This window comes from Halorubrum sp. F4, from assembly GCF_027257195.1.
GTDB lineage: Archaea > Halobacteriota > Halobacteria > Halobacteriales > Haloferacaceae > Halorubrum.
The window spans coordinates 240859-295607 of the sequence record NZ_JAPDFS010000003.1 but is presented as its reverse complement, the minus strand read 5'-3'; the positions used below and the strand labels follow the sequence as shown (position 1 = coordinate 295607).

Annotated in this window: 57 protein-coding genes, 1 tRNA gene, 1 other RNA gene and 2 pseudogenes (1 of these 61 running past the window's edge); 29 read left to right on the top strand and 32 right to left on the bottom strand. The window is 69.7% G+C overall.

Annotated features, from left to right (window positions below; genetic code table 11):
• The 5 genes from OKW78_RS09935 to OKW78_RS09915 form a co-directional block, all read right to left on the bottom strand.
• Positions 1 to 631, bottom strand: the 5' portion of a protein-coding gene (locus OKW78_RS09935; protein WP_281195010.1) for an NAD(P)-dependent oxidoreductase. Its footprint begins 398 nt before the window's first position; 631 of the gene's 1029 nt are visible here — the first part of the coding sequence; it begins with the start codon at positions 629 to 631; its stop codon lies beyond the left edge, outside the window.
• A complete protein-coding gene (locus tag OKW78_RS09930) occupies positions 628 to 1299 on the bottom strand; it encodes a phosphate ABC transporter permease (RefSeq protein WP_281195009.1) in 672 nt (223 codons plus the stop codon). The genes OKW78_RS09935 and OKW78_RS09930 overlap by 4 nt, the downstream gene beginning before the upstream one ends.
• A 79-nt stretch (positions 1300 to 1378) precedes the next feature.
• Entirely contained in the window at positions 1379 to 1657 is a 279-nt protein-coding gene (locus OKW78_RS09925) for a zinc ribbon domain-containing protein (protein WP_281195007.1), read from the bottom strand.
• Between the two features lie 70 nt (positions 1658 to 1727).
• The gene (locus tag OKW78_RS09920; RefSeq protein ID WP_281195006.1) at positions 1728 to 3044 is read right to left on the bottom strand and encodes an MFS transporter; all 1317 of its coding nucleotides are present in this window, start codon (positions 3042 to 3044) and stop codon (positions 1728 to 1730) included.
• Between the two features lie 81 nt (positions 3045 to 3125).
• Positions 3126 to 4928, bottom strand: coding sequence for a PAS domain-containing protein (locus OKW78_RS09915; RefSeq protein WP_281195005.1), 1803 nt, complete (start codon positions 4926 to 4928; stop codon positions 3126 to 3128).
• Positions 4929 to 5028: 100 nt separating this feature from the next.
• Between OKW78_RS09915 and OKW78_RS09910 the strand changes: the two genes are divergently transcribed.
• From OKW78_RS09910 to OKW78_RS09895, 4 genes are all read left to right on the top strand, one after another.
• Positions 5029 to 6447, top strand: a complete 1419-nt coding sequence (locus OKW78_RS09910; RefSeq protein WP_281195004.1) for a helix-hairpin-helix domain-containing protein — start codon at positions 5029 to 5031, stop codon at positions 6445 to 6447.
• A 282-nt stretch (positions 6448 to 6729) separates the two neighbouring features.
• Positions 6730 to 7167: a hypothetical protein gene (locus tag OKW78_RS09905; protein ID WP_281195003.1), complete on the top strand. Its 438-nt coding sequence runs from the start codon at positions 6730 to 6732 to the stop codon at positions 7165 to 7167.
• A gap of 117 nt (positions 7168 to 7284) precedes the next feature.
• Entirely contained in the window at positions 7285 to 7830 is a 546-nt protein-coding gene (locus OKW78_RS09900) for an NUDIX hydrolase (RefSeq protein WP_281195002.1), read from the top strand.
• Between the two features lie 73 nt (positions 7831 to 7903).
• Positions 7904 to 8866 carry a CPBP family intramembrane glutamic endopeptidase gene (locus OKW78_RS09895; RefSeq protein ID WP_281195001.1) on the top strand — a complete coding sequence of 321 codons (963 nt, stop codon included), beginning with the start codon at positions 7904 to 7906 and terminating at the stop codon, positions 8864 to 8866.
• Positions 8867 to 8894: 28 nt separating this feature from the next.
• On the opposite strand, the gene OKW78_RS09890 is transcribed toward OKW78_RS09895, so the two are convergent.
• A complete protein-coding gene (locus tag OKW78_RS09890) occupies positions 8895 to 10118 on the bottom strand; it encodes a TIGR04347 family pseudo-SAM/SPASM protein (protein WP_281195000.1) in 1224 nt (407 codons plus the stop codon).
• Positions 10115 to 10492: an Htur_1727 family rSAM-partnered candidate RiPP gene (locus OKW78_RS09885; protein ID WP_281194999.1), complete on the bottom strand. Its 378-nt coding sequence runs from the start codon at positions 10490 to 10492 to the stop codon at positions 10115 to 10117. The genes OKW78_RS09890 and OKW78_RS09885 overlap by 4 nt, the downstream gene beginning before the upstream one ends.
• A 119-nt stretch (positions 10493 to 10611) precedes the next feature.
• On the opposite strand from OKW78_RS09885, the gene OKW78_RS09880 reads away from it, so the two are divergent.
• The 3 genes from OKW78_RS09880 to OKW78_RS09870 all read left to right on the top strand — a co-directional run bounded on the left by OKW78_RS09880 (position 10612) and on the right by OKW78_RS09870 (position 12889).
• Positions 10612 to 11682: a radical SAM protein gene (locus OKW78_RS09880; protein WP_281195208.1), complete on the top strand. Its 1071-nt coding sequence runs from the start codon at positions 10612 to 10614 to the stop codon at positions 11680 to 11682.
• A gap of 73 nt (positions 11683 to 11755) precedes the next feature.
• Positions 11756 to 12119, top strand: an RNA gene (gene rnpB, locus OKW78_RS09875) — RNase P RNA component.
• A 167-nt stretch (positions 12120 to 12286) separates the two neighbouring features.
• On the top strand, positions 12287 to 12889 hold the full coding sequence (locus OKW78_RS09870; RefSeq protein ID WP_122106647.1) for a TIGR00296 family protein: 603 nt from the start codon (positions 12287 to 12289) through the stop codon (positions 12887 to 12889).
• 78 nt (positions 12890 to 12967) lie between these two features.
• On the opposite strand, the gene OKW78_RS09865 is transcribed toward OKW78_RS09870, so the two are convergent.
• Together OKW78_RS09865 and OKW78_RS09860 are read right to left on the bottom strand one after the other, a co-directional pair.
• Positions 12968 to 14128: a nicotinate phosphoribosyltransferase gene (locus tag OKW78_RS09865; RefSeq protein ID WP_281194998.1), complete on the bottom strand. Its 1161-nt coding sequence runs from the start codon at positions 14126 to 14128 to the stop codon at positions 12968 to 12970.
• 130 nt (positions 14129 to 14258) lie between these two features.
• The gene (locus tag OKW78_RS09860; protein ID WP_281194997.1) at positions 14259 to 15998 is read right to left on the bottom strand and encodes an Hvo_1808 family surface protein; all 1740 of its coding nucleotides are present in this window, start codon (positions 15996 to 15998) and stop codon (positions 14259 to 14261) included.
• A 117-nt stretch (positions 15999 to 16115) separates the two neighbouring features.
• Between OKW78_RS09860 and OKW78_RS09855 the strand changes: the two genes are divergently transcribed.
• The 3 genes and pseudogenes from OKW78_RS09855 to OKW78_RS17000 form a co-directional block, all read left to right on the top strand.
• Entirely contained in the window at positions 16116 to 16694 is a 579-nt protein-coding gene (locus tag OKW78_RS09855) for a cysteine hydrolase family protein (RefSeq protein ID WP_281194996.1), read from the top strand.
• A 91-nt stretch (positions 16695 to 16785) separates the two neighbouring features.
• Complete coding sequence (locus tag OKW78_RS09850; protein ID WP_281194995.1) at positions 16786 to 17343, top strand: hypothetical protein; 558 nt, start codon at positions 16786 to 16788, stop codon at positions 17341 to 17343.
• Positions 17344 to 17478: 135 nt separating this feature from the next.
• Positions 17479 to 17595 (top strand): annotated as a pseudogene (locus OKW78_RS17000) (HVO_2523 family zinc finger protein); the annotation flags it as partial.
• 144 nt (positions 17596 to 17739) lie between these two features.
• On the opposite strand, the gene OKW78_RS09840 reads toward OKW78_RS17000, so the two are convergent.
• The 4 genes from OKW78_RS09840 to OKW78_RS09825 form a co-directional block, all read right to left on the bottom strand.
• Entirely contained in the window at positions 17740 to 18372 is a 633-nt protein-coding gene (locus OKW78_RS09840; RefSeq protein WP_281194993.1) for a protein sorting system archaetidylserine decarboxylase, read from the bottom strand.
• A complete protein-coding gene (locus tag OKW78_RS09835) occupies positions 18369 to 19430 on the bottom strand; it encodes an AAA family ATPase (protein ID WP_281194992.1) in 1062 nt (353 codons plus the stop codon). The genes OKW78_RS09840 and OKW78_RS09835 overlap by 4 nt, the downstream gene beginning before the upstream one ends.
• A gap of 226 nt (positions 19431 to 19656) precedes the next feature.
• A tRNA-Leu gene (locus tag OKW78_RS09830) sits at positions 19657 to 19740 on the bottom strand.
• Positions 19741 to 19770: 30 nt separating this feature from the next.
• Complete coding sequence (locus OKW78_RS09825; protein WP_281194991.1) at positions 19771 to 20856, bottom strand: HAMP domain-containing sensor histidine kinase; 1086 nt, start codon at positions 20854 to 20856, stop codon at positions 19771 to 19773.
• Positions 20857 to 20935: 79 nt separating this feature from the next.
• Between OKW78_RS09825 and OKW78_RS09820 the strand changes: the two genes are divergently transcribed.
• The 4 genes from OKW78_RS09820 (at position 20936) to OKW78_RS09805 (ending at position 23943) form a co-directional block, all read left to right on the top strand.
• Positions 20936 to 21430 (top strand): DUF309 domain-containing protein, encoded by a 495-nt coding sequence (locus OKW78_RS09820; RefSeq protein WP_281194990.1) that lies wholly within the window; start codon positions 20936 to 20938, stop codon positions 21428 to 21430.
• A gap of 90 nt (positions 21431 to 21520) precedes the next feature.
• The gene (locus tag OKW78_RS09815) at positions 21521 to 22216 is read left to right on the top strand and encodes a DUF192 domain-containing protein (protein WP_281194989.1); all 696 of its coding nucleotides are present in this window, start codon (positions 21521 to 21523) and stop codon (positions 22214 to 22216) included.
• A gap of 89 nt (positions 22217 to 22305) precedes the next feature.
• A complete protein-coding gene (locus tag OKW78_RS09810; protein ID WP_281194988.1) occupies positions 22306 to 23109 on the top strand; it encodes a succinylglutamate desuccinylase/aspartoacylase family protein in 804 nt (267 codons plus the stop codon).
• 126 nt (positions 23110 to 23235) lie between these two features.
• Positions 23236 to 23943, top strand: coding sequence for a hypothetical protein (locus OKW78_RS09805; protein WP_281194987.1), 708 nt, complete (start codon positions 23236 to 23238; stop codon positions 23941 to 23943).
• A gap of 140 nt (positions 23944 to 24083) precedes the next feature.
• Here OKW78_RS09805 and OKW78_RS09800 read toward each other — a convergent pair whose 3' ends face one another.
• Entirely contained in the window at positions 24084 to 24470 is a 387-nt protein-coding gene (locus OKW78_RS09800) for a cupin domain-containing protein (RefSeq protein ID WP_281194986.1), read from the bottom strand.
• 66 nt (positions 24471 to 24536) lie between these two features.
• Between OKW78_RS09800 and OKW78_RS09795 the strand changes: the two genes are divergently transcribed.
• Together OKW78_RS09795 and OKW78_RS09790 are read left to right on the top strand one after the other, a co-directional pair.
• Entirely contained in the window at positions 24537 to 25874 is a 1338-nt protein-coding gene (locus tag OKW78_RS09795) for an aspartate aminotransferase family protein (RefSeq protein WP_281194985.1), read from the top strand.
• 39 nt (positions 25875 to 25913) lie between these two features.
• Positions 25914 to 27092, top strand: coding sequence for a CBS domain-containing protein (locus OKW78_RS09790; RefSeq protein ID WP_281194984.1), 1179 nt, complete (start codon positions 25914 to 25916; stop codon positions 27090 to 27092).
• 51 nt (positions 27093 to 27143) lie between these two features.
• Here OKW78_RS09790 and OKW78_RS09785 read toward each other — a convergent pair whose 3' ends face one another.
• The 3 genes from OKW78_RS09785 to OKW78_RS09775 form a co-directional block, all read right to left on the bottom strand.
• Positions 27144 to 28706, bottom strand: a complete 1563-nt coding sequence (locus tag OKW78_RS09785) for a 2-isopropylmalate synthase (RefSeq protein WP_281195207.1) — start codon at positions 28704 to 28706, stop codon at positions 27144 to 27146.
• A 383-nt stretch (positions 28707 to 29089) separates the two neighbouring features.
• On the bottom strand, positions 29090 to 29749 hold the full coding sequence (locus tag OKW78_RS09780) for a hypothetical protein (protein WP_281194983.1): 660 nt from the start codon (positions 29747 to 29749) through the stop codon (positions 29090 to 29092).
• A gap of 137 nt (positions 29750 to 29886) precedes the next feature.
• Positions 29887 to 30543: a hypothetical protein gene (locus tag OKW78_RS09775; protein WP_281194982.1), complete on the bottom strand. Its 657-nt coding sequence runs from the start codon at positions 30541 to 30543 to the stop codon at positions 29887 to 29889.
• A 139-nt stretch (positions 30544 to 30682) separates the two neighbouring features.
• Between OKW78_RS09775 and OKW78_RS09770 the strand changes: the two genes are divergently transcribed.
• The 4 genes from OKW78_RS09770 to OKW78_RS09755 all read left to right on the top strand — a co-directional run bounded on the left by OKW78_RS09770 (position 30683) and on the right by OKW78_RS09755 (position 35076).
• A complete protein-coding gene (locus tag OKW78_RS09770) occupies positions 30683 to 31264 on the top strand; it encodes a biotin transporter BioY (RefSeq protein ID WP_281194981.1) in 582 nt (193 codons plus the stop codon).
• A gap of 3 nt (positions 31265 to 31267) precedes the next feature.
• Positions 31268 to 32089 (top strand): ABC transporter ATP-binding protein, encoded by an 822-nt coding sequence (locus OKW78_RS09765; protein ID WP_281194980.1) that lies wholly within the window; start codon positions 31268 to 31270, stop codon positions 32087 to 32089.
• Positions 32086 to 32799, top strand: a complete 714-nt coding sequence (locus OKW78_RS09760) for an energy-coupling factor transporter transmembrane protein EcfT (protein ID WP_281194979.1) — start codon at positions 32086 to 32088, stop codon at positions 32797 to 32799. The genes OKW78_RS09765 and OKW78_RS09760 overlap by 4 nt, the downstream gene beginning before the upstream one ends.
• 90 nt (positions 32800 to 32889) lie before the next feature.
• Complete coding sequence (locus tag OKW78_RS09755) at positions 32890 to 35076, top strand: (Fe-S)-binding protein (protein ID WP_281194978.1); 2187 nt, start codon at positions 32890 to 32892, stop codon at positions 35074 to 35076.
• A 62-nt stretch (positions 35077 to 35138) separates the two neighbouring features.
• Here OKW78_RS09755 and OKW78_RS09750 read toward each other — a convergent pair whose 3' ends face one another.
• Positions 35139 to 35441 carry a hypothetical protein gene (locus OKW78_RS09750; RefSeq protein ID WP_281194977.1) on the bottom strand — a complete coding sequence of 101 codons (303 nt, stop codon included), beginning with the start codon at positions 35439 to 35441 and terminating at the stop codon, positions 35139 to 35141.
• 81 nt (positions 35442 to 35522) lie between these two features.
• Here OKW78_RS09750 and OKW78_RS09745 point away from each other — a divergent pair, with 81 nt between their 5' ends.
• The 4 genes from OKW78_RS09745 to OKW78_RS09730 all read left to right on the top strand — a co-directional run bounded on the left by OKW78_RS09745 (position 35523) and on the right by OKW78_RS09730 (position 37599).
• Entirely contained in the window at positions 35523 to 35906 is a 384-nt protein-coding gene (locus OKW78_RS09745) for a helix-turn-helix domain-containing protein (protein ID WP_281194976.1), read from the top strand.
• Positions 35903 to 36181, top strand: a complete 279-nt coding sequence (locus OKW78_RS09740; protein WP_281194975.1) for a hypothetical protein — start codon at positions 35903 to 35905, stop codon at positions 36179 to 36181. The genes OKW78_RS09745 and OKW78_RS09740 overlap by 4 nt, the downstream gene beginning before the upstream one ends.
• An 88-nt stretch (positions 36182 to 36269) precedes the next feature.
• Complete coding sequence (locus OKW78_RS09735; RefSeq protein WP_281194974.1) at positions 36270 to 36974, top strand: helix-turn-helix domain-containing protein; 705 nt, start codon at positions 36270 to 36272, stop codon at positions 36972 to 36974.
• A 76-nt stretch (positions 36975 to 37050) separates the two neighbouring features.
• Positions 37051 to 37599, top strand: coding sequence for a DUF1684 domain-containing protein (locus tag OKW78_RS09730; protein ID WP_281194973.1), 549 nt, complete (start codon positions 37051 to 37053; stop codon positions 37597 to 37599).
• Positions 37600 to 37864: 265 nt separating this feature from the next.
• Here OKW78_RS09730 and OKW78_RS09725 read toward each other — a convergent pair whose 3' ends face one another.
• The 10 genes and pseudogenes from OKW78_RS09725 to OKW78_RS09680 all read right to left on the bottom strand — a co-directional run bounded on the left by OKW78_RS09725 (position 37865) and on the right by OKW78_RS09680 (position 45671).
• Positions 37865 to 38692, bottom strand: coding sequence for an HpcH/HpaI aldolase/citrate lyase family protein (locus tag OKW78_RS09725; protein ID WP_281194972.1), 828 nt, complete (start codon positions 38690 to 38692; stop codon positions 37865 to 37867).
• Positions 38693 to 38824: 132 nt separating this feature from the next.
• Positions 38825 to 39091, bottom strand: coding sequence for an elongation factor 1-beta (locus OKW78_RS09720; protein ID WP_122106306.1), 267 nt, complete (start codon positions 39089 to 39091; stop codon positions 38825 to 38827).
• Between the two features lies 1 nt (position 39092).
• Positions 39093 to 39272 (bottom strand): HVO_2753 family zinc finger protein, encoded by a 180-nt coding sequence (locus OKW78_RS09715; protein WP_122106307.1) that lies wholly within the window; start codon positions 39270 to 39272, stop codon positions 39093 to 39095.
• A 111-nt stretch (positions 39273 to 39383) separates the two neighbouring features.
• Positions 39384 to 40619: a tripartite tricarboxylate transporter permease gene (locus OKW78_RS09710; protein WP_281194971.1), complete on the bottom strand. Its 1236-nt coding sequence runs from the start codon at positions 40617 to 40619 to the stop codon at positions 39384 to 39386.
• A gap of 79 nt (positions 40620 to 40698) precedes the next feature.
• Positions 40699 to 40893 (bottom strand): 30S ribosomal protein S17e, encoded by a 195-nt coding sequence (locus tag OKW78_RS09705; protein WP_149785000.1) that lies wholly within the window; start codon positions 40891 to 40893, stop codon positions 40699 to 40701.
• 112 nt (positions 40894 to 41005) lie between these two features.
• Positions 41006 to 41671, bottom strand: coding sequence for a DUF447 domain-containing protein (locus OKW78_RS09700; RefSeq protein ID WP_281194970.1), 666 nt, complete (start codon positions 41669 to 41671; stop codon positions 41006 to 41008).
• The gene (locus OKW78_RS09695; RefSeq protein ID WP_281195206.1) at positions 41668 to 42660 is read right to left on the bottom strand and encodes a triphosphoribosyl-dephospho-CoA synthase; all 993 of its coding nucleotides are present in this window, start codon (positions 42658 to 42660) and stop codon (positions 41668 to 41670) included. The genes OKW78_RS09700 and OKW78_RS09695 overlap by 4 nt, the downstream gene beginning before the upstream one ends.
• Positions 42661 to 42687: 27 nt before the next feature.
• Positions 42688 to 43494, bottom strand: a pseudogene (locus tag OKW78_RS09690) (dihydropyrimidine dehydrogenase); the annotation flags it as partial.
• Complete coding sequence (gene cofD, locus OKW78_RS09685) at positions 43491 to 44486, bottom strand: 2-phospho-L-lactate transferase (RefSeq protein WP_281194969.1); 996 nt, start codon at positions 44484 to 44486, stop codon at positions 43491 to 43493. The gene cofD and the pseudogene OKW78_RS09690, both read right to left, overlap by 4 nt.
• 291 nt (positions 44487 to 44777) lie before the next feature.
• Positions 44778 to 45671, bottom strand: coding sequence for an isoaspartyl peptidase/L-asparaginase (locus OKW78_RS09680; protein WP_281194968.1), 894 nt, complete (start codon positions 45669 to 45671; stop codon positions 44778 to 44780).
• A 117-nt stretch (positions 45672 to 45788) separates the two neighbouring features.
• On the opposite strand from OKW78_RS09680, the gene OKW78_RS09675 reads away from it, so the two are divergent.
• The 3 genes from OKW78_RS09675 to OKW78_RS09665 all read left to right on the top strand — a co-directional run bounded on the left by OKW78_RS09675 (position 45789) and on the right by OKW78_RS09665 (position 48355).
• On the top strand, positions 45789 to 46709 hold the full coding sequence (locus tag OKW78_RS09675) for a glycosyltransferase (protein WP_281194967.1): 921 nt from the start codon (positions 45789 to 45791) through the stop codon (positions 46707 to 46709).
• Between the two features lie 83 nt (positions 46710 to 46792).
• Positions 46793 to 48055, top strand: coding sequence for an isocitrate dehydrogenase (NADP(+)) (gene icd / locus OKW78_RS09670; RefSeq protein ID WP_281194966.1), 1263 nt, complete (start codon positions 46793 to 46795; stop codon positions 48053 to 48055).
• A 165-nt stretch (positions 48056 to 48220) separates the two neighbouring features.
• Complete coding sequence (locus tag OKW78_RS09665) at positions 48221 to 48355, top strand: hypothetical protein (protein WP_275263203.1); 135 nt, start codon at positions 48221 to 48223, stop codon at positions 48353 to 48355.
• 14 nt (positions 48356 to 48369) lie between these two features.
• Here OKW78_RS09665 and OKW78_RS09660 read toward each other — a convergent pair whose 3' ends face one another.
• The 4 genes from OKW78_RS09660 to pyrH all read right to left on the bottom strand — a co-directional run bounded on the left by OKW78_RS09660 (position 48370) and on the right by pyrH (position 52188).
• Positions 48370 to 49281, bottom strand: a complete 912-nt coding sequence (locus OKW78_RS09660; protein ID WP_281194965.1) for a sensor histidine kinase KdpD — start codon at positions 49279 to 49281, stop codon at positions 48370 to 48372.
• A 154-nt stretch (positions 49282 to 49435) separates the two neighbouring features.
• Positions 49436 to 49693, bottom strand: a complete 258-nt coding sequence (locus tag OKW78_RS09655; RefSeq protein WP_281194964.1) for a hypothetical protein — start codon at positions 49691 to 49693, stop codon at positions 49436 to 49438.
• Positions 49694 to 51472, bottom strand: a complete 1779-nt coding sequence (lysS, locus tag OKW78_RS09650; RefSeq protein ID WP_281194963.1) for a lysine--tRNA ligase — start codon at positions 51470 to 51472, stop codon at positions 49694 to 49696.
• Positions 51469 to 52188 carry a UMP kinase gene (gene pyrH, locus OKW78_RS09645; RefSeq protein ID WP_281194962.1) on the bottom strand — a complete coding sequence of 240 codons (720 nt, stop codon included), beginning with the start codon at positions 52186 to 52188 and terminating at the stop codon, positions 51469 to 51471. Before pyrH ends, lysS begins: the two co-directional genes overlap by 4 nt.
• A gap of 117 nt (positions 52189 to 52305) precedes the next feature.
• Between pyrH and OKW78_RS09640 the strand changes: the two genes are divergently transcribed.
• Together OKW78_RS09640 and OKW78_RS09635 are read left to right on the top strand one after the other, a co-directional pair.
• Positions 52306 to 54132 (top strand): acyl-CoA carboxylase subunit beta, encoded by a 1827-nt coding sequence (locus OKW78_RS09640; RefSeq protein ID WP_281194961.1) that lies wholly within the window; start codon positions 52306 to 52308, stop codon positions 54130 to 54132.
• Positions 54129 to 54656 carry a redoxin domain-containing protein gene (locus OKW78_RS09635; protein WP_281194960.1) on the top strand — a complete coding sequence of 176 codons (528 nt, stop codon included), beginning with the start codon at positions 54129 to 54131 and terminating at the stop codon, positions 54654 to 54656. Before OKW78_RS09640 ends, OKW78_RS09635 begins: the two co-directional genes overlap by 4 nt.
• The last annotated feature ends 93 nt before the right edge of the window (positions 54657 to 54749 follow it).

Sequence of the window (54749 nt, the reverse complement as noted above, 5' to 3'; positions counted from 1 at the left end):
AGTCGATCCCCTCGCGTTCGGCGTACAGCCGACACCACGCCTCGCCCGCGGCCTTCGACGCGCCGTAGTCCGAATCCGGCCGCTGCGGGCTCTCGCCGTCGACCGTGAGGTCGTAGTCGGGGTCGTACAGCGACGGCGCGTGCTGTTCCTCGTACATGCCGACCGCGTGGTTCGAGGAGGCGAACACGATCGTGTCGACGCCCGCCCGCGAGGCCGCCTCCAGGACGTTCCGCGTGCCGCGGACGTTGCTCCGTTCGACCGTCTCGTACGGAGTCGAGACCGCCGGCGTGCCCGCGAGGTGGACCACGGCGTCGATACCGCGATCCTCCATGACCGCCGCGAGCGACTCGGCCGCGTCCGGTTCGCCGACGTCGAGGACGACCGTCCCGTCCGTCCCCGTCTCGGTCCCTCCGTCGGCCCGATCGCCGTCGGTCGTCTCCTCGTCCTTGCGGTGTGGATGCGGCGTGCCGTCGCCGAGTTCGTCCGGGGCCTCCCGCCGGTCGAGGAGGACGTACTCGGCCGCCGAGTGTGCCGTGACCGCGGTGCCGACGGTGCCGTGCGCGCCGGTGAGAAGCACCGTGGCGGACGCGAGCGGGTCGTCGCCGTCGTTCGTGGAAGGATCGTCGCTCACGAGCTCGCACCCTCGTCGTCGCCCGCGGTCCACCGGCGCGCGCCGGGGAGGACCCCGACCAGCTTCGTCACGTAGCCGAACTTGAACAGCCCGACCTGTGAGAGCCCGCCGAGGACGAAAACCGCGAGGAACGGGAGCGCGGTGGGATCGAAGAGCAGCGGCTCGACGGTCAGCTCCTCTGCGGCCGTCGCGAACGACGCGGGAGTGAGCGAGCGCGACGCGAGCGCCGCGCCGATGAACGCGGTCGAGACCACGAGCGTCGTGCGCGTGAGCACGAACCCGAAGAGCGCGCCGACGGCGACGCCCGCGAGCGTCGCGCCCACGAGCAGCGCGGTCCCCTCGATCCCGGCCGCGTCGGCCGCGTACAGCGGCCCGACCGCGAACCGTCCCGCGAAGCCGCCGACGACTCCGCCGATCGCGAGAACGGCGAAGGAGAGCCCGGCGTACGCGAGGAACCCGCCGAGCGCGCCCCCGAGCAGGACGGCGGCGGCCGAGAGCACCAGCCCGTCCACCGCGATCAGCCCGGCGAGGTTCGGGGCCGCGAGGTAGCCCGCGCCCGCGCCGATCAGGAACCCGGTCAGCGACACGGCGTACACGGAGACCGCCGCGCCGACGAACGCGAGCAGGAGGCCGGCGACGACGACCCCCGCGTTGAGTGGCGTGAACATACCGTCACGTGTGCCGCCGTCCGTCTTAAAAGGTCGCGACGTGGAGGGGCCGTCGAATCGATGCACGGGCCGCGTCGGCTCACCGCGCCCGCTGTGCCGCCTGCCGGTCGAGGTGGCGCGTGTAGCCGCCGACGGCGAGCCCGAAGCCGACGACGAGGAGCAGGAAGCCCGCGAGCCGGGTCGTTCCGACCGTCATCAACGCGAGGATCGCGCCGAAGACGAAGGCGAACACGCCGGCGACGACGATCCCGGCGTCGACGAGCGGCGAGGGCTGGACCGCCTCACAGTGCGGACAGACCCGGGCATCGCCGGAGATGGGCTCGCGGCAGTCGACGCAGTGGACGCGGTCGCGGGGCACGGCGGACGTTTGGCGGCCGGCGGTAAATGTGTGTTCGGTCGGTCGCCGTTCACCTCGATCACCCTTCGGATCAGTCGTCCGCGGCGGCCCCGCTCGCGATGCCGGTCGTCTCGAGCGTCTCCTCGACCTGCGTCACCACCATCACGAGCGCGACGAGCGCGAGTGCCGCGCCCACGGCGAAGGGGACGACGAAGCCGAAGCCCACGAGCCAGCCGGACGCCAGCGGGCCGAGCGCGACGCCGAAGCCGAACCCCATGGTCAACACCGACAGCGTCGTGCCCGACTCGCCCTCGCGCGCGAGGTCGCCGGCGAGGGCGAGCGACGGAGCGAAGACGCACGCGACGGCGACGCCCTGACCGAGTCGAACGATCGTCATGAGGACGGGCGAGAGGACGATCCCCTGGAGCAGCGTCGTCGGTGCGAGGAGGAGGAACCCGGCCACCAGGAACGGCCGCCGGCCGATCCGGTCGCTCGCGCGCCCGACCGGCACCTGGAGAGCGACGTTCGCGATGGTCACCGCCGCGAACTGGAGCCCGAACCAGACGGGAGGTTGGTCCAGCCGGACGTTCACCTGGTTCTGGAGCGTCGCGTACAGCGCGATACACAGCCCCATCGCGACCGTCGCGACGCCGAGGACGAAGACGGGGTCGAGCAAGCGGTCGTCGCCGCGGACCCGGATCGAGAGGTCGTCGCCCGCCTCGGCCGCGTCGGCGGCGTCGTGGACGAGGAGGTACACCAGCGCGAAGCTGAGATACGCGCCGAGACAGGCGGCCGCGAAGGCGGCGTCGAAGCCGTTTATCACCGGAAGCCCGACCGCGGTCAGGTCGTAGGGGCCGTTGTCGACGACGACGCCGGCGAGGACGGGCCCGAAGCCGAAGCCGATCAGCCGGAAGGTGTTGAAGACGCCGAAGTTGCCGCCGCGCTGGTCCGCGCTGCCCGCGTACTCGTTGACGAGCGCGACCGTCGCCGGGATCGTCAACGCGGCCCCGAACCCCTGGATCGCCCGGAGGACGACGAGGATCCAGTAGGCGTCCGCGAGCGTGTAGAGCGCGCTCGCGGTCCCCAAAAGCAAGATCCCGGAGAGCACGAACGGTCGCCGGGTGGCCAGCCGATCCGAGAGACGTCCGGTGAACGGTTGGGAGAAGCTGTTGAGAAAGCCGAAAAGCGAGAGAACGAACCCGATGAGGAGTGGCTCGGTAAGCGTCACGCTCGTCGCCCCCACGCCGGCCGTCGCGCCGACGAGCGCGTCGATATCGATCAGGTCGCTGGCGACGTACAGCGGGAGGACGACGATGAGAAACGAGTTCCCGAGCGCGCCGACCATCCGCGCGAGCGCGAGGACGATCACGCGGCGGTCGGTCCCGACTATCTGCGAGATCGACCCCATTCGACTCGGCTTCGATCCGGGTCGTCAAGGCCCTTGCGGACGGCGGGAGGCGATCCGGTTTTCGGCTCCGCGACCGGTCGCCTACCTGGATGACGGCGTCGTCGCGGGGCGGTCGACGCCGCGAACCTCGAAGCGCGCGCCTTCCGTCTCGGACGCCGCCGCCACCTCCCAGCCGTGCGCGGTGGCGATCTCCTTGACGATGGCCAGTCCGAACCCGGTGTTTCCGGCGGATCCGCTCTTGCCGGGCTCGAACAGGTCGTCGCGGACTTCCTCGGGGATTCCAGGGCCGTCGTCGGCGACGTAGAAGCCGTCGTCCAGGTCGCCGACCCGGATCGTGACGGGGTCTCCGTCGACGGCCCCGTGCTCGATCGCGTTCCTGAACAGGTTCTCGAAGAGGTTCCTGAGTCGGTCCGGATCGGCGAGAACGGCTCCGTCGGCGACGACCTCGAATCCCGCCCGCTCGGTGTCGACCGTCCGCCAGCTGTCGGCGGCCAGCTCCGCGAGATCGACCGGCTCGGGGTCGCCGACGGTCTCGCCCTCACGAGCCAGCGTCAGCGTGTGCTCGACGATCGACTCGATCCGGTCGAGCGCGTCGACCGCGGCCTCGAGGTGGTCGTTGCCGGTCTCCTCGCGAGCCAGATCCACGCGGCCGCGGGCGACGTTGAGCGGGTTCCGCAGGTCGTGACTGACGATCCCGGCGAACTCGTCGAGGCGCTCGTTCTGTCGGCGAAGCGCCTCCTCGCGCTCCTTGAATGCCGTGATGTCCTCCTGGAAGCCGACCCAGCCGGTGACGCCGCCCTCGGCGCCCTCGTCCTCGCGGATCGGCGCGATGCTGACGCGGTTCCAGAACGGGGTGCCGTCCTTTCGGTAGTTCAACAGCTCGACGCTCGCCGGCTCCTCGGCGGCGATCGCCTCCCGAAGCTCGGCGACCGCCGCCTCGTCGGTGTCGGAACCCTGGAGGAATCGACAGTTCACGCCGACCGCCTCCTCGCGGCCGTAGCCCGTCATCTCGACGAACCGGTCGTTGACGTACACCATCGGGTTGTCCGGCAGGTTCGGATCGGTGATGGTGATCCCGACGGGGGCCTCATCGAGCGCCCGGCGTTTCGTCTCCAGCTCGTCGATACGGGACACCTCCGCGGAGACGTCACGGAGAATGCCCACGCTTCCCTCGAACTCCTCGCCCTCGTAGGGAAGCACGGCCATGTGGTCGCGACACGGGATCGGGTCGCCCCCCTTCGGGACGATGTCGACGCGGAACCGTTGGATGTCGGGCCCCTCGCTCGAGAGGATCGATCCGAGCCGGTCTTCGGCCTCCCGAACCGCCGCCTCGTCTTTGATCAGGTCGGGTTTGCTTCCGAGTATCTCCTCGCGGTCGTAGCCGGTCAGCGCCGCGAACGGTTCGTTGACGTAGTCGAACGTCCCCGTCTCGTCGACGACGTAGACGGGATAGCCGAGCGCCTCGAGCACCGTCGAGTAGCGGTCCGCGATCCGTTGCGTGCGCGACTCCTCGACGGCCTGCCGGACGCGGGTGGCGAGCCGCTGGAGCTGTTCGGGTCCGCCCTTCTGGAAGTACCCCGTGACGCCGGCGTTGAGCGCCCGGCTCGCGATCTCCTCGGACCCCTTCCCCGTGTACAACACGAACGGGACCGTCGGGTGGTCCTCCCGGAGCGCCTCGAAGAACGCCAGCCCGTCCGTTCCGGGCATGTCGTAGTCGCTGACGACGCAGTCGAACGATCCGGCGTCGAGCCGGTCCAGCCCGGCTTCCGGGCCCGTCACGCCCGTCACCGACACCGACGCCAGTTCGCGGTCGAGATACGCCTCGGTGAGGTCAAGCACCGAGGGGTCGTCGTCGACGTGTAGCACGTCGATCCGTTCCGTCATGGTCGATCCACGGACGGACCGGATAAACGCGTATCGCCTCGGTTTCACCTCCGCCGCGCGTGGCCGGCGCTTAAGTCGACGCGGGGCCGACGGTCGAACGATGGACGGCGGGACGCTCCCCGGAGCCGACGCGGGCGACGACGCGAGCGGGCCGGACCGCGTCGTCTGCCACGTCGACATGGACTGCTTTTACGCCTCCTGTGAGCGCCTGCGCGAGCCCGATCTCCGCGGTGAACCGGTCGTGGTCGGAATGGGATACGAGCCCGGCGAGACGATCGGCGCGGTCGCGACCGCGAGCTACGAGGCCCGCGCGTTCGGCGTCGAGAGCGCGATGCCGATCTCCGAGGCGCTCGAGCGGCTCCCGCGGCGCGCGGACGCGGACCCGGAGGACCCTGACGCGCCCGACCCGGCGGAGGCGGGCCGCTACCTCCCCGTCGACCTGGCCTTCTACGAGGAGGTCGCCGCCGAGGTGAAGGCGGTCCTCCACGACTGCGCCGACGTCGTCCGCGAGGTGAGCATCGACGAGGCGTACCTCGACGTCACCGACCGGACCGCCTGGGACGCCGCGGCCGACGGGGGCGATCCGGCCCCCAGCGCCGCGGCGGGGCCGAGCGAGGTCCGAACGCTCGCGGAGGGATACGCCCGGCACGTCGGAGAGCGCATCGAGCGCGAGGCGGGCGTGCCCGCGAGCGTCGGCGTCGCGCCGAACATGTCGGCCGCGAAGGTCGCGAGCGACGCGGACAAGCCGGACGGCCTCGTCGTCGTGCCGCCCGGCTCGGTCGAGACGTTCCTCGCGCCGCTGCCGACCGCGGCGCTCCACGGGGTCGGCCCGGTGACCGAGCGCGCGCTGGCGGAGCGGGGGATCGAGACCGTCGGCGACGTGGCCGCCGCCGATCCGGAGGCGTTGGCCGAGGAGTTCGGCGACCGCGGCCGGGAGTTGGTCCGCCGCGCCCGCGGCGAGGACGACCGCGAGGTGACTCCGCGGGGGCTCCCGAAGAGCCTCTCGCGGGAGTCGTCGCTGCCGCGGACGGCGGACGGGAAGCGGAAGCGGGAGACCGTCTCGGCGCTCGCGGCCGACGTGGCCCGCCGGGCCCGCGAGCGGGGCTGTCTGTACCGCACGATCGGGATCAAGGCGGTCGAGCCGCCGTTCGACGTCAACACCCGCGCGCGGAGCCTCCCCGGCCCGGTCGACGACCCCGAGTTGGTCGAGGCGGTCGCGCTGGAACTGCTCGCGGAGTTCGACGGCGACGCGGTCCGCAAGCTCGGCGTCCGCGTGTCGAACCTCGACTTCGCCGAGAGCGATCAGGCGACGCTCGGCGGGTTCGAGGAGGACGAGGGAGTGAGCGACGAAGACGTGGACGGCGGACGGGCCGGCCGGAACGTCCGCGACGCGTCCGACGGCGACGGCGGCAAGCTCACCGACTGGATCGGCGACGATCCGCGGGACGAAGGCGGGGCCGATGATCGGGTCGAGCCGAGCGACCGCGACGGGCAGGCCTCGCTCGACGACTGGGCGTGATGGCGGATCGGAGGGAGGGGGATCGATCGGTCGACCGGTCGGACGAAACCGCCGACGCGGTGAGCGCTTCCAAAGCCCCATGCCGCACCGCACGGTCCTGGATCGCACAGTCCCGTATCGCACGGCCTCGCACCTCAGCCCTCCCCAGCCTCGTCAGTCGCCCTCCGCGTTGCTCCGGACGACTGACTCCCTCGCGGTCCGTTCGTGCCCTGCGGGCACTCACGGGCGCGCCGACCGGCAGGCGTCGGGGATACTATGTACCGAGCGGATCGACGGCCACACATGTCCCCGTCGATCCGCGCGCGCCTCCTCCGTCGACCCGAGATCCGGGCGATCCCGTCGCCCCGGCTGACCGTGCCGCTGGCGTGTTTCCTCGGCGTCTTCGCCGCCTACGCTGTCGGCGTGTTCACGATCGCCGGCGGCGCCGTGTTCCTCGCGGGAGACGCGGCCGCGGTGGGAGTCGTCGCGGCCGCGGCGCTCGCGTACCGGCGCGGGGGACTGGCGGTCGCGTGGGTGACCGTCTACGCGTCCCTGCTCGGATACAGCGCCGACCACTACCTCCTCGGCCTCTCGGGCCGCTCCCTCGGCGAACGGCTCGTCGCGTTCCTCGGGGTCGACGGGCTCGTCTTCGTCGGGATCGAGGCGCTCGTCTTGGGGACGCTCGCGTGGGTCGCCGGGACGGTTGCTGCCCGGATCGTCGGGAGCGTTCGGGAGGCCTGATCCGCCCGTCCGGACGGGTGGTCCGGAGCGAGTGGATCGGAGTAAGCGGTTCGGAGCGAGCGGACCACAGCCGATCCGATGCCGAGGGTTTACCTCGCGGAGCGCCGATCCGGAGGTATGGACGACCTCGCGTGGGAGACGACGGATACCGAGATCGACTACCGCTGTCCGGGGTTCGACGTGCGCCGCGACGAGGTGCGGTTCCCGGACGACGGCGAGGGGGAGTACCACTACGTCGACGAGCCGCCGGCCGTCGTCGTGTTGCCGCTGACGCCCGACGGCGACGCCGTCGTCATCGACGAGTGGCGACAGGCCGTCGGCCGGACCAACCGCGGGCTCCCCGCGGGAACGGTCGAGCCCGAGGACCGCGACGACCTCGAGCGGGCGGCCGCCCGCGAGCTGGCCGAGGAGACGGGCTACGAGGCCGAGAACTTCGAGCGGCTCACGACCGTCGAGCCGGCCAACGGCGTGACGAACGCGGTCCACCACCACTTCCTCGCGACGGGGTGTGAGCCCACCGCCGACCGCGACCTCGACCGCGATGAATCCATCGCGGTGGAGACGGTCCCGTACGACGACCTGCTCGCGAGCGTCGTCGACGACGAACTCCGCGACGGCCGGGCGGTGACCGCCGTGACCTGGTACGAGCTGTTGTACCGTTGACGGGCGCTTCGCCCCGCGACCGCGGTGCGGTCGACGGACAAACCCTTTGCCCGACCGGCACCAACCGGGGGCAATGACGGGACCCTCCGGCGACGACTCGGTCGATCGCGTGACGACGGACGACGAGGCGGCGGCCGCGGACGAGGCGGCGGCCGCGGACGAGACGGCGGCCGCGGACGGGACGGCGTCGGCGGGTGAAACGGCAACCGGAAGCGGGACGGCGACGGCGGGCGAGCCGTCGGAAACGACCGTCGCCGAGTCCCCCGCGATCGCGGTCGCGGCCGCCGTCGGGCTCGGGGTTCTCGGCCCCGTGATCGCCGTCCTCGGGGGGCAGGGCGTCTTCCTCGTCGACCGTCTCGTCGGCGGGCTGCCGCTCTTCGTGAGCCTGGTGCTCACGCTGATCGTGGGCCAGTACGTCGCGTTCGGCGGGCTCGCGGTCGGCTACCTCGCGTGGCGGGGATTCGACCGGTCGGGGATCCGATCGTACCTGGGAGTGCGGCGGCCGAGCCTGACGGATCTCGGCCTCGTCGTCGGCGGGTGGGTCGTGATCGTGCTCACGCTGCTCGTCGTCTCCACCGTCGTCCAGCTGCTCGGCGCGGAGACGGCCTCGAACCAGAGCGCGGAGCTCGCCGTGCAGAACCCGACGATCATCCCGCTCTTCATCGTCGCCATGTTCCTCGTGGTCGGCCCGTCGGAGGAGATCCTCTACCGCGGGGTCGTCCAGGGGCGGCTCCGGGAGTCGCTTCCGGCCGCGCCCGCCATCGCGATCGCCTCCGGGATCTTCGCGTTCATCCACGTGATGGCGCTGACGGGCGGGATCTCCGGGCGACTCACCACGGTCGCGATCCTCTTCTTCCCGAGTCTCGTCTTCGGCGCGGTCTACGAGCACACCGAGAACCTGGTCGTCCCGGCGCTGCTCCACGGCCTCCACAACGCGGTGATATTCACCCTGCTGTACGTCACCGTCACGTACAGCGACGAACTCGGGGAGATGGCCGAGGGCGGCGCGGCGCTGGTCTCGCTGCTCCCGACTTGACCGGGATCGACGGGCGAAACCTGGCGGGTCAGTCCGCCGCGTCGCCGACTCGGTCGACTTCGGTCGCGGCGTCCGGCGCGATCTCGTCCTCGCGGAGGTAACACTGCGGATCGGGCGCGAAGAGGTCGCCGGTCGTCCGCAGCGCTCGAAGCCGCGATCCGCCGCGACAGATCGAGCGATACTGACACTCCGAACACCGCCCGGTGAGCCGGTCGTCGCGGTCCCGGAGCGCGGACAGCAGCGGGTCCGACTCGTCCTCCCAGATCGCGGCGAACGGGCGCTCGCGGACGTTGCCGAGGCTGTGGCCCTGCCAGAACTGCGTGAGGTGGACGTTGCCGACGGGGTCGACGTCGGCGACGCGCTCGCCGGCCGGGTCGCCCCCGTTGCGCTCGAGGTACGTCCGGATCCGCTCGGCGTGGTCCGGGCCCAGCTCGCGGCGGGCGTACTCGACGAGGTAGCCGGCGTCGGCGTAGTTGCCGACGAGCAGCGTCTCGATCTCCTCGCCGCGGTCGTGGTACTCGCGGGTGAGGTCACAGAGTGTCCGCACCGCCTCGCGTTTCCGCTCGGGCGAGAGGTCGACGTCGACGATGTCCGCGCCGCGACCGCCGTAATCGAGGTGGTAGAAACAGAAGCGATCGACGCCGACGTCGGTGAGCAGGTCGACCACGCCCTCGAGGTCGGGCGCGTTCGCCTCGGTGATGGTGTACCGGAGCCCCGTCTTCAACCCGACGTCGAGACACGCCTCGATGCCGCGGACCGCCGCGTCGAACGCCCCGTCCCGCCCCCGGAACGCGTCGTTGCGCTCGGCGAGTCCGTCGACGGAGACGCCGGCGTACCGAAGTCCGGCCCGCTTCAACTCGGCGGCGGCCTCCCGCGTGAGGAGCGTCCCGTTCGTCGATAACACCGGCCGGATCCCGCGGTCGGCGGCGTACGAAACGAGTTCGGGGAGGTCCTCGCGCAGCAGCGGCTCGCCGCCCGAGAAGAGCACGACCGGGACGCCGTAGTCGGCGAGCTGACCGAGGAGCCCCTTCGCCTCCGCCGTGGAGAGCTCGCCGGGGGCTCCCTCGGCGTCCGCACCCGCGTAACAGTGGTCACAGTAGAGGTTACACCGCTTCGTCGCGTTCCAGACGACGACCGGACGTCGCTGTTTCCGCTCCGTGATCTGCGGCTCCGCCGAGTCGTCGGCGGCGTCGTACCGGAGCCCGTCGCTCTCGGCGTCGAGCCCGCAGAGCAGCTTGCTGATCGAGATCATCGAGGGTCCTCGTCCTTCCGGGCTTTCGGCGCCGACCCGTCCGGCGTTCCCTCCGTTTCCTCGTAGACCCGCGGTTCGGACGTCCCGCGCGCGTCGGCGTCCTCGTCCGTCCCCGCGGCGTCCTCCGCCCCGTCGTCCTCGAGCGAGTACGTCGAGAACCGGTGGGTCTCGTCGGCCGGACAGAGCCAGACGTCGCGGGCGTACCACGCGAACAGCCGGCTCGCCTCCTCGTGGGCGACCTCGGGGGACGGGGCCGCGACCGTCCCGACGCGGCACATCGGCTCCGATTCGGACTCGCGAACGAACACCTCCCATCGCCGCTCCCGCGTCCGACGGGGCGTCTCGTCGGCTCTCCGTCGTGCTTTCTCGACCATACGGCTCCATACCTGCGGCGCGGCCATATCGGTTCGAGCGGTCTCCCGGACCCTGGGAACGCACGCGAACACGTTCGTTCGATCGCTGATTGGGGGCCGGCGTGTACGCTTCGGCAACGATGTTCGACGACCTCGACACCGACCGCCGCCCGCTCGTGCTCGTGTGGGAGGTCACGCAGGCGTGCGAGCTCGCCTGCCGGCACTGTCGGGCGGACGCGCGGCCGGCTCGCCACCCGGACGAGCTCACCACCGAGGAGGGAAGGCGACTGCTCCGCGAGGCCGCCGAGTTCGGCGACGGCCAGCTGGTCGTGCTCTCCGGGGGCGACCCGCTCGCCCGCGAGGACCTCCTCGAACTCGTCGAGTACGGCACCGACCTCGGCAACCGGATGACCGTCACCCCGAGCGGTACCCGGTCGCTCACGCCCGAACGGGTCCGCGAGCTGTCGGACGCCGGCGTCCGACGGATGGCGCTCAGCCTCGACGGCGCGACCGCCGAGAGCCACGACGCGTTCCGCGGCGAGGCGAGCTTCGCGGACACCGTCGCGGCGGCGGAGGCGGCCCGCGAGGCCGGCCTCCCGCTCCAGATCAACACGACGGTCTGTGCGGAAACGGTCGGGGAGCTGCCCGCGATCCGGGACCGCGTCCGCGAGCTCGGGGCCGTGCTCTGGTCGGTGTTCTTCCTCGTTCCCGTCGGTCGCGGGCGGGTCCTCGACCCGGTCTCGCCCGAACGAGCGGAGGCGGTGATGGAGTGGCTTCACGAGGTCGACGCGGCGGAGCCGTTCGGGGTGAAGACCACCGAAGCGCCGTTCTACCGCCGCGTCGGGCTCCAAGGCGATCGAACGGGATCGGCGCGTCGCGGCGGGATCACGGCGGGCCGCGGGTTCGCGTTCGTGAGCCACGTCGGCGAGGTGTACCCCTCCGGGTTCCTCCCCGAGTCGGCGGGCAACGTCCGCGAGCGGTCCGTCGTCGACGTCTACCGGAACGCCGATCTCTTCGAGGCGCTCCGCGCTCCTGAGAAGCTGACGGGCAAGTGCGGCGCCTGCGAGTTCAAGCACGTCTGCGGGGGGAGTCGGTCGCGAGCGTACGCACACGCCGGCGACCCGCTCGCGAGCGATCCCCTCTGTCCGTACGTGCCCGAGGGGTACGACGGGGCGCTTCCGGAGCGTATCGAGCGCTCGGGGCGGGCGTGAGGTGCCGGACCGGTCGGCCGATCCGTCGACCCGACCGGATCGCTTATCTCGGGAGCGGGGATAGGAGGTGACGGACAGAGGGAGCCCGACTCCCGTGCCTTTGGCATGAGGAAAGTCCCCCCACCGGCCGGACGGGCGACCGGGCACACGCCCGGAGTCGGAGACGGCTGGCTCTGGAACAGCAACGACACCCCCCGCCCCGACCGATGATCCGCGTTCGGTCGCCGCAGGCGACCGGCAGCGTTCGCGGGTGACCCCGCGAACGAGCGAACCGACCCGCAAGGGAAGGGAGTTAACCCGAGGAGGGCCGACGGGCGGGAACGGATGGAACGGCGAATCCTCGCCGGTGCAAGTCCGCGCCATCAGGTAGTCCGGCCACGGCGCGGACGCTCAGCCGAATGTCGGGACGAACCGAAGGGGGCTTACTCCCCTCAGTCCGCTCGCACGGCGAGCGGCGCGACCGTGCGTAAAGAAGTCGATCGGTTGGTCGACGATTTATCGGCGATATCGGGTCGTACAGTCGATGAAACGTTCGCCTCTGGTCGATCACGAACGTTCACCACCAAGGGAAGCGTTCAAGTCGTCAGCACCGCTAAGGGTGTGTATGTCCGAGGCACAGACCGTTCGGCTGTCGTACGACGACGGGGCACGAGCGGTCGAACTCGCACGCGAGGCGGTCGAGTCGTTCGTTCGACATGGACAACGCGAACAGCCCGGAAGCATGCGGGAGGCCTTCTACGCGCGGACCGGCGCGTTCGTTCGACTGGAATCCACCCGCGGGCGCGGTCGACTCCGCGGCTGTGCCGGCGCGTGGGACGACTCGGACCAGCTCGGTCACGCCATCGTCGAGGCCGCGATCAAGGCCGCCTCCGACGACTCCTGCGGCTCGGAGGTCGAGCCCAAGGAGCTCGAGAACATCACCGTCTCGGTCTGTATCGTCTCGAACACCCTTCTCACGAACGACCCGCTCGAGGACCTCGAGATCGGCACCCACGGCGTCGCCGTCGACGGCGGCAACTCCCACGGCTGGCTCTATCCGACGGTCCCCGTCGAGAACGGCTGGTCGGGCGCGGAGTTCCTCTCGCGAGCGTGTCGCAAGGCGAAGCTCTCGCCGACCGCCTGGCAGGACGACGACACCATGGTGACGCTCATCGAGGGACAGGTGTTCCGGGAGCGCGCCGACGGCGGCGCGGTCGAGGAGCTATAGCCGGTCGAACCTGCGTCCGTTCCGCCCGGACCGCTTCCCGCTTCCCTCCCGATTCCCTCTCGCGTCCCTTCGCCCCGACTACTCTCCGCTCCCGTATCCGACACGCTCCGCGTCCGCGAGCGCCCGCTCCGTCGCCGCGTCGAGGTCGAACGCGTCGTCGGCGACGACCTCGCCGTCGCGGATCACGGGCCGCATGAGCGACTCGGCGTCGGCCGGTCCGTCCCGGTCCGCGAGCCCGACCGCGTGGCCGCCGTCCGCGGTGCGGTAGACCGCCTTCGCTCCCGAGAGCTTCCCGCGTTTGGCGGCGGGTTCGCCCCCGACCGCGACGATGTCGAGCGCGAAGTCGACGGGGTCGGCGTTCGAGACGTAGCCGCCGACGCCGAAACCGTCCACGACGTCGCGGAGCCGCCGGAGGTCGTCGGGACCGAGCCCGCCGGAAACGTAGACGTCGACGTCGTCGTGGCCGCGAGCCCCGAGCTCCCACCGGACCTCCCGCACGATGTGTCTGAAGTCGCCGCGACGCGAGCCGGTCGTGTCGAGGCGAACCCCGTCGAGGCGGTCGCCGAGGGTCTCGACCGCCCGCAGGACCTCGTCGACCTCGTCGGAGTACGTGTCACAGAGCGCGATCCGGGGGACCGATTCGTCGACGGCCTCGTCGAAGGCGCGCCACGCCGTCTCCTGGTTGCCTCGACCGAAACAGATCGAGAGGGCGTGCGGCATCGTCCCCGAGGCCTCGCGACCGATCAAGTCGCCGGCGGCGACGTGCGAGAAGCCGTCGAGACCCCCGACGAGCGCCGACCGCTCCACGGCGGCCGTCATCGCGGGATGGACGTGGCGCGCGCCGAACGAGAGCACCGACGAGTCCGGCGCGGCGGTCCGGCAGTCGAGCGCGGCGGTGGCGATGGCGGACGCGTGCGAGAGGAAGCCGAGAAGCGACGTCTCCAGCCGCGCGAACGCGAGGTACTCGCCCTCGATCCGCATCACCGGCCCGCCGTCGAACAGCCGCCCCTCGGGGACCGCGTGGACGTCGACGTCGCGGCCGGCGAGCAGCGCGACCGCGTCCTTCAGCCCGGCGAACAGCTCGAATCCGCCGTCGGGGAACTGGTCGGCGGTCACCTCGGCGACGACGTGGGGGTTCCGTCCCGCATCCTCGAGGGCGGCCGCCGTGCGGTCGAAGTAGGCATCGGTGGCCCGACCGCTCCGGATCGCCTCGGCGTCGACGATGTCGAACTCCGTCATGTCGCGGAATTCGGGCGGCAGGTACCAAAAGCCACTCGTGTCGTTCGCGGGATCGGGTTCGGAATCGAGTTCCGTCGTCGTTGCCGGCTCGGTCGCGTCCCCTCTCTACCGGCTCGGCCCGGCCGCGTCACTACCGCCGCGGGCGACCGCCGAGCAGCGCGGCCGTGGAGAGTAGGGCGACGAGCGCGACGACGACCCCGAACCCGGGAACCTCGCCGTTCGTCGATTCGTCTCCGCCGGGCGCGTTCGGACCGTCTCCGTCGACCGATCCCGTCCCCGACCCGTCGTCGGTTCCGTCGTCGACCTCGAACCCGTCGTTCCCGCCGTTTCCGTCGTCTCCGATGATCCCGTCACCCCCGTCGTCGACGCTCTCCGGCGGGTCGAGGTCGATCCCGGGGCGGAGGTCGAGGACGTCGGCCGGCTCGGGTCCGTGGACGATCGTCACCGTCGTCCCGTCCCGCTCGACGCCGTAGGCTCCGCGGAAGTCTCCGGTCTCGATATCGCGGACCCCGTCGTCGAGGAGTTCCGCACCGTGTGCCTCCAGCATGGTGTGGTACGTGGCTTGGAACTGTCGGGCGTCCGTCGGGGTCCGCCACTCGGTCACCCAGACGTATCCGTCGCGTTCGGTTCCACCCGCGTCGTTTCGGTAAGGGTACAGCTCGTCTCCGGCCCAGCCGGCGGTCGCGCGGTGGTCGTAGTTGTACGCACCTCGCGTCTGGAGTCGGTCGTCTGTCCGAAAGTGGATGTTGTAGTTCTCTCCGGGGGTTCGGTCCGGTTCGAGGACCGCATACTCGTATCCGGTATCAAATCTCTCTGGTACTCCGGCGCTTTGGTACCAGAACATCACGAACATCGACGCCTCGCCGGCGGTCTCCGCGCCGTTCACGCCCTGACCGGGATACGTCTCCCAGCCGCCCTCCGCGGTGTCCTCGAAGTCGATCTCGCGGGTCTCGTAGTCGGGTTCGCGGTGGATGACCTCCGACGTCGTGTTCGGCGGGTCGTTCATCGTCTCGTTGACCGCGCTCCAGCCCTCGTCGTCGATCAGTTTCTCGACGTAAAACGGGCCGTCGGAGTACGGCTGGAGGATCGTTTGGAGGATCCCGATGTTGGGACTCCCGCCGCCGGCGCTCGAATCGGGCTCGTCGAGACAGCTCCAGTCCGTCTCACACCGATCGGTGTACCGCTCCTCGATGTAGACGGCCTCTCCCTCGACGATCCCGTCGACGGCGAGGTCCGAATCCTGGGTCGCGCCGACGTACTGCGAGTCTGCGAGGTCGTGATACTGGTCCTGCATCGCGTGGGTCAACTCGTGAACGAGCGTCGACTCGCTGACCTGGACCTCCTCGCTCTCGGGGATCACGAGGACGATCCGGTCGTCGCCCGGCGAGTAGAACCCCGAGACCGAGCCGCCGAACACGGTGTCGATCGCCTCCGCGCTCGACTCGTCCGCGCCGACGACGAACAGCGCCTCCCACACCTGGTCGTTCCAGCGATCGAACTCGGTTTCACTCGCCGTCCCGTTCCCGCCGTTCTCTCCCCCGGTTCCGTTCGCCCGAAACTCCTCGCGCGTGACCGTCTCGACGGGAACGTCCGTCTCGAAGGGCCGCTCGCGGACGTACTCGACGCGCGCCATACCCCGGTGGGTCAGCTCCTCGAGTTGGGCCTCGGTCAGCCCGTCCTCTTGGTCGAACTCGAGGTCCTCCGCGTGGTGGACCCCGTTCCAGCAGCCGACCAGTTCGTTGTCGGCCTCGGTCTCACAGTCGGCCGCGGTCTCCGCGACCGGCGCGTCGGCGGCGGCGACGCCGCCGGCCCCCACAACGAGGAGAACCAGCAGCGCGACCGTCGCCGCGAGGGGGAGGACCCGTCGCATACGGTCGATTACGAGGGGGCGGGTAAGTAGTTTGTCCGTCGATTCACGGATCCGATTCGAGTTCGTTCGACCTCGCTCGGCTTCGATCTTTTGTGTCCGGACGCCCAACGGTCGACCATGCCGTACGATCCGGCCGACACCGCGGTGGTCGTCGTCGACATGCAAAACGGGTTCTGTCACCCCGACGGGAGCCTCTACGCCGATCCGAGCGAGGCGGCGATCGATCCCGTGAGCGACCTCGTCGCCCGCGCCCGCGACGCCGGCGCGCGAGTCGTCTACACCCGCGACGTCCACCCGCCCGAGCAGTTCGAGGACGCCCACTACTACGACGAGTTCGACCGCTGGGGCGAACACGTCGTCGAGGGGTCGTGGGACGCCGAACTCGCCGACGACCTCGACGTCCGCGAGACGGACCACGTCGTCGAGAAGCACACCTACGATGCCTTCTACCGGACCGACCTGGAGGGTTTTCTCGACGCACACGGGATCGACGACCTCCTGATCTGCGGGACGCTCGCGAACGTCTGCGTGCTCCACACCGCCGGCAGCGCCGGCCTCCGCGACTATCGACCCGTCGTCGTGGAGGACGCGCTCGGCTACATCACCGATGAACACCGCGAGTACGCGGTCGACCACGCCGACTGGCTGTTCGGCGAGACGACGACCCTGGAGGAGATCGCGTTCGGGTCCGAGTGACGGATCTCCCGGCTCCCGACCGCCAGAGGCGATTATCAGCCGCGTTAATCGGCGTGTAACCCTTTTGCTTCCCGACGCGGACGGGTCGCGTATGGAACTCTCTCGACGCGGCGTGATCGGCGGGCTCGGGGCCGTCTGTGCGGTCGGAGCCGTCGGTTTTACCGGCGCGGCGGCGGTCGGCAACGAAGACGACGGCGGCCCGGGACCCGGCGACGGGTCCGAGGAGGCAGGCGCGACCTCGGTCGCCGTCGATCCGGACGCGCCGTTCGAGGCTCGACTCCTGCGCGAGGACGGCTCGGATGAGGACGGGTCGGGCGACGGCGCCGTCGAGGACCGCCTCTTCGACGCCGCGGACCTCGAGTACGTTCAGGGTGTCCTCCAGGAGGACGGCGAACACCTCGTGTACGTCGCGCTCTCGGAGGCGGGGCGGGAGTCGTTCCGGGACCGGCTCGACGGCTCGGGTGCGACCGACGATCCGGAACCGTTCGCGGTGTCGATGACGCTCGACGGCGACGAGGTCCGCCACGTCGACCTCGACGATCCGACCGTGACGGCGCTCACGGACGAGGAGTGGGGCGGCGTGTTGACGCTGCCGTTCGAGTCGGCAGGGACGGCCGAGTCGGTGTACGGGTCGCTGGCGGCGGAGTGAGTCCGTCCGGGGGCGGGTCCTCCGGGAAGTGGGTGGTTTATGGGTGCGGCGTGTCTCGGGGCGGGCGTGAGCGAGACGCGCGAGCGAACCGATGAAACCGCTGGTCGGGGCGACGAAGCCCGCGGCCGATCCGACGACGACCACGGTGGGCGTCCGTGTCCCCGCTGTGGGGAAGCGATGGTCCACAGACACTGCAAGTACGTCTGCCCCGTCCACGGGGTCGTGTACGACTGTAGCGACACGTTCTACTGAGCGAGCGGACGATTCACTGGAATTCGGTGCTAGGTCCCCGTCCTCACGGAGCCGTTCGAGAGACACGCCCGTGAACGAGACGCTCCGCGTCCGATCAACGCACGCAGTTCGCAAACAGCTCGGATCCAGCCGCCCGTTCGTCCGTCACGCCCGTTCCGCGATGATCGTCTCGCCCGCCCGGACGGCGTCGCCCTCGCGCACGAGGAGGTCCTCGCGACCGACGTCGGCCGGCAACACCACGTCGGCGCGCGATCCGAACGAGACGTGGCCGACGCGGTCGCCCCGTTCGACGCGATCGCCGGCCTCGACCGACGGATGGATCCGGCGGGCGAACCAGCCGGCGATGACGAGCAGCTCGTACTCGCCGAAGTCGATCGCGACCTGCTCGTTGCGCTCGGATTCCTTGTCGAACGCCGGGCGGTTCGCGCCGGGTCGATGCCGGAGTTCCCGCACCTCGCCGGCGATCGGCGCGCGGTTGACGTGGACGTCCGTCGCGCTCATGTACACCCCGACGCGGATCCGCGCCCCCTCCTCGCGCACCACGCTCACGGTGCCGTCGGCGGGCGAGACGACCGCTCGATCGGGGGCGGGCGGCGTCCGCTCGGGGTCGCGGTGGAACCAGAGGACGCCGAGCGTGAGCGCGACCAACGCGAGTCCGACCGGCGGGAGGAACGGGAGGGCCAAGGCCCCCGCGAGCGCGGGAACGAGCGCCAGCCTCCAGGCGTCGTCGACGACGTCGAACGGAAGGACGGCTGCCAGCGGCGGGTTCCGACTCACGCGTTCGCCTCCGCGGGGTCGGGTTCGTGGAACCCGGCGTGGAGGTCGGTTCGCCCGGCCGCCCACGCCGAGAGCAGGTGGGTGAGGTGGAGTCGATCGTCGAGTCCGTCGGTCAACGCTAGATCCGCCTCCCCGGCGAGCTTGTGGAGCCGCGCGAGGTCGTCGCCGCCGTAAGCTGATCCGGCACGCGCGACCCGCAGCGTCTCACGGAGCAGCCTCGGGCCGTCGTACCCACCCTCGTCGAGGAGGTCGTCGAGGGCGCTCCGGGCACCCTTGAGGTCTCCCTCACGGGCGGCGGCGAGCGCCTCGCGGATCGCGTCGTCGTCGCCCACGTCGCCGAGCGTCTCGTAGGCGGTCGTCATGGTGACCTCCTCGCCCTCCACGGCGGTCGTCTGTGCCGCGAGGATCGCGCGTCTGAGGTCGCCGCCGGCCGCGCTGGCGACGAACTCGAGTCCGTCGTCGTCGTACTCGACGCCCTCTCGCTCGCAGATCGTCGCGAGCACGTCGATGGTCTCGTCGGTCGTCGGCGCGCGCAGCCGGATCGGGAAACACCGTGACCGGATCGGCGCGATGAGCTTCGAGGGCTGGCGGGTGGCGACCACGAACTGGGTCGTCCGGTGGTGTTTCTCCATCACCCGGCGGAGCGCCTGCTGGAAGTCCTCGCGGATGGACTCGGCGTTGTCGAGAAGCACCGTCTTGTACTCGCCCGACATCGGCGCGTAGGAGGCCGATTCGGTGAGGACGTGGTTTATCATGTCGCGTTTCGCCATCCGGCTCCTTCCCTGGAGGAAGCCCTCGAAGCGGGGATCGGTCCGGATCTCCTTTTTCGTCCGGCCGAAGAAGTCCGCGACGTTGATCTCGATCAGGTCGCTCTCGGGGTCGGCGTGTGACTCCCGCGCCAGCGCCCGCGTCGCGGCCGTCTTCCCGGCTCCCGGCGGTCCCTGAACGACGAGGTTCATCGGCTCGTCGACCGCCCGACGGAGCCGGTCGCGGGCGTCGGTCTGGCGGATCTCCGACAGCTCCGGCGCGTGCGTGTCGATCCACAGCGGTCCGTCCATTACCGTCCCCTCCGCGCCGCGCGCTCAAGAAACGGTCGGTCCGTCCGGTCCCTCGAGATCCGTTCCGTCCGGAGACCGGAGCGTGACGACTGCTCCGGGAGCGGGGAGGGGAGGAAGCCACTCGGTGGGGTGGAGACGACTGAGGTACTGTACCGTTGAGAGGTGTTTTTGCGAGGGAAGAGCGCTCCGAGAGCGTCTTCCGCATCACGGGGGTGGACCCCGGCGATGCGAGGGGAGGGATTTGAACCCACGGACCTCTACAGGAGCGGATCTTGAGTCCGCCGCCGTTTCCGGGCTTGGCTACCCTCGCACGCGGCCGAGGGTTCGATACGGCACCCCTTTATCCCGTCGGTTCCGCACCGACGAGCCGGGCCTCGAACCCGCCCTCCCGCGACTCGCCGATCTCCAGCGTCCAGCCGTGGGCGGCCGCAACTCGTTCGACGATCGCGAGCCCGATCCCGGTCCCGCCGCCCTTCGAGACGCCGAACTCGATCACTTCCTCGTGTGCGTCCTCGCGGATCCCGGGGCCGTCGTCGGCGACGTACAGGCCGCGGTCGTCGACGCCGACGCGAACCGTGGGACGCTCGCCGGCGTGATCGAACGCGTTCGAGAGCAAGTTCCCGAGTGCCCGCCGCAGGAGCGTCGGATCGGCACGAACCGGCCCCTCGTCCTCCACGACCAGGGTCGCGCCGGCCGGCTGCTCGCCGAAGTCGCCCGACCTCCAGCAGTCGCGCGCGAGTTCGCCCAGATCGACCGTGGTCCCGGCGACGTCTATCGCCGCCGGCTCGCGCACCAACACCAGCGCGTCGTCGATCAGCGACTCGATCCGGTCGAGCGCCTCCTCGACTTGGTCCAACCGCTCGACGTCGCCGGTCTCGCGGGCCAAGTCGAGGTATCCGGTCGCGACCGAGAGGGGGTTCCGCAGGTCGTGCGAGAGGAACCCGGCGAGACGCTCGAGCCGCTCGTTGAGCCGTTTCAGTTCGCGCTCGCGCTCGACGCGATCCGTCACGTCACGGATGACCCCGACGACGCCGACGATCGGACCGTTTCGACCCTCGTCGTCGGCCGTCAGGGGCGTGAGCCGCGTCTCCGTGGTCACCGACGATCCGTCGCCGAGCGTCGTCGTGAGCTGGATCCGCTCCTCACGGGAATCACCCGCGAGGACGCGCTCGACCGCCTCGCGATACCGGTCGGCCTCGTCTCCGGGCCAGTATCCCGCCTCGACGAGCCGCTCGGGGTGTTTCGCGAGAAGGAGGTCGTCGCCGAACTCCGTCACCTCCCGAAGCCGGTCGTTGGCGAACACGCGGACCCGGTCGGCGTCGAGCACGTACGTCCCGTCGCGGACGGCGTCGACGACCGCGGTCGCGTATCGAGCCCGCTCGTCGTTTCGGGGCGTCCCGTGGTCCCGGTCCCGCTGGTCGTCCATGTCCGCACGACGGAAGCGAGTGATAAGTGTACAACGGTCGCCGCGAAACGATTAGGTCGCTGGCGGCGGGAGAGTCCGCATGGACGATCACACCCGCGATCCGAGCGTCGCGCCGCCGATATCGGGGGAGCCGTCCGGGTGGCGGCGCGACCGACTCGCGTCCAACGGGTGGGAGCACGGGACGCTCCGGCGGGCGGTGGTCCACGGCGTCCGGCTGTACAACGACGGCGCGTACCACGAGTCACACGACTGTTTCGAGATCGAGTGGTACAACTACGGGAGCGGCACGACCGAGAGCGCGTTCCTCCACGGAATGGTTCAGGTCGCCGCGGGCGCGTACAAGCGCGTCGACTTCGAGGACGACGACGGCATGCGGAGCCTCTTCGAGACCGCGCTCCAGTATCTCCACGGCGTCCCCGGGGACTACTACGGGGTCGACGTCGACGACGTGCGGGCGACCCTCACGACCGCCCTCGAGGATCCGACCGCGATCGACGACTGGCGGATCGAACTCGACGGGGACCGACCGACCGCCGGCCCGGAAAGCTACGCGTACGCCGAGGAACTCGAGTGAGCGGTCGACCGAACGCGGCGGGCGCGGAATCGACCACCCGACCGTCGACGACCGCTTTATGCCGCCGGAGCCCGGAGTGACGCCCGATCCATGGAGCGTCCCGGACCCGATCCCCGATCCCGCCGTCGATACCTCCGCACGCTCGGCGGACTCGGAGCCGCCTCCCTTGTCGGCTGTCTGGATCGAGGGGAAACGACGGAGCCGACCGACGTCGACGCGGGCGAAGTCGACGCCGAAAGCGAGGACGGGAACGCGACCGGGAGTGACGCGGGCGACGACGGTTCCGAGGAGACCGCCGGCGACGACGTCGAAGGCGACACCGACGCTGACCCCGAAACGGAGGGCGACGACGACGAGGAGGAAGACGCCGACGCCGAACCGATCCACCAGGACTACGAGACGCGGGAGGTGAGCGTCGAGACCACCGACGGCGACGTCCTCGGGGAGGTTACGGCGGCGGTCGCGGACACCCGGGGGCTCCGCGAGACCGGCCTGAGCGACACCGAGTCGCTCCCCGAGGACCGCGGCATGCTGTTCGTCCATGACTCGGTTCGAACTCGGACGTACTGGATGAAGGACATGGACTTCGGGATCGACATCGTGTTCGCGGACGCCGACGGCGTGATCACCGGGATCCACCACGCGCCGGCACCGGGACCGAACGAGGACGGGAGGGATCAGAGGTATGGGGATCCCGGGAAGTACGTCCTCGAGGTCAACTACCGCTGGACCGCCGAGCGCGGCGTGGAAACAGGCGACGTGCTCGTCTTCGATCCGGTCGAGTGAGCGGTCGGAGTCGTCGGGGGGTCGTTTCGAGGTCACACTCACCGTCCCCGATCCGAACGCGACTTACCCGCAGACCGTCTGGATCGGGCATGGACGTCTACGAGCTGGGCGAGGGCCCGGCGGAAGTCGCGGTCGTCGCGGCTATCCACGGCGACGAGCCCTGCGGAGTGCGGGCGGTCGAGCGCCTCGTCGCCGAGGAGCCGACGGTCGAACGCGCGATCAAGCTGATCGTCGCGAACGAGGAGGCGCTCGCGGAGGAGACTCGCTACCTCGAGGCCGACCTCAACCGGTCGTTCCCGGGCGATCCCGATAGCGAGGTCCACGAGGGACGACTCGCTCATCGGCTCCGCTCGGAGCTGGTCGGCTGTACGACCCTCGCGATCCACTCGACGCAGTCGTACGCCGAGCCGTTCGCGGTCGTCGACTCGATGGACGAGGTCGCCCGCGCGGTCGCGCCGCACCTCCCGGTGGACGCCGTCATCCAGACGGACGCCTTCACCGAGGGACGACTGATAGAGCACCCGCACACGATCGAGATCGAGGCGGGCCTCCAAGGGACGGAGACGGCCGCCGACAACGCCTACTGGGTGACGCGGGCGTTCCTCGCCGCGACGGGTGCGCTACCCGCGCCCGGCTCCGACGGCGTGATCGACGCCGGCGGGCGCGAGGACGTGCCCGTCTTCCGGCTCCGCGATCGGATCCCCAAGCCCGACGCCGAGGAGTACGAGGTGTTCGCGCACAACTTCGAGCGCGTCGAGGCCGGCGACCGCTTCGCGACCGCCGACGGCGAGCCGCTCCGCGCCGAGGAGCCGTTCTATCCCGTGTTGCTGTCGGCGTACGGCTACCGCGACCAGTTCGGCTACGTCGCCGAGCGGGTCGGCGCGATCGAGTAGGCCAAGAGGGTCGAGGACGTCGAACGACGGTTCGAACGTGCCGTTTTCGATCACACCGGATCGATCAGTACAGTTTGGGCAGATGTCATTGGGAATCCTTACAGTCTTGTCATACTTTCTTGAATTATGCCAAATTCAGCCCGAGACATTGTCGAGTACATCATTGCTGGTGTTGTGTGTATTCTACTTCTCGTTGTTATTGGATTTGAGACGATAAGACGGAGTATGACTCAGGGGATATCAGATGTATCACAAACACGCAAAACAAGACGTTCACCGACAAAGAAGCAACCAATTCAAGATAATGATGAGAGCGATGCGTTATCACGTCGATCTAGAGAACATAACCCAAAAGATTGGGAAAAGTATTCAGGTAACATTACTACAATTTACTTTATTGTAGGAATACCCATAATATATCTGACTTATGCCCAGTTCTGGAATGACTCCGGACAAGAGATTGTTTCTAATTTAATACATATTTCGGCTACAGCTCCTCTGTTTGGATTACCGGAATCATACTTCTTTGTTGCTTTTGCCTTGCTTGCCGCGGAAGTCTCTCGTGGTGCAATAATGAAAATCAGTGAGACTCACGGTGAGATCTCGCTTCGAATACAAGGGAGAGTTTCTGGGGCAGTCGCCGCGTTTCTCTCATTGTTGCCGGTTTTTGGCGAATTAGAGGTGGTAAGTGTGTTGATTTATACAACTATCTTCGCAGCCGCTATTGGTTATCAAGGATACAGTAGCGAAGGAATAAAATCCTATTTGCTATTAATTTTCAGTTTTGTATTGATTATACTTATACTAATTGGAAGTATAGTGAATTTAGCTTGAGATTATATTATGATTTTGATTTATCATGTTTGAAAAGTATATTTTAATCATCAAACTATATATTATAGGTGTATTTTTTGCAATTCAAGAGTAAGAACAGTTCTCCCTGGATCGCCCCGTGAAGTTCCCGAAACGATGATCTATTCCACGAGTTCGATCGTGTCGTCGCCGTTCGGCACGGCACAGAGGAACGCGCCGGGCTCGTCGCCGTCGTTGCGGTACCAGTGTTCGACGCCCGCGGGGATCAGAAGCGAGTCGCCCGCCTCGACCGTGTACTCCTCCTCGCCGATGCCGACGACGTACTCGCCCGCGAGGACGTACTGCTCGTGTTCGACCGCGTTGGTGTGTCGAGGAACCTCGCTTCCGGCGTCGATCTCGAACCGCCGGATCGCGAAGTGGGGCGCGCCGTCCGACTCGTCGAGGAGGACGCCCTTCCGGAGCCCGGCGGCCGCGTCGACGGACTCGTAGGAGACCTCGCTCGCGCGTTTGACGACCGGTTCGGGGTCGGTGTGGGTCGATTCGCTCATATCGGTCGCGTCGTTCCGGACCGGCATAAATGGATTTATTGTGGTATGGCGAATCATGACGGACGTATGCAAGAGAACGTACCCCATGCCCGACGCGGCGAGACGGACGGTGAGGCGATACCACACTGGCACGACCCGGACGGCGAGGCGATGACCATCGTCGAGGGCGAGGGCGCGACGGTGTACGACGACGAGGGAACCGCGTACCTCGATCTCATCTCACAGCTCTACTGTACGAACGCGGGTCACAGCAACGAGGCGATCACGGACGCGATGAGCGCACAGATGGAGCGGATCCCCTACGTCTCCTCGGCGAAGGGGAACGACGTCCGGGACGCGTTGGCGGACGACCTCGCGGAGATCGCGCCCGGGTCGCTCTCGGAGGTCTACTTCTCGGTATCCGGAAGCGAGGCGAACGAGGCGGCCGCCCAGATCGCGAGGACGGTCCAGGACGCCCCGAAGGTGCTGACGCGGTGGCAGTCCTACCACGGCGGAACCGCCGGTGCCGGCTCGCTCACCGGGGATCCGAGCACGCGTTCGACGCTCGGCCGCTACGCCGCGACGACCGGCTCGGAGAAGTTCCTGCCGCCCCTGCCGACGGCGTTCGACGCCGACTCGCCGGAGGACCTGGCCGAGCAGGCGGCGGACCACGTGGAGTTCGTGATCCAGAACGAGGGGGCGGACTCGGTGGCCGCCATCCTGATGGAGCCGATCGGCGGGACGAGCGGCGGCTACCCCGCGCCGCCGGGCTACTTCGAACGGCTCCGCGAGATCTGTGACGAGTACGACGTGCTCCTGATCACGGACGAGGTCATCACCGGATTCGGCCGCTGCGGCGAGTGGTTCGGCATCGACACCGAGGGCGTCGAACCCGACATGATCACGTTCGCGAAGGGCGTCACGAGCGCGTACGCCCCGCTGGCCGGCGTGATCGCCGACGAGTGGATCGGCGAGACGGTCCGCGAGGAGGGGTACGACCTGGGTCAGACGTTCGCCGGACACCCCGTGGCCTGTGCCGCCGGCCGTGCCGCGATCGACGAGTACGAGTCACACCTCATCGACGACGTGCGGGAGCTGGCACCGGTGCTCGAGTCTCGCCTCGAGGAGCTGGCGGCGACCCACGACGTCGTCGAGACCGTCCGCGGCCGCGGGTTCCTCTGGAGCGTCGTCTTCGCCGACCCCGAGACCGGCGAGCCGTTCGTCCACCCGTGGGCCGGGGACGACGACGAGGAGAACCCGGTCGCCGCGGTCCGGGAGGCGGCCGCCGACCGGGGGGCGCTCTTCGGGAACGGACGGCCGGACGTACAGATCCTCATCGCGCCGCCGCTCTGCACCACGCGTGCCGAACTCGAACGGGGGATCGACGCGCTCGAGGCGGCGATCGAGGAGACCTTCGAAAAGTAACGGTCAACAGTTAAACGCCCGCCCGATCAACGACGGGGCATGCGTGGACTCCGGATCGGGACGGTCGTCGGCATTCCGGTCAGACTCAACTGGACGTTCCTGATCGTGTTACCGCTCTTCGCGTACCTCATCGGCTCGGAAGTGGAGACCATCGCCGGCGTGATGAACGAGACGTTGGGTGCCGGCATCGATACGGCGGCGATCGGTACCGGCCTCACCCCGTGGCTGCTCGGACTGGCGGCCGTTCTCGGGCTGTTCGGCGGCGTCCTCCTCCACGAGTTCGGTCACTCGCTCGTCGCGATGCGGTACGGCTACGAGATCGAATCGATCACGCTGTGGCTGCTCGGCGGTCTCGCGAGCTTCACGGAGTTCCCCGAGGACTGGAAACACGAGTTCTGGATCGCGGTCGCGGGACCGATCGTCAGCCTCGCTGTCGGCGCGGTATGTTACGGCGTGTTCGTGCTCGCGCCCGCGGGCTCGAACGCCCTGCTCTTCGTGTTCAGTTATTTGGCAGTTCTGAACGTCGTCCTCGCCGGCTTCAACATGTTGCCGGCGTTCCCGATGGACGGCGGTCGCGTCCTGCGGGCGCTTCTCGCGCGCAGCCAGCCGCACGCGCAGGCGACGCAGCGAGCCGCCTCGGTGGGGAAGGTCTTCGCGTTCCTGATGGGCGTCTTCGGCCTGTTGACGTTCCAACTGCTCCTCATCGTGCTCGCCTTCTTCATCTACATGGCGGCCTCCGGCGAGGCCCAACAGACGACGCTGAAGGCGGTCTTCGAGGGGGTCACCGTCGCGGACGTGATGACGCCCCACGAGCGGCTCCACACGGTGACCGAGACCACCTCCGTCGCCGAGCTGATGAGCCGGATGTTCGAGGAACGCCACACCGGCTATCCGGTGATGGACGGCGGCGACCTCGTCGGCATGGTCACCCTCGAGGACGCCCGCGAGGTCCGCGAGGTCGAGCGCGACGCCTACCGCGTCGAGGACGTGATGGAGACGGACATCGCCTCCGTTACGGCCGAAACCGACGCGATGTCCGCCCTCCAGGTGATGCAAGAACACGGCGTGGGACGGCTGCCGGTCCTCGATGCGGACGGCGAACTGGTCGGACTCATCTCGCGGTCGGACCTGATGACCGCGTTCAACATCATCCAGACCGGCGGCACGCCGAGCGTGATCACCGGTCGGCGCGCCGACGAGGACGGTCGGATCCTCTGAGAAGGTGACTCGGACTCCCGAAAAGTCTCGTCGACGCCCCGCCGGTCGGATCTAGTCGTCCGCGGAGCCGACCGACGTCGCCGTCCGGTCCGCGTCCTGTTCGTCGTCCGCGAGCTCCGAGAGCCGGTCGAGCGCGTCGACCATCGCGACGACGCTGGCTCGCGTGATGTCCGCGTCGGACGCCGACACCGATACCGACCGATCGCCGCGCGAGAGGTCGACCGCCACGGTGACGACGGCGTCGGTCCCGCCGGTGATCGCGTCGACGTGGTAGGAGTCGAGCTCGAAGGAGACGGCGTCAACGCCGCCGGTCTCGTCGGCGAGCGCCGCACGGACCGCCTCGAGACCGGCGTCGACCGGTCCGGAGCCGGTGCCGGAGGCGACGCGCTCCTCGTCGCCGACGCGGAGCCGCACCGAGGCGGTCGGCAGGTTGCCGCCGGAGGTCGCGGAGAGGTCGACGAGCTCGACGTGGCGGTCGCGCTCGCGGCCCTGGACGTCCTCGGTGATCGCGAGCAGGTCCGCGTCGGTGACGCGCTTGCCGCGGTCGCCGAGCTCCTTCACTCGGGAGACGACCTCCCCGAGCTCGTCGTCGTCGACGTCGACGCCGTGATCGGCGAGCGCGGCCGCGACGCCCGCGCGTCCGGCGTGTTTGCCGAGCACGAGCCGGCGCTCGCGGCCGACCGTCTCGGGCGGGTACGGCTCGTACATCGTCCCGTCCTTCAGCGTGCCGTCGGTGTGGATCCCCGACTCGTGTGCGAACGCGTTCGCGCCGCACACCGCCTTGTTCGGCGGGATCGCGACGCCGGTCACCTCCGAGACGCGACGGCAGAGCCGGTAGAGCCGCTCGACGTCGACGGTGTCCACGTCGTAGGTGCGGTCCAACGAGATCGCGACCTCCTCTAACGCCACGTTGCCGGCGCGCTCGCCGACGCCGAGGACCGTGCCGTGGACGGTGTCGGCGCCCGCCTTCAGGCCGGCGTGGACGTTCGTCAGCCCGAAGCCGAGGTCGTCGTGCGTGTGGAGGCTCGTCGGGCCGAGGTCGGCGAGGCGGGAGACGACCTCGGCGGTTCGCTCCGGGCCGGCCGCGCCGACGGTGTCACAGTAGCAGACGCGGTCCGCGCCCGCGTCGAGCCCGGCACCCATGAGCCGCTCGAGGTAGTCGAGGTCGGCCCGCGAGCCGTCCTCGCCGAGCACCTCGACCCAGAGGTCGTGGTCCTTCGCGTACTCGACGAGCTCGCCGGTGGTCTCGACGACCGCCTCGCGGCTCGACCCCACCTTCGTCTCGACGTGTTTGTCCGAGGCGGGCACGACGAGGTTGACGCCGTCGACGTCGCAGTCGAGCGCGCGGTCGATGTCGGACCGGACGCCGCGCGCGAAGCTGGTGACCGTGGCGTCGAGGCCCTCGCGGGCGACGCGGCGGATCCCCTCGCGTTCGCCCTCCGAGGTACAGGCCGAGCCCGCCTCTATCACGTGAACGCCCGCGGCGTCGAGCTCGCGGGCGACGTCGACCTTGTCCGCGGGCGTGAGCGAGACGCCGGGCATCTGCTCGCCGTCGCGCAGCGTCGTGTCCAGTAGCTGTACCTCCTCGAGATCGGTGAATGGGTTCGGGTTCAAAAGGCTCTCCGTGGTCCGCGTCGGTGTCGTTCGGTCGGTGCCGCCGTCGGGGACGAAGCCCCGGGCGTCGGCGTGAGCGTCGGCGTGTGCGTGGGCGTTACTGTCGGCGAATTTCACGGCCAGCCGCCGTGAGGCGACTTGCTCTATCCTCCGAACGACCACGAGTGTCTCGTGTCATTCGTACCCGTGCGGATGAGCCTCAGGATAATAAAACGGACGGTTCGTGTCCGAACTCGCCGACCGATCGTCGGCAGATCCGGGTCGAGAGCGACGTTCTTTCACCACACGTCCCGCATCACCCCACACCATCCGCCTCGTCCCACCTCATATCGTCCCATACTACCTCGTACCACCTCACACCGTCTCGTCCCACCTCGCCCCGTTCACCCCAGAAGCGAGCGCAACGAGCGACGGCGGGTTCCACACTCCTCCCGGTACTCGCAGGTCGTACACCGGCCGTCGTCGACGCGGGCCGGCGGGCCGTCGATCGCACGGACCGCCCGGACCGTCCGTCGATAGGCCGCCTTCCGGCGGGTCGTGATCCGGACCTCCCGGACGACGCCGACCGCGGGATACTCGAGGATCGCCCGCGGAACGGTACGCTCCCGGTCCCACGCGAGCGCCTTGGCAGCCGCGACCGCACGAACCGACTGGGGCTCCCAGACGCCCGACTCCGGCGGTTCGCCGGACGAACAGACCACCGGGATCGGCGGTTCGTCGTCGACGCCCGCGAGCAGCTTGTGGACGACCCCGTGACACTCCCGTCCCGAGAGGAACGCCCGCGTCTCGGTCGGGTCGACGAGCCGGTCGTACAGGTCGCGCTCACGGAGTCGAGAGAGATTCCGGCGGTAGGCGGCCGGCTCACGGCGGAGCGGGAGCCGTCGGAGGACCGCATCCGGCGCGTCGATCAACTCCGGGTATCGGTAGGCCAGGTCGATCCGCTCGGTCGCCTCCGCCGGAAGGTCCCGATCGTCCCCGCGTCGGCGGTAGTATAGTTGACGGGGACAGTACGCCGCGGCCGCGAGGTCGCTGAAGGGGATCACGAGGAGGATCGCCGCGGGTTCGTATATAAGGAGTCGGTCGGATCGTCGGCGTCGAAACCGGAGGCCCTACGACCTCGATGAACGACGTCTTACGGAGATTCACGGGGAACGCCTCGCGCTTCAGCGCGGAGAGGACGTCAAAGCGACACGTCGGTCTCGATGTCCTCGGTCGCCTCACGGAGCCCGTCCTCCCGTGCGTCGGTCGCGAGCGACTCCTCGATGTCCGCGTCGGTGAGGAGGTCGCGGAACTCGTCGCGGAAGCGGTCGTTCACGCGCGTGGACGCCAGGTCCGCGCGGGCGACCGGAACGAACTCGCGAACGACCTCCGGATCGACGTCGAGCTTCGCCGCGGCCGCCTCGACCGACCGATCGGCCGCGAGCAGACGCTTCAACGCCGCGTACTCGAAGGGAGCGTCCCGGTCCGCCTCGGCGACGAGGTGGAGGTCGAGGCGCGCGTCGCGGACCGTCCGCACGTCGATCCCGGAGTCGGCGCCGTCGGGGTCGTCGTCGAGTTCTTCGCCGAGGTCGGCGGCGATCGACCCGTCGTCCTCGCCCGCAAAGAACCCGTAGACGACGCGTTCGTACGCCTCGTCGCCGAGGCCGGTATCCTCGAGCCCCGAGTCGAGATCGTATCGCTCGCGCATCGCCGTGACGAGTTCCGCGACGCGCTCCTCGACCGCGTCGTCGTCGCGGTCGACGAGGCTTCCGGGCGACTCCGACTGTCGCTCGGTCACCGTCTCGGAGCCGGTGGCGTCGACGAAGAGGTCCCGGAGCTCCTCGGTCTTCTCGTCCATGCTCATGGGAGGAGGCGGCGAGCGCGAAAAAGGGTGTCGGCGACTACCCGATCCGCCGGGATCGTCCCCGAACCGTCGTCCCGGCGCTCCGACGACGTAAACCGATATACTAAAATTGGTTTACGAGAGACCGGCGAGCATGTCCACTCGAACCGAGTCGGTCGACCTCGTCGGCGACGAGGCGGCGGTCAATCTCACACGCGCCGCGCTGTTCGCCGCGCTCGTGGGCGCGTTCGCGTACGTCACGTTCCCGAACCCGGTCTCGCCCGTCTCCGTGACGCTCCAGGTGCTCGGCGTCTTCCTCGCCGGGATCTACCTCGGTCCCGTGTGGGGGCCGGCCGCGCTCGTTCTCTACCTGGTCGCGGGCGCGCTCGGCGCGCCGGTGTTCGAGGGCGGCTCCGCCGGCGTCGGCGTCCTCGTCGGGCAATCCGCCGGCTACCTCTGGTCGTACCCGCTGGCCGCGGGCGTCGTCGGCGCGGTCGTCCACCGCGGTACCGCCCTCCGCGATCCCGCCGCCGCCGGGCTCGTGACCCTCGTCGCCGCGATGACTCTCGGAACCGTCGTCGTCTACGGGCTCGGGGTGGCCGGCCTGATGCTCGTCCTCTCGCTCGGCCCCGTCGAGGCGGCCACCGTCGGCGCGCTCGCGTTCCTCCCCGCGGAGGCGCTGAAGCTCGCCGCCGCGGTCGGTATCGTCCGATCCGACGCGATCGCGGCCGCCTGAGTCGTGATCGTCCTCGAGGACGTCACGTGCCGGTACGAGGGTCCCGGAGACGCCGGCAACGGAGCGGTCGGGGAGCGAGGGGACGCCGCGATCGTCGCCGTCGACGACGTCACCCTCACCGTCCCGGACGGCGAGTTCCTCGTCGTCGCCGGCGCGAACGGCTCCGGGAAGACGACGCTCGTCCGCACGTTCAACGGGCTCGTGCGGCCGGACTCGGGAACCGTCTCGGTGAACGGGACGGCCGTCGGGGAGGACCTCGTCGCCGCCCGCGCCGCGATCGGGATGGTGTTTCAGGACCCGCGCGATCAGCTGGTTTCGGCCACGGTCGGCGGCGACGTCGCGTTCGGTCCGGAGAACCTCGGACTCTCTCACGGGGAGATCGACCGGCGGGTCGCCGAGGCGCTCGACGCGGTGAACATGGTCGGCCGCGAGGACGACCGGATCGCGACGCTGTCGGGCGGCGAACGCGAGCGCGTCGCGATCGCGGGGGCGCTCGCGATGGAGCCCGACCACCTCGTGTGTGACGAGCCGTTCACCGGGCTCGACGAGCCGGCCCGCGAGTCGGTCCTCGGTCATCTCCGCGAGCGCCACGCGGAGGGAACCGGCGTCGTCGTCGTCACCCACGACCTCCGCGACGTTATCGGGCTCGCCGACCGCGTCGTCGGACTCGCCGACGGACGGATCCTCGTCGACGATCCCCCCGAGGAAGCGATCCCGGCACTGTCCGGACTCGGCGTGCGGGTGCCGAGGGGGGGAGAGCGGTTCGGCGACGATCGCGACGACGACGACGGGGATAGCGACGGTCCCGGGGATCCCGACGCGTGACGCTCGGATACGTCCCGGGCGACTCGCTCGCGCATCGCCTCGACCCTCGATCGAAGCTGCTCGTCCAGGTCGGGTTCGCCACGGCCGCCTACGCCCACACGACTCCGCGGGGACTGGCGGCGCTCACGCTTCTCGCCGCGGGCTGTCTGTGGGCCGCCGCCGGCGATCTCGATGACCTGTGGGCGTACCGGTTCGCGCTCCCGGTGCTCCTTCTCGCTCCCCTCGTCGCAGGCGCGACGCTCGGGGAACCGTGGTTCCGCGTCGACCGGGCCGGCGCGGCGGCGCTCGCGAGCTATCGGGTCCTGCTCCTGCTCGTCGTCGCCGCGGCCTACGTGCGGTCGACGCCCGTCCGCGACTCGCGGGCGGCGATCCAGCGCACGGTACCGGGGAGGGCGGGCGCGTTTCTCGGGGTCGGCGTCGGGCTCGTGTTCCGCTTTCTGCCGCTGCTCCGGCGTGACCTGCTTGCCGCCCGCGAGGCGATCCGCGCCCGCGGCGGCGGTCGGCTCCCCGTCCACGAGCGGATGCGGCTGATCGCGGTCGCCGGGACGAACCGGGCGTTCGACCGGGCCGACCGGCTGGGTACCGCACTCGCCGCGCGATGTCTCGCGTGGAACCCGACGCTCCCGCGGCTGGCGTTCGGACCCGCGGACTACCCCGCGCTCGCGCTCGGAGTCGGGCTGCTCGCGTCCGCGGCGACGGCGGCGATCTGATCCGCGGTGACGACGATCCGATGCCTGGCGGTGGTCCCTTCCGGCTCCCGCGTGGCAAGTTTTAACCCGACCGTATGCCCGTGATAGATCATGACTGCGCTGCAGACGGCCACCCGCGAGACGTTCTGGACGATCGATCCAGTCGGGAAGGCCGCGTTCTACTGGCTCGCCGCGGTGGCGATCCTCGCGTTCCTCTACGGCGTCTACGCCCGGTTCGTGGCGTACGCACGAGGGCGTGCGGATCCGCGGGATCGGCTCTCGAACCTCCCCGGCCGCGTCGTCTCGGCGACGCGGACCGTCCTCTCGAACGAGAACCAGTTCGACGGGGACGCGTACGCGGGCGTGATGCACACCTTCGTGCTCTGGGGCTTTCTCGTCTTACTCGTCGCCACGACGATCCTCGGGTTCGACATCGACGTCTACCGCCCGCTCGCCGGCGAGTCCTTCTGGGTTGGCGACTTCTATCTGGTCTACCAGTTCGCCGTCGACGCGTTCGGCCTGCTGTTCGTCGTCGGCGTCGGGATGGCGATGTACCGGCGCTACCGGGAGCGGGAGGGGCGGCTGTGGGGGAAACACACCTCGCTCGAGGACGACGCGTTCGTCTGGACGCTGTTTCTGCTCGGCGTCGGCGGGTTCGTCCTCCAGGCGATCGGGATCGTCGGCCAGCCGGCGCGCGCGAACGAGACGGTGAGCTTCGTCGGCATGGCGATGGCTGCCGGGTTCGAGGCGGCGGGGCTGACGACCGCCGGCGCGGAGGCGATCTACGGCGTCGTCTGGTGGAGCCACTCGCTTCTGGCGTTCGCGTTCATCGCCTGGATCCCGTACGCGAAGCCGTTCCACATGATCTCCTCGTTCGCGAACGTCGTCGTCCGCGACGAGACGGCCGGCGCACGTCTCCCGAACGTCCCCGCCGACCTCGATCACACCAACGCCGAGTCCCTCGAGGACTTCACCTGGAAGGAATTGATGGACGGCGACGCCTGTACCAAGTGCGGCCGGTGTACCGACGCCTGTCCGGCCGACACCGTCGGGCGAAACCTCGACCCCCGCGACGTGATCCTCGATCTCAAGGCGTACCGCGAGTCCGTGGTCGACGACCCGGTCGCGGGGAGACGCGACGACTCGGGGGTCGCGACCGACGGCGGCGTGGCGAGTTCCGCCGCCTCTGACGGCGGCACGGTCCCCATCGTCGCCGACGAGGGCGGCGTGATAGCGAGCGAGTCGATGGAGTCGTGTATGTCCTGTATGGCCTGTATGGACGCCTGTCCCGTCGACATCGAGCACCTCACCTCGTTCACGCGCATGAACCGCCAGCTGGTCGACGAGGGCGCGGTCGACTCGAACCTCCAGGACGTCTTTCAGGACGTGATGGGGAAGGGGAACACCTTCGGCGAGTCACAGTCGAACCGGGGCGACTGGACCGACGACCTCGAGTTCACGGTCGACGACGCCCGCGAGACGGAGGTGGAGTACCTCTGGTACGTGGGCGACTACCCGAGCTTCGACGACCGGAACAAGAAGGTCGCGCGGGCGCTCGCACGACTGTTCGAGGAGGCGGGCGTCGAGTTCGGCATCCTGTTCGACGACGAGAAGAACGACGGCAACGACGTCCGTCGGATCGGCGAGGAGTTCCTCTACCTCGAGCTCGCCGGCCATCACGTCGAGACGTTCGCGGACTGCGAGTTCGACCGGATCGTCTGTACGGACCCGCACTCCTATAACACGATGAAAAACGAGTATCCCGAGGTCGACTTCGCGGAGTTCGCGGACGACCCGATGATGCCGTTCGACCGCGAGGAGCCGTGGAATCCGGAGGGGGAAATAGACGTCCTCCACTGGACGCAGGTGGTCGAGGAGCTGGTCGCCGAGGGACGGCTCGACCTGTCGGGCGACGAACTCGACTACACCGTCACCTACCACGACCCCTGTCACCTCGGCCGGTACAACGACGAGTACGAGGCTCCCCGAGAGCTGATCCGTGCGACCGGCGCGGAGCTGTACGAGATGCCTCGCTCACGGTCGGACTCGTTCTGTTGTGGCGGCGGCGGCGGCGGGCTCTGGACCGAACACGACGAGGAGGTGAAACCGAGCGAGGAGCGGCTCCGGGAGGCGGTCGAGGACACCGACGCGGGCGACGAGATAGAGAAGTTCGTCGTCGCCTGCCCGATGTGTACGACCATGTTCGAGGACGGCCGGAAGACGGGAGGGTTCGAGGAGGACGTCGAGATCGTCGACGTGGCGGAGCTCTTGATCGAGGCGATGGAAGCGGGCTCGTGACGGGACGAGTGGAAGGGCGTCGCCGACGGGGGAGAACGGATTGGACGGAGGAAACGGAGACTTCAGGCGCGTCGGGGAGCCGAATCGACGGCGTCGTCGGTCCGGCGAAGCAACGCGCGACCGGGGGCCCGGTCGCGGACGGGCGCGTCGCCGAGATAGTCGACGAGCGCGTCCCGCAGCAGCGCCGTTCCGGCCGCATCGAGCTCGTCTCCGCGTTCGATGCGGGCGATCGGGCGGCGGTACGGGGAGGCGTCCCCGCCGTCGTCGACGACGCGCTCACAGGCGTCGAGCAACGCCGTGTGTGCGACCCACGCCTCCTCGCGGGAGAGCGTCAAGTCGATCGCGTCGGTTCTCCGAGAGGGCATTCACCTGGGTTCTCCAGAGGGAGGGTCTTAAAAGTATGCCCGAGTTTCATACTTTAAGAGTCGGCGCACGAAAGCGCCGGTATGGTGCGGGATCCGTCGCGCGAGGAAGACCCACCCGACGTCGCCGAGGTGCTCGACGCGCTGGCCGACGAGGCGGCGCGACGGATCGTCACCGCACTCTCGGAGCCGAAGACGGCGAGTGAACTCTCCGAGGAGTGCGAGGTCCCGCTCTCGACGACGTACCGAAAACTGGAGAAGCTCACCGACGCGTCCCTGTTGAACGAGTCGACCGACATTCGACGTGACGGCCAGCACACGACGCGCTACTCCGTCGCGTTCGAGGAGGTCGTCGTGTCGATCGACGAGGAGAGCGGCCGAGAACTGGCCGTCGAGTTCGAGCGTCCCGAGCCGACGCGAGACGAGCGGCTGGCCGACCTGTGGTCCGAGCTTCGGGAGGAAACATGACAACGCACATCGATCTGGCGATAATCGTGGCAAAGACCGCCATCCTGGTGTTGGGTGGCATGATCACTTACTACGCGCTACGGGCGTACGGACGCACCGGCGACCCGTCACTGCGGGCGCTCGGGATCGGCTTCGGCGTGGTCACCGTCGGGGCGCTCGTCGGCGGCGTCTCACATCAGATCATCGGGGTTGAGCTGGCCGTCGGGATCGCGATAAACAGCCTGCTGACGGCCGCCGGCTTCGCGGTTATCGTCTACTCGCTATATGTGGAGTAGCGGAGCGCGGGCGGTCGATAGTGGAAACCTCGTCGTCGGGAACGACGAACGGTAGCCTTTTGCGGGTCTCACGCGTGGGATCGGACGAATGAGCGAGGCCGCACGCGAGGAGCTCTCCCGCCGGATCGCCGGCGAGATAACGCTGAGCGACGACCCGGGAGCGACCCTCCGGAAGTGGCGGACCGATTTCGACGTCTCACAGACGGAGCTGGCCGACCAGCTCGGCGTCTCCTCCTCCGTGGTCTCCGACTACGAGAGCGGTCGCCGGGAGAGCCCCGGGATCGGCGTGGTCCGGCGGACCGTCGAGGGACTGCTCGACATCGACGAGCGTCGGGGTGGCGGCCGGCTGCGCCAGTACGCCCGCGTGCTCTCGGCGGGGTTCGAGAGCGACATCGTCCACGACCTCCGGGAGTACGCGACCGCGGTGCCGCTTTCGGACTTCTACGAGGCGATGGGCGCGACCGAGGTCGTCCGCGGCGACCGCGACCACGTCAACGGTCACACCGTGATCGACTCCATCCAGGCGATCACCCGCCTGTCGAGCGAGGAGTTCTACCGGCTGTACGGCCAGTCGACCAACCGCGCGCTCGTGTTCACGCGTGTCACCCGCGGGGAGTCGCCGCTGGTCGCGATGCGCGTCGTCAGCCCGACCCCGAACGCGGTCGTCCTCCACGGGATCGACGCCGACGACCTCTGGGAGCACGCCGGCGACCTCGCGCGCGTCGACGGCTTCTCGCTCGCGACCTCCACGCGCGACCTGGACGCGTGTCTGGCGGACCTCCGGGAGCTGTGACACGGGGGAGTTCCGCGACGGCCGCCGGAGGAACGCGACCGGGGATCTGAAACCGTTGGCGCGTCTCGATACGGTCATGAGCGACCAGGCATACACCGACCGGCTCGCCGCCAACCGTCGGGAGAAGGACGAGTTCTTCGCCGAGCACCCGCAGTCGCCGATCCCGCCGGAACACCGCGAGGAGTTCGACGGGCTCGAGTACTTCCCGCCCGACCCCGACTACCGCGTCGAGGCGACCGTGACCGTCCACGACGACCCTGAGCCCGTGGAGATGGAGACGACCGCGAGCAACCCGGTCCGATACCTGCGGATCGTGACCTTCGAGTTCGAGCTTCGCGGCGAGACGCACACGCTCGCGGGATACCGCCAGGAGGGCGACGACGGGGCGATCTTCGTCCCGTTCCGCGACAAGACCACGGGCCAACAGACGTACCACCAGGGTCGATACATGGAGCTGGAGCCGGACGACGAACTCGAGGACGGCGACGTCGTCACGGTCGATTTCAACCTCGCGTACAACCCCTTCTGTGCGTACAGCGAGACGTTCGCGTGTCCGCTTCCGCCCGAGGAGAACTGGCTGGAGACGGTGGTTCCCGCGGGCGAGCGGGCACCGGATCTCGAATAAAAAACGGGCGCGCCCGGGAGCGGACCGTCGGTCCGCGACCGGACCGCGAGGGAGGTGGCGGGCCGGCGCGGTCGCGGTGCGGGCCCCGCGCCGGTCCGTCCGCCGAGGCTGGGGAGGCGTGAGGTGCGTCGTGGTCGCGGTGCGGGGCGGTATCGGTACGCCCGGCGACTCGAAGTCGACGCCGAACTCGGGAGCGACATCGAGACCGATCCGCCTCGGCACGCGACCTGAAAACGACCCGATTCGAAAACGGTCTGACCGGACTCTACAACCGCCCTTCGAATCGCTCTATCGCCCGGTCGGATCCAGCCGACAGGAAGCCGATGTCTGTGCCCGCGATCAGGTAGTCGTAGCCCGCGTCGACCCACCGGTCGATCAGTTCGTCGCTCGTCGCCAGCGTCCCCACCGGCACCCCCTCCTCGTTCGCGGCGGCGATCGTCGCCTCGATCGCGTCCGTGAACGCGGGGTCGTCGTACTCGCCGAACCGCCCGAGCGACGCCGAGAGGTCGGCGGGGCCGACGAACAGCGCGTCGATCCCGGGCACCGCCGCGATCTCGCCGGCCGACTCGACCGCCCGCGGCGTCTCGATCTGGGCGATCACCGCGATGTCGTCGGCCCCGTCCCGAAGGTACTCGTCCAACTGACGGCCGAAGTCGGACGCCCGGCTGCCGGCGACGCCGCGTCGCCCGCGGTATCCGTCGGCGTCGACACGGTCTTCAGGGGAGACTCCGCCGTCATCACTGCCGTCCCCGATCTGCGGCGGATACCGACACAGCTCGACGAGTTCGCGGGCCGCCCCCGACGAGTTGATCTGCGGGACCATGATCGCCGACGGGCCCGCGTCGAGCACGCGCTTGATCCGGGCCGGTTCCGCATCGGCGACGCGCACCAGCGCCTCCGTGTCGCCGGGGGCCGACTCGATCGCCCGGAGCATGTCCTCGACGTCCCCCGCCGTGGCCGCCGAGTGTTCGGTGTCGACGGTCACGAAGTCGAAGTCGGCCGCCGCCAGCGCCTCCGCGACGCCCGGCGAGGGCAACGCACACCAGCCGCCGACCGGACGGTCCCCCTCCGCGAGCTTCCGTTTCAGGTCCATACGCCACGTTCGCGAACGGGGTACAAAAGCGCCGGTGCGGCGGCCATCGCCGGGGGGATTCCGCGGACGGGACCGGCGGGTCACGGCACGTCGTGAACGGACGGCAAAAACGGGATCGGCGGGGAACCCGAACTACAGGCGGCCGACGTTCTCGACGGCGACGGACTCGACGTCCTCGACCTCGGCGAACGCCTCCTCGACGGCCTCGGTACCGCCCGCGTCGTCGGGGACGATCACGGTCGGGAGCAGCGCGACGAGCCCGAAGGCGACGTCGTCGCGCTCGAAGCCGCGGATGCGCGCGCCCTGCGGGAGGGCCGCCTCGAGCTCGTCCTGAAGCTCGTCGAGGTCGACCTCGGGGCTGTTCGGCATGACCTTGATCTTGGCGGCGACGTCCCCCATCTCAGGGCCCCCGGAAGCCGCAGTCATGGCACTCGTAGAGGTTGCTCTGCTTCCGGCACTTCGCACACCGGTGGATCGTCGCGCCACAGTCCGGGCAGGCGAACCGCGCGGCGTTCATCCCGGACACCTGGATGCCACAGGAGACACACTGCTTCGTGCCCCGGCTTTCGGTATCGCTCATACCAGTTCTCACCGGCGCGTGACGTTTAACCGTTGTTCTTTGCCCTCGCACTGGGGTCGTTCGTGACCGCGAGCTCGGCAACCGACCGCTCTGGACCGCCGCCTCAACCGGTCATCCCAGCATCAACGGCCCGATCAACACGCCCATCAGGTGGACGCGCCGCGCGCCGAGCCGCGGCGGGACGAGACCGAGAACCGCGGCGACGGCGAAGACGCCGACGCCGAACGCGCCGGCGAACGCGTAGGAAACGAGACAGAGCAGGCAGAGGACGCCGACGGAGAGTCGGGTGTAGTCGACGTTCCCGACCACACGCAGGTACGCGTCGCCGACGAGGAGGACGAGCGCGAACCCGCAGGTCGCCGCGGCGGCACAGGCGACGAGGAGGATCGGCAACGCGAGCGGCACCTCGGCGCGGTCGATCGCGACGGTGACCCCGGTCCGCGGCGTTCCGAGCGCAACGAGCGCGAACAGCGCGAAGACCGTATTGGCGGTGTTTGCCCCGCTCGTGGCGACGATGAACCCGCGGTCCGCCTCGCTCCGCGGGACCGCGGGCAGCGCCGCGACCGAGGCGATCGCCGCCGAGATACCCGGGACGTAGCCGACGACCGCGCCGGCGAGCGACCCCGCGGTCGCGCTGACGCCGAGGTCGCGTTTCCCCATCGTGATGCGGGCGTCCGACTGCGGCGGGACGCCCTCTCCGCCGAGCGCGTCGACGAGGACCGGCGCGCCGAACAGTCCGGCGAAGAGCGGGGCGAGCACGCCGCCCGCGTCCAGCGGTGCGGACGGGTCGACGTCGAGGATGGCCACGCCGAGCGCGGCGCTCGCGAGGAAGGCGACGAGTCCCCCGACGGCGGCCCGCCTCGAGGACTCGGTGACGACGAGGAAGACGACGACGCCCGCGAGTACCAGCGGGAGACGTGCCCGGACGGTCGGATAGCCACGCGCCATGAGCCAGGTGATCGGGAGCGCGAGCGGCACCGCCAGCGCGACCGCAAGCCCGGAGCCGACCGCCGAAAGTCGGATCGCCTCGCGGCCGCGGCCGGCGACGACGAGTCGATGGCCCGGCAGCGCGGCGACCGCGGTCGCGGCGTCGGGCACGCCCAGCGCGAGCGCGGGAACGATGTCGAGAAACGAGTGGACGACCCCCGCACCGAGCATGGCGACGCCGACGAGGAGGGGGTCGGCGGGGATCGATGGGGCGAGCCCGGCGAGCAACAGCGCGAAGTTGTTCGCGTGGAGTCCGGGAACCAGCCCGCTCGCGGTCCCGAGCGCCGCGCCACAGAGGAGGAACGCGAGCGCCGCTCCGGCGAAGGTCGGATCGACCACCGGCCGGACGAGTGCGTCCATCCCGACGGGGTGGCCGCGGCTTGCGATATAAACGTGCGCCGGGGAGTCCAGTCGTCGACCGAACGTCGATGTCCGAAAATCAGGCCGAAGCGGCCGCCTGCGACTTCTTCTGGGTGATGTATCCGGCGATTCGGTTGCGGACGCCCTTCGACTCGACGGTCGTCAGCGCGGAGACGCTCTCCTTGTTCGTCTCGAAGTCGGTGTTGAACGACTGGGGATACCGCTCCAGGAGGACGTTCGCGAGCTGTTTGATGTACTTGGGCTTGATGGCCATACCGAGCGATACCGGCGGGCCGAACTAAAAGGGTTCGTTCCCGTGCGAGCGGCTGTACGGAGGGATCGCGCCGACGGAGAGCCCGGACGCGGGTCACGGTGGGTCGAGCGGGTCACGGCGGGTCGGGCGGATCGTCGTCCACGACGTCGCCGACCTCGAGCCCGCGTTCCGCAGCGAGGGACCGCCAATCGGTCGTTTCGTCGATCCGAGCGAACGCCTCCCGTTCGGCCGGGCCGCCACAGCGATCGACGACGGCGGCGAAGTACCGCAGCCGATCGAGCAGTCCGGCCGTGTCGTAGTCGGGGACGTCGAGCCGCGAGGCGGCCACCGTGGCGTCGACGACCGCGCCGAATCCCCGGTTGATCGTCGACACTCGCTCGGAGACGACCGCGCTCTCGACGGGATCGAGCGCCCACGTACGCACGGTGGTGTCTCCCCGCGTCTCGCTGTCGACCGCTTCGACCCGCACCTCGACCCAGGCGTCCGCACCCGGGAGGACTGGCTCGGGCTCCTCCCGAACCGTGAGCGCCGCGTCGACGAACTCGCGCGGATCGGCGGTGAACTGGACCACGCCGCCGCCGCGCTCGGTGAAGTTCCGCCAGGTCCGAGTCCGTCCGTACGTTCTGGCGGTGACGGGGTCGTCGGAAGCATCGGCGTCGTCGGGCGCATGGAGCCCGAGCGCGGCGACGTTCCACCGCTCGTTGGGGCCGAGGGTGGCGACGACCGATTCCGTGACTCCGCGGAGGTCGACCGGCCAGCCGTCGGGACTCTCGGTCACGGATCCACCCCGCTTCCGTCTCCGTCGCTCCCGTCCAGGCTCGCCCCGCGCCGCAGCGCGACGTACAGCGCCGCGCAGGTGAGATCCGCCGTCGTCCCCGGGTTGATCCCGCGGTCGTGGAACGACGACGCCAACTCCTCGGCCGCGTCGAGGTCGATCGCGTGGACCGCGTCGGCATCGAGGATGAAATCGGCGTCGACCCCCGCGTCATCGACGTCGTGGTCGAGACCTGGGACGATCGCGCGTGCCGCCGCGCTCGCCTCGCGCGCGACCTCCGGGCCGTGAGCCGTCTCGACGAGCGTGTCGGGCTCGGCCGCGAGCAGGCCGAGGAAGGCCCGGGCGGCCCGGTCGGTCAGCGGTCCCTCGTCGGCGAGGATCCACTCGGCGGCGCGGAACGTCCGCGGGAACCCCTCGACCCACTCCTGTGAGTTGCGGTCGGGGACGCGGTCGCCGGTCCCGCCGTCCACCGCCTCGTCGACGGTCGCGGACGCGGCCATCACGTCACGGAGCGTGAGTCCGCGCTCGCGGAGGACCGGCTCGGCGTCGGCCCCGCGGCGGACGTCGAGCGTCTCGGCGTCCTCGGGGGGATCCCCGACCGCGACGTCGACGTGCTCGAACGCGCGGTAGAACGCGACCGCGTCGTCGACGGTGGTTTCCCGAGCTACCCGGTCGAGTCCGTCCGGCGAGAGGTCGCCGTTCCGGGTCGCACGGAGGAGCGGAACGAGAAGCAGGAGACACCCGAACTGCGTGTTCGTCCCCGCTCGACCGGCCATCCCGGCGACCGCCCGCTCGAAGGCGTGCCCGACCGCCGCGCCGCGGGCCGCGCGCTCGAGGCCCTCGCGAGCCCCGACCGCCCCGCCGAGGAACGACTCGAACCGGAGGTCCGCGAGGTCACGGCGGCGGTCGACGTTCCCCGGCTTCGGCGTCCCCGCGACCTCGAGGAGGAGCGCGAGGGTCGCGTCGTCCGCGGGGGCGTGCGGCGGACTCACGGCGAGACCCCCCGATGAGTGAACGAACAGCTCTCCCTCACGCCAGTCCTCGACCGCGTCCGCGACCCGGGAGAGGACCCGCGGGTCGTCGCTCGGCCGGCCGACGCTCACCGCGTCGGCCCCGTACTCGGCGTACTCGCGAACCGTCCCCCGGTCCCTGACGCCGTTGTTGGCGACGACCGTCGGGGTAGCGGTTTCGTTCGGGTCGGCGTCCCGACCCGCGGAGCGCACCGCGTCCGCGACATCGGCGACGACCGCCTCCGAGTCCATCGCGTCGACGTGGATCCAGTCCGCGCCCGCGGCCGCGCGAGCGACTTCGACGAGGTCGACGCCATCGACCTCCGTTCGGACCTTCACGCCCGTCGTCGCGCCCGTCTCGGCCGCGGCCGCGACGTACTCGGCGAGCCGCTCGCGGTCCGCGAGCAGGGTCTCCCCGCAGCCGGCCGCACGGAGTTCCGGCTGCCGGCAGTGGGCGTTGATCTCACAGACCGCCCCGTGGTCGGCACAGACCGCGGCCGCCTCGCGGACCGGCTCGACCGTCGCGCTCCGAACGTTGACGCCGGGGCGAACCGGCGCGTCCGCGAGGCTGCGGAGCTGCCGGTCGATCCATGCGAGCGGGTCGTCCGGAAGGAACTCCGAGCGCCCGCGGTCGACGAGGTCGCGGGCGGCCTCGCGGCTCGCCGGATCGAGCGCGATCCCGCCCAGCACCGCACAGTCGACGTGCTCGCCGGCCGCGCGCGCCCACGACGCGTCCGACTCGCCGCTGAGGCTGGCGGCGACGAGGAACGGCTCCCCCGGGGCCTCCGGTTTCGGTGGGGACGAGGGGGAGCTCACGATACTGCCTCCAGCGCGCGATCACACGCGCGGGCGACGCGCTCGGCGTCGTCGACGTCGTCGAGACGGGTGTCGGTCCGCTCGACGTGACGGTCGGGTTCGGTCGGGTCGTCGTCGTCGAGGACGAACGCGTCCGCGAACGGGTAGGCGTCGACGACGCCCGCGGTCGACGGCTCGAGACCGACCCCCGCCATCAGCTCGGCGGCGGGCCCGGAGAACACCTCGTCGCCGACGAACGGCGAGACCGCGACGACGGGAGTCGCCTCCAGCGCCGCCTCGATCCCGGACACCGCGAGCATCGGCCCGATGCTCGTCACCGGGTTCGAGGGGCCGATCACGACCGGGTCGGCGAGGGCCGAACGGACCGCGTCGGTCGGCTCGGCCGCGTCCGCGCCGCGGAACTCCACGTCGGCGACCGCCGGCTCGCCACGGCGGGCGACCCAGTACTCCTGGAAGTGGAGCGTCTCGCTCCCCTCCGTGTGAACCAGCGTCGCGACCGGGTCGTCGGACATCGGCAGCAGGTCGACCTCGAGGCCGAACGCATCCGCGAGGGTCCCGATGACCTCGGTGAGCGTGTGGCCCTCGTCGAGGAGCCCGGTCCGCGTGAGGTGGACCGCACGGTCGCGGTCGCCGATCTCCATGAACTCCGCGACGCCCGAGAACCGTCGCCAGCGGGCTATCTCGCGGCCCGCGGTCTGGGCGTCGTCGTCGAGGTACCGCGGGCTGTCCTCGAGCCCCGCCGCTTCCGCGAGCCGGGAGAGTTCGTCGTGGGTCTCGGTGGTGTCGCCGTCGATCCCCCACCAGCGCTCCCGGTCGAGGACGTCGTCCCCGGCGAACAGCACGGTGTCGACGTCCGGGCAGACGAGGTGGCCGCCGAGCTCGACGTCGTCGCCCGTGTTGGCGACGACCACGGCGTCGTCGAGGTCCCAGCGGGCGCTCGCGCCATCGAGCAGTTTCGGCGTTCCCGTCCCGCCGGCGAGGAACGTAACCATACGCCCGCAAGGCGGGGGGCGGATTTGTATCCTCGGCTCCGCGGTCGGCGCGCACGAAACGAGCGGCGGAGCCGCGAGTCGCGCGCGAGGGAGGCCGAGGGGACCCGCCAGCGGTTCCGGCGGGTCACCGAGGCCGAGGCTGGGGAGGCGTGAGGTGCGGTGCTGGGCGGGAGGGGACTGGGGCTTTGGAAAGCGGTCACCGATCGGCAGCGACGATCGCTCGGGTCAGATCTCGACTGCCGACCATATCTCGAGTCGAGTCGCTCGTTCCCGTGTCCCGGGTCGAGTCGCTCACTCCCTCGTCGCGACGCTCGTCTGCATCGCCTCGGTGTTGAACGCGCCGCCGACGCCATCGGCATCACAGACGATCACGCCCGCGTCAGAGCCCGTCACGTCCTCGAACTCCGCCATCGCTCGATCGGCCGCGGCCTCGGCGTCGAGCCCCTCATCTAGCAGATCCACCGCCCGACGGGTGAGCGTGACTCGAGTGATGTCCTCGCCGGCCCCGGTCGCGCTCGCGCCGCCGGCGTCCGTACAGAAGAACCCCGAGCCGACCTGCGGGACGTCGCCGACGCGACCCGCGAGCGCGAACGAGCGCCCGCCGGTCGATGTCGCCGCCGCGAACGTCTCGCCGTCGGTCGCGACCGCGCCGACGGTGTCGTGGTCGGGGGCCGCGGCGTCGCCGCCGGACTCATTATCGCCGCCGGACCCGAACCGCGTCTCCAACCACTCCAGGTGCTCGCTCGGAGTCCCCTCCGGCGGAGCCTCCGCCTCGTAGCGTTCCCGTTTCTCGTCGGTCAGGAGGTCGACGCCGGTCTCGACGCCGAAGTCGGCGGCGAGTTCGACCGCGTGCTCGCCGGACACGAAGACGTGCGGGGTCTCCTCCATCACGACGCGCGCGGCCGACACCGCGTGTTCGACGCCCGGCATCGAGCAGACCGCGCCGACGGCCCGGTCCGCGGTCATCACGCCCGCGTCCGTGCGAACGATCCCGTCGGACTGGACCGCGCCGCCGACGCCCGCGTTGAACCGGGGACTCGATTCGAGGACGCGGATCCCCGCCTCGACCGCGTCGAGCGGGGTGGCCGCGCCCACGCCCGCCTCGGCCGCCTCGTCGAGGACCGCCTGTCTCGGTTCGGGCTCGTCCGGAGCACCGCCCGCGCCGCCGTGGAGTATCACGCGCATGGTCGACCCTCCGAGGGGGACCGTATAAGGCTCCGGAAAGCGGCGGTCCGGAAGGAGGCGGATGGACCACCCCGCGTTCGACCGCCGGTTTTTGTATCCGGCCCGCGAATCCCCGCCGTGACCGACCCGCCGCCGACCTCCGTGCTCCTGCCGACCGTCCGCTGGACCGACGCCTGCGAGGAGGTCGCCGCGATGTTGGGAGCGGACGACGAGCTCCTCGTGATCGCGGACGACGCCGACGACCCCGTCGCCGATCGGCGAGGAGAGACGCCTGCGGGGGTCGAGATCGTGCTCGCCGGCGATCCGGACGGCTGTTCCGGGAAGGCGAACGCGATAGCGGCGGGAATGGCGGCCGCCGAGGGCGACCGGATCGTCTGGACGGACGACGACTTTCGTCACCCGCCCGACTGGCTCGAGCGCCTCCACGCCGACTACGGGCGGCAGGGACCGACGACCGAGCTTCCGGTCTTCGTCGGCCGCGACCCGCTCGGTACCCTGCTCGAGCCCGCCTACCTCATCGGCGGAACCCTCGCGGTCGCCGCCGGCGGGATCGCGTGGGGCGGCGCGGTCGTCTTCGAGCGCGACGACCTCGACGAGGCCGCCTTCCTCGCGGACCTCGAGCGAACCGTCAGCGACGACGGCACCCTCTCGGAACACCTCGAGGTGACGCCGGTGAAACGGACGCGGGTCGTGCCCGCGGGCGGATCGATCCGAGCGTCGCTGGAGCGGCTCGTGCGCTTCCTGTGGATCGTCCGGTACCACGCGCCCCGAGCGAGCGCGGTCAACGTCGTTCTGGCGGTCGCGTTCGCGACGCTGTGTCTCGCGGTGCCGCTCCTCGGGGTCGGGTCGGTGACCGTCCTGTCCGCGATAACGTACGCGTGGGCGGGGCTCCGGCGGCCGACGTTCCTGCTCGCGGGGCCGGCCGCGATCGCGATGCCGGCACTGATGGCGTACGCGTTCGCCCGCCGGACCTTCACTTGGGGTGGTCGCCGGTATCAGTGGGTTCGGAAACACGACGTGCGGGTGCTGTCCGAGTGAGCCCACCCGCGGCGGCGATGCCGCCCTATCGGTACTCGGAAAGCGGCAGGCACTTTACTGCGGTCCGAGAAGCCACGCCCGTTATGAGCTACGACAAGATCGAGGTCCCCGACGACGGGGAACGTATCACTCTCGCCGACGAGGAGACGGGCGAACTGAACGTCCCGGAGAACCCGATCATCCCGATCCTCCACGGCGACGGCATCGGAACCGACGTCGGCCCGGCCGCCCAGCAGGTGCTCGACGCCGCCGCCGAGGCGACCGGCCGATCCATCGCGTGGATGCGCGTGTACGGCGGCGAGAGCGCCCGCGAGATGTACGACGAGAACCTCCCCGAGGACACCGTGGACGCGATCCGCGAGTTCCGCGTCGCGATCAAGGGCCCGATGACGACGCCGGTCGGCTCCGGCTTTCGCTCTCTGAACGTCGCGCTCCGGCAGACGCTCGACCTGTACGCGAACGTCCGCCCCACCTACCACCTCGACGGCGTCCCGTCGCCCGTGAAGAACCCCGAGGCGATGGACATGATCACCTTCCGGGAGAACACCGAGGACGTGTACGCCGGCATCGAGTGGGAGGCCGGCACCGACGAGGTCGAGCAGGTGCGGGAGTTCCTCGAGGACGACATGGAGATCGCCGACGTGCTCCACGACGGCCCCATCGGGATCGGCGTGAAGCCGATCTCCGAGTTCGCCTCCAAGCGCCTCATCCGCGAGGCGCTCGACTACGCGCTCGCGAACGACCGTGACTCCGTCACCCTCGTCCACAAGGGCAACATCATGAAGTTCACCGAGGCCCAGTTCCGCGACTGGGGCTACGAGGTCGTCGAGGAGGAGTACGGCGACGAGTTCATCACCGAGGACGAGCTCTGGGACGAGTACGACGGCGAACAGCCCGAGGGTACGGTCGTCGTGAAGGACCGCATCGCCGACAACATGCTCCAGCAGCTCCTCACCCGCACGGGCGACTACTCCGTCATCGCGACGATGAACCTCAACGGCGACTACATGTCCGACGCCGCCGGCGCACAGATCGGCGGCCTCGGCATCGCGCCCGGCGTCAACTACGGCCACGGTCGCGCGCTCGCCGAGCCCGTTCACGGCTCCGCGCCCAAGTACGCCGGCGAGGACAAGGTCAACCCGACCGCGATGATCCTCTCCGGTCGCGAGATGCTCGATTACCTCGGCTGGTCGGAGGCCGCGGACCTCGTGCGCGACGCCGTCGAGGAGACCATCTCCTCCGGAAAGGTCACCTACGACCTCCACCGCCAGATCGAGGGCGGCGAGAAGCTCGCCACGAGCGAGTTCGCCGACGCAGTCGTCGAGAACATCGAGAAACTGTCGTAGACGGACTCTCTGGCCTCCGGCCGCCGGCCGGAGACATCGAAACGCTCGCCTATCCGGGCGTTTCGAGCGACGCGGGTGCTCCGAAACCACGGGATTCCGGAGCCGAATATCACGACGTAGAATCGATCACTGTATTTTAAATACGGATAGCGCCTATACGGAGTAATGAAAGTCCAGTTCGAGTGCTCGTGCTCCGAGGAGATCTCCGAGTTCACTCGAGGACAGACGAGCCGGGGGGTTCACGTCGAGTGCGGCAACTGCGGGGCGATGTACGCGGTCACGATCACCGAACTCGAGTGACGCGCGGCACGGACTCACCGATCCGACGGTCGATCCGCCGACTGGAACTGGAGTAGTACGGTCGTTCCGTCCTCGGTCGCGTCGAACTGTACCGTACCGCCCTGGAGCTCGCACATCCACTTGACGAGCCACAGCCCGATGCTGCTGGCGTGTGACAGCGGCGTCTCCTCTTCGGCCCGCAGCACCGCCCGCTCCTCGGCGGGGATCCCCGGCCCGTTGTCGTGAACCTCGAGGCGAGTCGTCGTCCCGTTCGTCTCGACGCGTGCGCGAACCCGTCGACCCGGATCGTCGTTGTGGGCGAGCGCGTTCTCGAACACTTCCCGGACGGGATAGCTCACCGACTCGTCGCCGCGTATCCAGGCTCGCTCCGGGAGATCGAGCGAGAACTCCGCATCCGTCCGTCCGTCGTCCAGTTCCTCGACCGCCCCGTGGACGACGGTCGTGAGGTCGATACGCTCGTCGACGGGGCCGGGAGAGGCGTCCTCGATGACTCGGAGCTTCTCGCTTATCTCCACCATGTCCTCGGTGGTCTCGCGGATCGTCTCGAGACACTCGCGACTGCGCTCGTCGTCCAGCCGCCGCTCGAGCAAGTCGGCGTACCCCTGGACGACGTTGAGGTCGTTCCGAACGTTGTGTCTGAACACGCGAGTCAACACCTGGAGCTGCTGGTTCGACGTCTCCAGCTCCTCCCGGGCGGTAACGACCCGGCGGGAGTGATGGCTCACCGCCCCGTAGAGAAACACCGAGGACGCCCCGACGACCGCCAGACCACTCGCGATTCGAGCGAGTGAGAGCGGACTCGCGGAGGCGACGACCGTCCCGATGGCGATGTCGAACGCGACCACACACACGCCGCCGAGGAGGAGGTACAGACCCGCGACGGCGCGGGGCGACCGTTCGAACAGCCGATCCGGATCTGATTTCATTTGTATATCACTTAACCCCAGCTTAGATCGTCCGTAACTAACGGCTCGATCCGACGTGTATTAAGTCTTCACGGTGGTGGAACGAGACCGGAGAACGGCGGACCGAGCGCCTATGTACCGACCCACGGATCCCGCGGATCGACGTGGAAACCGACTACCACTCCACACAGTCGGAACAGACGAGGTCGCCGTCGGCGTGCCAGCGTCGCGTGACCGTCGTCCCACAGCGGTCGCAGTCGGCGCCGTCCGTCGACCACGTCGACGTCGACTCGGCGGGCTCGACGTCCGCGGAGTCGGTCTCGGCGGGCTCGACGTCGACGGAATCGTCCTCGGCGGAGTCGGTCTCGGCTTCCCCGTTCCCCTCACCTTCCCCGGCCGACGCGAAGTCGTCGAGCGATCGGTCCTCGGACATTCACGCCTCCCGTCGGAGCCTGGCGACGACGAACTCGCGTTCCAGCTCCCCGAGGAACTCGCCGAGCCGGGGACCCTGGGTCTGGTCGAAGAAGAGCCGGTAGCCCGCCTCGAAGAAGTCGGCGACCTCGATCCCGTGCTCGCGGGCGGTCTCGTACATCTCGGCCTGGATCGCCTCCCCGTCGTGGCCGGCGGCGACGAAGTCCGCGAGGTCGTCGAGCGCGGCGGCCGCGTCGTCGTCGAGAGTGACGTCCGGGAGGTCGGTCTGGAGCCGGTAGTTGTACTCGTTGTCGGTTCGCTCCGCCCACGTCCGGGCGCGCTCGACGCGGGAGAGCGCCTCCCGAACCGCCCACTCGGGGGTGTCGTCGTCGACGTGACCCTCGTCGCGCGCGAGCTGCTCGCGCAGGTCGGGGTCGTCGACCATCCCCAACACGGCCGCGAAGGTGTACGGGAACCGGACGCGGTCGGCGGGATCGGCGTCCGCAGGTCGATCGGCACCCGCGAGACGGTCGGCGTCGGTCGACCGATCGGCGGCGGACCGGTCGTCGGATCTCCAGCCCATCACGAACGGGTACGCACGCTCGGCGAATCGGGTCAGCTCCTCGTCGTCGACCTCGCCGAAGTACGCCCGCTCGAACCGGTCGAAGCGGTCGACGAGCAGATCGATCCGTTCGAGGTCGAGGTCACGCGCCTTCTTCGGGTGGAGCGCGAAGAAATACCGGACCACCTCGGGCTCGAGTATCTCGAGCAGTTCGGGCACCGTGACGACGTTGCCGGCCGACGAGGAGAGCGCCTCGCCGCCGAGCGTGAACCACTCGTACACCATCGGCACCGGCGGCTCGATCCCGAAGACGTTCCGGGCGAGGTCGACCCCGGAGGGCCACGAGCCCTCCGCGTGATCCTTGCCGAACGGCTCGAAGTCGACGTCGAGGGCGTCCCACTGGGCTGGCCACTCCAGCCGCCACGGCAGCTTCCCCTCACGGAACGTGGCGACCCCCTCGTGGCCGCAGCCCTCGATGACGTCGTCGCCGACCTCGAGGTCCGTACACGCGTACTCGACCGTTCCAGCCTCCAGATCGATCGCGGTCACCGTCTCCGTGACCTTCCCGCACTCGGTACAGACGGGGTTGAACGGGACGTACTCGTCGTCGACCTTGTTCTGGTACTTCCCGAGCGTCTCGCGGACGCCCTCGAGGTCCGAGAGGACGGTCCGGACCGCGTCGTCGAAGGTCCCGTCGGCGTACAGTTCGGTGTTCGAGACCATCTCGACGGGGACGCCCAGCCGCTCTGCGTCGGCCTCGAGCAGTGCCGCGAAGTGTGCTGCGTACGACTCGCGCTCGCCGAAGGGGTCGGGGATGGACGTGTACGGCTTCCCCAGGTTGCGGCCGAGCGCGCCCGCGTCCACGTCGCCGAGCCCGACGATCTCGCCGTCGGCGTTCGCCAGCTTCCGCGGGAGCTTCCGGAGCGGGTCCCTGTCGTCGGAGGTGAACAGCTGTCGGACCTCGTGACCCCGATCGCGGAGCACCTCGGCGACGAAGTAACCGCGCATGACCTCGTTGACGTTGCCGACGTGGGCGACTCCCGAGGGGGACACGCCGCCCTTGATAACGATCGGGTCGTCGGGGTCGCGCGCCTCGATCTCGTCGGCGACGACGTCCGCCCAGAACGCGTGGAACTCGTCGCCGTGGTCGCCGGTCGCCTGCGACGAGAGGACGTGCGGGGAGTCGTCGCGTCGTGAGGGGTCGTCGCGTTCGCCGTCCGCGGAGGCGTCGTCGGTCATCGCTCCTCCGTCCACCTCGCCGGCTCGGTGCTCCCTTCGGGGATCACGTTCGTTCCCGTGTGGGTCCCACGGAGGGCCGCGTCGACGACGGCGTCGGGGTCGGTACCGTCGAGGACGATCGACCGGATCCCGGCGCGGTCGATCAGCTTCGCCGCGAGCAGGTCGACGGGAGCGGACGAGCCCGCGTCACGGCTCATCGGGAGCACCACGTCGACCAGTTCGGCGGGCGAGAGCGACTCGAAGCGGGTCGCGTCGTCGTGGCGGTTGGGGTCGACGTCGTAGACGCCGTCGGCACTCGTCGCGAACACGAGCAGGTCGGCGTCGACCGACTCCGCGAGCGCGACCGCGACCGCGTCGGTCGTCTGTCCGGGCGACATCCCCCCCATCACGGGGACCTCGCCGCGGCGGAACGCGGTCGTCGCCTCGTCGTACCCCCTCGCTGGCGCGGGTGCGGCCGTCTCGTCGAGCGCGGCGATCAGGAGGCGGGCGTTGAGCCGCGTGGTACCGATCCCGAGCTCGTCGAGCTCGACCTCGTCGCCGCCGAGTTCCCGCGCGGTCGTGATGTACTCGCGGGCGACGCCGCCGCCGCCGACGACGACACCGATCTCACATCCCTCCGCCGCCAGCCGCTCGACCGCGTCGGCGTAGGCGGCGACACGTTCGGGATCGAGCTCCGGCGCGAGCACGCTCCCGCCGATGGAAACGACGACTCTCATTGCGGCGAGGTAGCCGTGTCGCCGGCTTAAGGATTGTCAAGCGGGGACGGCGACGGAGGCCGATAGTGGGATTCTCCCATGGCAAACAGTTTTGGAGCGTCCGGGAGTCCCGCCACCATGAAGGTCCACGTCGGGTCGGCGGCGACGCCCGAGGAGGCCGAGGCGATCGCCCGGTCGCTCGCGGCGCACCTCGGGGTCGCCGTCGACGTTCACGTCGGGGACGACGACGACGCTCCCGCGGCGAGCGCCGACCCCCCGGAAACGGCCTACCCGCTCGAGGACGACCTCGGCCCCACCGACCGCGAGCGCGACCTGTGGGCGGAGATCGAGGACGTTCGACGGGGCGGCCCCGCGAAGTACCGCGACCGGCTCGCGGAGCAGGGGAAGCTGTTCGTGCGCGACCGACTCGACCTCTGGTTCGGCGGCGAGGGAGGGACCCGCGGCGCGGGCGACGCGAGCGCGTCCGACGGAAACCCCGCCGGGATCCGCTTCGAGGACGGGACGTTCGCCGCCTTCGACGAGTGGCATCCGAACGCGCCCGGACGAAGCGGGAGGGGAGACGGCGACGAGGAGGACGGCGAGAGCGGCGACCGCCTCCCGGCGGACGGCCTCCTGACGGGGGGTGCCGAGTTCGAGGGCCGCGACGTCCACTTCATGGCCAACGACTTCACCGTGAAGGCGGGGTCGATGGCGGCGAGGGGCGTCGAGAAGTTCCTCCGGATGCAACAGCGTGCGCTGAAGACGGGCAACCCCGTGCTCTACCTGATGGACTCCTCGGGGGGACGGATCGACCAGCAGTCCGGCTTCTTCGCCAACCGCGAGGGGATCGGGAAGTACTACTACAACCACTCGATGCTCTCGGGGGCGGTCCCGCAGATCTGCGTGCTCTACGGTCCCTGCATCGCCGGGGCGGCCTACACCCCCGTCTTCGCCGACTTCACCGTGATGGTCGAGGGGGTGTCCGCGATGGCGATCGCCTCGCCGCGGATGGTCGAGATGGTCACCGGCGAGGACATCGACCTGGAGGCGTTGGGCGGGCCGCGGATCCACGCCGAGGAGTCCGGTTCCGCGGATCTCGTCGCCGAGGACGAGGGACACGCCCGACGGCTCGTCGCCGACCTGATCGGCTATCTCCCGGACCGGGCCGGCGAGAAGCCGCCGCGCGCGGAGCCGAAGCCGCCGAAGTACTCGCCGGACGGGATCGACGAGCTGATCCCCGAGTCGCCGACCCGCCCGTACGACGTCCGCGACCTCCTCGACCGGATCGCGGACGCCGAGTCCGTCTTCGAGTTGAAGGAGGGATACGGTCCCGAGATCGTCACCGCGTTCTGCCGGATCGACGGGCGGCCCGTCGGCGTCGTCGCCAACCAGCCGACGGAGCGCTCGGGGGCGATCTTCCCGGACGCGGCCGAGAAGGCCGCGGAGTTCGTCTGGACGTGTGACGCCTACGAGATCCCCCTGCTCTACCTCTGTGATACGCCCGGGTTCATGGCCGGGAGCCAGGTGGAGCGGGACGGCATTCTGGAGAAGGGGAAGAAGCTGATCTACGCGACCTCCTCCGCGACGGTGCCGAAACAGACCGTCGTCGTCCGGAAGGCGTACGGCGCGGGCATCTACGCGATGGGCGGGCCCGCCTACGACCCCGAGAGCACGATCGGGCTCCCCTCCGGCGAGATCGCGATCATGGGGCCGGAGGCCGCGATCAACGCGGTCTACGCCCGCAAGCTCGCCGAGATCGACGACGACGAGGAGCGGGCCGAAGAGGAAAAACGCCTCCGCGAGGAGTACCGCGAGGAGATCGACGTCCACCGGATGGCGAGCGAGGTCGTCATCGACGAGATCGTTCCGCCCTCGGACCTCCGTGCCCAGTTGGCCGCCCGGTTCGACTTCTACGAGGACGTGAGCAAGGAGCTCCCCGACAAGAAACACGGGACGGTGCTATGATCGAAACCGGCGTCAAAGCGCCCGACTTCGCCGCGCCGGCGGTCACGGACGGCCGGGCGACCGAACTCGCGTTGTACCGGCTCGTGGAGTCACACTGCGCGGTCGTCCTCTCGTTCGCGCCGGCGAGCTTCGTCCCGACGAGCACGGCGGCGTTCGCCGCGGTCCGCGACGCCGGCTGGCACGACCGCGACGACCTGGCCGTCGTCGGGCTCGTCGGCGACTCGCTGTATTCGGGGTTCGCCTACGTCGACCGCTTCGACCTCCCGTTCCCGGTCGTCTCGGACTTCCACGGCGGGATCGCCGAGTCCTACGACCTGCTCGCCGAGTCGTGGGAAGGCCACTCACACGTTCCGCGCCGCGCGACCCTCGTCCTCGACGGCGACTGGCGGGTCCGGTTCGCCGAGGCGACGACCGACGCGCTCGACCGACCCGCCCCCGCGCCGGTGGAGAACGCGACCGCGACGCTGCGCGACCTGGGGGTCGACGTCGACCGTCCCCGAGTGAACTACGACGGGCCGTGGTGATGCAGTCGACGACCGAGCGATGATGACGACCGGTCGATGACGAACTCGATCCGGCGCGCGCCTGCGAGCGGGCTCGCAGCCCGCGAGTCAGCA

Excerpts from the sequence above, each read along its gene's own strand:
- OKW78_RS09915 (WP_281195005.1), bottom strand. The coding sequence starts at position 4,928 with ATGACGGAACGGATCGACGTGCTACACGTCGACGACGACCCCTCGGTG.
- OKW78_RS09660 (WP_281194965.1), bottom strand. The coding sequence starts at position 49,281 with ATGAAATCAGATCCGGATCGGCTGTTCGAACGGTCGCCCCGCGCCGTC.
- OKW78_RS09640 (WP_281194961.1), top strand. The coding sequence starts at position 52,306 with ATGAAGGTCCACGTCGGGTCGGCGGCGACGCCCGAGGAGGCCGAGGCG.
- OKW78_RS09740 (WP_281194975.1), top strand. The coding sequence starts at position 35,903 with ATGACAACGCACATCGATCTGGCGATAATCGTGGCAAAGACCGCCATC.
- OKW78_RS09720 (WP_122106306.1), bottom strand. The coding sequence starts at position 39,091 with ATGGGGGACGTCGCCGCCAAGATCAAGGTCATGCCGAACAGCCCCGAG.
- OKW78_RS09705 (WP_149785000.1), bottom strand. The coding sequence starts at position 40,893 with ATGGCCATCAAGCCCAAGTACATCAAACAGCTCGCGAACGTCCTCCTG.
- OKW78_RS09920 (WP_281195006.1), bottom strand. The coding sequence starts at position 3,044 with ATGGGGTCGATCTCGCAGATAGTCGGGACCGACCGCCGCGTGATCGTC.
- OKW78_RS09735 (WP_281194974.1), top strand. The coding sequence starts at position 36,270 with ATGAGCGAGGCCGCACGCGAGGAGCTCTCCCGCCGGATCGCCGGCGAG.
- OKW78_RS09905 (WP_281195003.1), top strand. The coding sequence starts at position 6,730 with ATGTCCCCGTCGATCCGCGCGCGCCTCCTCCGTCGACCCGAGATCCGG.
- lysS (WP_281194963.1), bottom strand. The coding sequence starts at position 51,472 with ATGACCGACGACGCCTCCGCGGACGGCGAACGCGACGACCCCTCACGA.
- OKW78_RS09880 (WP_281195208.1), top strand. The coding sequence starts at position 10,612 with ATGTTCGACGACCTCGACACCGACCGCCGCCCGCTCGTGCTCGTGTGG.
- OKW78_RS09775 (WP_281194982.1), bottom strand. The coding sequence starts at position 30,543 with ATGGACGAGAAGACCGAGGAGCTCCGGGACCTCTTCGTCGACGCCACC.
- OKW78_RS09885 (WP_281194999.1), bottom strand. The coding sequence starts at position 10,492 with ATGGTCGAGAAAGCACGACGGAGAGCCGACGAGACGCCCCGTCGGACG.
- OKW78_RS09715 (WP_122106307.1), bottom strand. The coding sequence starts at position 39,272 with ATGAGCGATACCGAAAGCCGGGGCACGAAGCAGTGTGTCTCCTGTGGC.
- OKW78_RS09770 (WP_281194981.1), top strand. The coding sequence starts at position 30,683 with ATGTCCACTCGAACCGAGTCGGTCGACCTCGTCGGCGACGAGGCGGCG.
- OKW78_RS09870 (WP_122106647.1), top strand. The coding sequence starts at position 12,287 with ATGTCCGAGGCACAGACCGTTCGGCTGTCGTACGACGACGGGGCACGA.
- OKW78_RS09795 (WP_281194985.1), top strand. The coding sequence starts at position 24,537 with ATGCAAGAGAACGTACCCCATGCCCGACGCGGCGAGACGGACGGTGAG.
- OKW78_RS09730 (WP_281194973.1), top strand. The coding sequence starts at position 37,051 with ATGAGCGACCAGGCATACACCGACCGGCTCGCCGCCAACCGTCGGGAG.
- OKW78_RS09810 (WP_281194988.1), top strand. The coding sequence starts at position 22,306 with ATGGACGTCTACGAGCTGGGCGAGGGCCCGGCGGAAGTCGCGGTCGTC.
- OKW78_RS09865 (WP_281194998.1), bottom strand. The coding sequence starts at position 14,128 with ATGACGGAGTTCGACATCGTCGACGCCGAGGCGATCCGGAGCGGTCGG.
- OKW78_RS09895 (WP_281195001.1), top strand. The coding sequence starts at position 7,904 with ATGACGGGACCCTCCGGCGACGACTCGGTCGATCGCGTGACGACGGAC.
- OKW78_RS09855 (WP_281194996.1), top strand. The coding sequence starts at position 16,116 with ATGCCGTACGATCCGGCCGACACCGCGGTGGTCGTCGTCGACATGCAA.
- OKW78_RS09755 (WP_281194978.1), top strand. The coding sequence starts at position 32,890 with ATGACTGCGCTGCAGACGGCCACCCGCGAGACGTTCTGGACGATCGAT.
- icd (WP_281194966.1), top strand. The coding sequence starts at position 46,793 with ATGAGCTACGACAAGATCGAGGTCCCCGACGACGGGGAACGTATCACT.
- OKW78_RS09665 (WP_275263203.1), top strand. The coding sequence starts at position 48,221 with ATGAAAGTCCAGTTCGAGTGCTCGTGCTCCGAGGAGATCTCCGAGTTC.
- OKW78_RS09635 (WP_281194960.1), top strand. The coding sequence starts at position 54,129 with ATGATCGAAACCGGCGTCAAAGCGCCCGACTTCGCCGCGCCGGCGGTC.
- OKW78_RS09850 (WP_281194995.1), top strand. The coding sequence starts at position 16,786 with ATGGAACTCTCTCGACGCGGCGTGATCGGCGGGCTCGGGGCCGTCTGT.
- OKW78_RS09815 (WP_281194989.1), top strand. The coding sequence starts at position 21,521 with ATGGAGCGTCCCGGACCCGATCCCCGATCCCGCCGTCGATACCTCCGC.
- OKW78_RS09710 (WP_281194971.1), bottom strand. The coding sequence starts at position 40,619 with ATGGACGCACTCGTCCGGCCGGTGGTCGATCCGACCTTCGCCGGAGCG.
- OKW78_RS09820 (WP_281194990.1), top strand. The coding sequence starts at position 20,936 with ATGGACGATCACACCCGCGATCCGAGCGTCGCGCCGCCGATATCGGGG.
- OKW78_RS09790 (WP_281194984.1), top strand. The coding sequence starts at position 25,914 with ATGCGTGGACTCCGGATCGGGACGGTCGTCGGCATTCCGGTCAGACTC.
- OKW78_RS09910 (WP_281195004.1), top strand. The coding sequence starts at position 5,029 with ATGGACGGCGGGACGCTCCCCGGAGCCGACGCGGGCGACGACGCGAGC.
- OKW78_RS09860 (WP_281194997.1), bottom strand. The coding sequence starts at position 15,998 with ATGCGACGGGTCCTCCCCCTCGCGGCGACGGTCGCGCTGCTGGTTCTC.
- OKW78_RS09800 (WP_281194986.1), bottom strand. The coding sequence starts at position 24,470 with ATGAGCGAATCGACCCACACCGACCCCGAACCGGTCGTCAAACGCGCG.
- cofD (WP_281194969.1), bottom strand. The coding sequence starts at position 44,486 with ATGGTTACGTTCCTCGCCGGCGGGACGGGAACGCCGAAACTGCTCGAT.
- OKW78_RS09680 (WP_281194968.1), bottom strand. The coding sequence starts at position 45,671 with ATGCGCGTGATACTCCACGGCGGCGCGGGCGGTGCTCCGGACGAGCCC.
- OKW78_RS09725 (WP_281194972.1), bottom strand. The coding sequence starts at position 38,692 with ATGGACCTGAAACGGAAGCTCGCGGAGGGGGACCGTCCGGTCGGCGGC.
- OKW78_RS09900 (WP_281195002.1), top strand. The coding sequence starts at position 7,285 with ATGGACGACCTCGCGTGGGAGACGACGGATACCGAGATCGACTACCGC.
- OKW78_RS09825 (WP_281194991.1), bottom strand. The coding sequence starts at position 20,856 with ATGGACGACCAGCGGGACCGGGACCACGGGACGCCCCGAAACGACGAG.
- OKW78_RS09835 (WP_281194992.1), bottom strand. The coding sequence starts at position 19,430 with ATGGACGGACCGCTGTGGATCGACACGCACGCGCCGGAGCTGTCGGAG.
- OKW78_RS09745 (WP_281194976.1), top strand. The coding sequence starts at position 35,523 with ATGGTGCGGGATCCGTCGCGCGAGGAAGACCCACCCGACGTCGCCGAG.
- OKW78_RS09930 (WP_281195009.1), bottom strand. The coding sequence starts at position 1,299 with ATGTTCACGCCACTCAACGCGGGGGTCGTCGTCGCCGGCCTCCTGCTC.
- OKW78_RS09805 (WP_281194987.1), top strand. The coding sequence starts at position 23,236 with ATGCCAAATTCAGCCCGAGACATTGTCGAGTACATCATTGCTGGTGTT.
- OKW78_RS09750 (WP_281194977.1), bottom strand. The coding sequence starts at position 35,441 with ATGCCCTCTCGGAGAACCGACGCGATCGACTTGACGCTCTCCCGCGAG.
- OKW78_RS09890 (WP_281195000.1), bottom strand. The coding sequence starts at position 10,118 with ATGATCTCGATCAGCAAGCTGCTCTGCGGGCTCGACGCCGAGAGCGAC.
- OKW78_RS09655 (WP_281194964.1), bottom strand. The coding sequence starts at position 49,693 with ATGTCCGAGGACCGATCGCTCGACGACTTCGCGTCGGCCGGGGAAGGT.
- pyrH (WP_281194962.1), bottom strand. The coding sequence starts at position 52,188 with ATGAGAGTCGTCGTTTCCATCGGCGGGAGCGTGCTCGCGCCGGAGCTC.